Genomic DNA, 57,671 nt, shown 5'->3' with positions numbered 1-57,671 from the left:
ATAAATTTTCAAAGAACCAATTGATAATAAACGGAGTGGAGCAGTGGAAGAAAATGCAATACGCCCTCTCTCATAAAGCGAACAGCGTAGATGATTTAGGACACTTTAATTTCAATTGCATAGTCGAAATAGATATATTAAATTTTTATGATAACATAAGTAAGGAATTGCTAATTGAAAAAATTGAGAGGGTTTGTGAAACGAATAATGAAAAGAAAGCATGTAAACTTCTTGGAGATATTCTAAAGAACATTTCAAGTAAAAGTTTAGGCTTACCACAAAATAGTGACGCTTCTGCTTTACTTGCTACTTTTTATCTTAATCAAGTCGATGTTTATATGCAAAATAGTTCATTCGCATATTTCAGATTTATGGATGACATTAGAATCTTTTGTAAAGACAAATATGAAGCAAGAAAGATTCTACAAGACTTTGAATATGAATTAAAACGATGTCATCTCTCTGTAAATTCTCAAAAGACAAACATAATTTCAATTGTCGCCGAAGGTAAGACGATAAAGGACAATGAAGTTTTAAGAGATGCTTTAGATAACCTTTTTGACCTAGAGTTAAATAAAATATCTAGACTACGGAAATCAGGTAATTATGCTTATTTAAATCAAGCCTTTCACCAAAGTATTGCTTTGCTGAACGAAAATATTGATGAAGACTTAAATACTTCTGACGGTGCAGCGAAAAAGTTAAATTATGCCCTAAATACAATAGAACTTTTAGGCAAAAAGAACTTAAATTTTCACAATGTTGAATTGAAAGAATCATTATTACTAGCTGTGAGAAGTTTAATTGATAAGCCCTGGATCACTACTCAAGTTTGTAAAGTGTTAAATCTTTTACCAACGGAAATAATCTTAAATGATTATTTAGTTCTACTTAAGAAAGTCGTATTGGATAGCAGTTATAATATCTATGCATTTCAAACATATCAAATTTGGCTTTTGTTGGCTAAACATAAAACTAAATCATCCGACCTAATTCAATATGCAGTTTATAACATAGAAAGAAATGATGTCACTAACAGAGCAGTTATTGCCGCAATGATTATATATGTTTGTTCGGTTGATTCAAATTATAAAAGAGTAATAATAAGAAAATATGGAGAGGGGTTCACTCATGGCTATTTCCAAAATAGGATAGCACTTATTTCTTTAAGAACATTTGATACCGAATTAATAAAAAAACAGTACATGGATTCATCCCTCAAAAGCTCTCACGAATTTACAAATAAGTTTAAGAATAAAGATTTGGTATATATACAGGGTTTTGATGAATCTGACGACCATCAAAATTTTATCGAACAATTATATTCAATATGAAAAGAATACTTGTAGCCCTAATACAATCTAAATGGTACTCGTTAAATATTGAAAATCATAGCGAGTTTAAAACCGAACTTGAATGTAATAATAGAAATACATTTATCACTTTTCAAACCAGTGACTTGATTAGAGAATTTAATTCGATTAAGATAAAAAAAATACCCACCATAATCGACATTGAGTCATTTGATAAGCAAATGTCTCAAGAAGGCAAAGAGTTTCGAAAATATTCAAATTGGAAAGCAATAACATTCCTTAAATACCATAAAATAATAGATTCTGAGTTCAAACTTACTAAGGACAGAATAAAAACTTTTTTAGAGCATTTAGCCTATCTATATATAAAACTTTCAGAGAAAGATGAGATAGAAATGAAAAGGTTTGAAGACATTGAAATTAAAATTAATAGTTTAATATATGAAAGGCAGAGGCTTGGTGTTAATGTGGATCTAAATATAGCGAAATCGAGGTGTGGTGAATTAGAAAAAAAAATATATCTTATAAAAAATGATTTGCAACTCAACCATAATATTTTTACTCCGGATAATTTCGATACTCAAAAACACTATTTAAAGGAGAAGAATTATCGCATTATCAATTCAATGCTTTACACCTTTAAAATTAACAAAAAGAACGATCAGGTTTGTAGTTTACTTTACGAGTTAATAAGGAATCAACAAGATCTTGATAGCCTACTATTCATTCTTTCACATTGGGGTGGGGAAACAAGAACATTTCCGTCATATGTTGGCTTTGGGACGATTACATCAAGAATAATTTTACGTCAACCCTCTCTTCAGAATTTAAGAAGGTCTAACAGGGATATTTTAATTCCTGAAGTAGGAAAAAAACTATTGTATATCGACTATTCTCAATTTGAAGCAGGAATCCTAGCTTCTATTAGCAATGATAGTAAATTGATTGATTTATATAATTCAGATATTTACGAAGATCTGGCAGTGAAAATCTTAAATAATAAAGCAGATAGAAAGGAAGCTAAAATTATTTTTTATAGATATATGTATGGTGATGATAGTTTAAATAAAGAAGCTAAAACATATTTTGAAAGCTTCAATGATTTAGAAGGCTATAAACTATCAATAAAAAAGCAATTAATTCAAAAAAAGAAAATTGGCACGAAATACGGAAATTATAGATATTCAAAAAGCGATGAAAGCACTTGGGCTTTAAGTCATGTAGTCCAATCTACAGCATCATATATATATAAAAAGGCGTTACTTGAGGTTCAAAAAAATATAAATTCGGCAGAATTTCTAATACCAATGCACGATGGGACTGTATACCAGATTAATGAATTAGAATATGAAGAGACGAGATCTAATATCGAAAAAATTTATATTGAGCAGTTTAAGATAGTATGTCCCAAAATTGAACCAAAATTGAAGTGTAGTGACAAATTTGAATAATGAACAGCTAAAATACTAGTAGAAAACCCCAGTTCCCTCTCTCTCTGTGATGTTCGTGACATCATCACAGGCAGAGTTCTTTAAGTCCAAAGGTCCCTGCAGAGACTCTGCCTAAGGGAAAAACAGGAATTACTAAATAGTACTTCCGAATTAAAAGCATACCTAAACTAGCCCTTAAACCTCCACCATGACAGTGGTCATATTTAGCCATCAGATTCCTTTGTTTCTTTACAGAAAGTAAAAAACATATGCTACTAACATCATTCCAAGAAGACTTGATTTTCGGAGATAAAGTCAAAACCAAAGTAATTTTAGAAACGTCTTTCTCTAAAGAAATACGTATACTTTTGAAAGCTGGACAGGTGATGAAACAGCATCAAACTAAATTTCCTATTGTGGTTCATTTGCTGAAAGGTGAAATTGATTTTGGTGTAGAAAACACAATGCACAGCATAAAAGAAGGCGATGTTTTAACTTTAGATGCGAATGTCCCACACGATTTAAGTGCTATTAAAGATAGTGTGGTACGTCTTACTTTGTCAAAATCTGACGATGTGGCTAGGGTAGAAAAAGTAATTGAAGAATCCGACCAATGAAAGAAATAGAATCCAGAGCAGATATTGCCTTGTTGGTAAATACAGGTAAATTGGCACATAAAGCCTCCATACGTATGGCTCATGGACAGTTTATGGTTGTTTGGAATAAAAGTAAAAGTGGTTTTTGATTTTCTATTTTCTGAGAGAGGTGAGCTAAGCAAAGGGTAACGATTCGGAAATCCCGAACAGTTCAGCAAGAAGATACTAGGAGAGTATATAAGCTTTTGACTCCATTGTCTTGCCAGACCGGCCTTCCTTTTTGTTTAGGCAAAAAGAATCGCAGCGGCGAACCGTCCAAAACCATCTACCAAAATAAACTCACACACTCAAAATTTCATTAACACTCCCAATTGTTAGACTAATATTATGATAAAATTTTGACCGTGTTTTAGACAGTATTTTGGCAATAAGGATTGCATTTATTTCAATATTCACAACACATAATTAGCAAGCCCTAAACAATGTTACTCCTGGCTTTTGCAGCAATTAATCATTCCTAACGTTTTACCTTTTCCCCTTGCAGATGCTCGGCAGGGACTCTGCACTTCTGAAGGAAACGCTCCACCCTCCTATGGTTTCAGCATCGGATAGCTGATAAAATGCTTCAAAATTTATAGTAATATCATCAGAGTTCCATAACGGCTACCTTTCCACCTTTCGGCGGATTAACTGGCAGGCAGGGAGACGCTGCCTTAGGAAATTCATTTCATTAAATTGGACTAAAGAAGTAACTCGCTGATAATATTCACTAGCTTTACTACAATCCAAAAAAAATACCATGAAAATGAAAACTATCCATTTAGTAATTATCTTACTAATATCTGCTCCTTTTATAATTTTTGCCCAAGAAAAGAAGTCGATTTCTGTGGAGTCTCCTCCAGAGTTAGAAGTAAATGGCATTATATTCTCTAGCAGCGGTGGCGTTAAATTCCCTGACGGGTCTGTCCAAACCACAGCATACCTTCGAAACCCAGAAATGGAAAGTGAGATGTCTGCCATAGTGTTGGCGTTTGACCCTAGTACAAATATTGAGGGTATGGCACAATCTGCAGAGTATAATATTACAAATGGCCTTAACATCCTATCTGCATCTAATGAAATATCAAATTCTATAAATTTACAAATGGGTAGCACTGGTGAAGGAGCTAATGCAGTAACTTTTAATCATTTGACTATTTCCAGGTTAGCAGATGTAAACTCTCCACTAATACGTGGTCTTCTTGCCAATGGCGAAATTATTCCCTTGGTAGAGTTGTTTTTTTTTAAAATGAAAGCAGGAGGTATTTATGAACTAAAGCATAAAATTAGGATGCAAGATTGTGCAATTAGCAGTTATGGCTATTCTAATGGCGGAGATCAGATAGAGGAACGTATATCTATCACTTTCAGTAAAGTACACTATTGTTCTTACCAAGAAACTGTTCCTTCTCATCCTATCGAGTTTGCCTGGGACATTGTTGCTAATCGTGAAATTCCATGTAATTGTGCTGGAAACCTTACTGAACCTAATTAACCATTTCCTCCTGCAGAGTATTCTAAAACCTTTGAATACTCTGCCTAAGGAAAAGGATTGCATATATTTCTATACTTACAATACAGAATCTACACGCCCTAAATAATGTTGCCTCTGGTTTTTGCCGTAATCCTCCTACCTCTTCACTTTCGCAGGTCTAAAGTTTCTGATGGTATAGGTGAAGTTTAGCATGTAAAAACGGTTCAAAACCAAGGATTTATTATCTGCCACGTAGGCTGCGGTAATTTCTCTGGAAATGCTGTTGTTTTGCCCAAGTACATCAAAGGCCGACAAGCTAAGTTCGGCTTGGTCTTTCTTCATAAACTTATAGGCCGCTTTGGCAGACAGCAAGGTGAAGTTTTGCTCAAAACCATCTATGCCTGCTAAATAAGTATTGGTCCCCTTTACGTTAAATAAGAAGCCGTTTTTGCTTAATAAATTAAGAGCTAAACCAATGTTTTGCGTGTAATAGTTGCTGTTCAGGTCTTGCTGCAGCGTATTTCCAATAATGTTGTAACCTCCATTATAAGACAGCGTAAAGTCAACTTGCTCGGAGATATTACTACCCAACACCGCACCTAAGCTCATGCCTGTATTTTTGGCAATGTTTTCTAAATCATTCACCAAACCTGGGGTAATAGAATGGCTCACACCAAAGTTAAGATTGAGGTTTGACTTTAGACGCGTAAGCGGAAAACCATAGGTAATGAAAGAGCGGTAAGACTGGCTATTTCCGTAGTTCTGCGGCAAACTCAGCGAGCCACCTCTAAGCAACGGAATCCCATTATAAACAGTATCTTTAGTGGCAATGGTGGTAATATTAGAAATGTTATCCAAGGTATAGCTACCCACCAAATAAGCGTAAAAAGTGCTTCCTTTCTCTAAATTGGCACTGTTATATCTGAAAGTTAAGCTGTGATTATTCTCTTGGTCTAAGTCAGGATTTCCAGCCGATAGCTGCAATGGATTACTGTTGTCCACCACGTTTTGTAACTGCGTAATGCTGGGTGCATTGGTAGAGGTTCTGTAATAAACCCGAAGGTTCTTTTCTTTGCTTATAGAATACCTAAGCATCGCAAAAGGCAAAATGTTTTTGAAACTTCTGCTCGTGTTCAAAGTCTGTGGAAACAGCTGCTCGCCATCTAGTTCGGCTATTTGATAATTTAAATTGGCAAAAAACATAAACTCCCTTCCCTTGTTGTATCTATAACCCGCACTCATGGTTTGGGTGTTGTACTGGTTCAAAAAGCTATTGCTCAAATTTTCGTTCAAATTATTAAAAGTACCCGTCTCAGGATTAAAGTCAAAAGTAGATTGGTCTGACTCATTATCTGCCCAGTCTGTTTTATAAGAAAAACGCAAACTGCTCCTATCGCTCAGTGGCTGAGAATAGTCGGCTCTGATGTCATAAGAATTATTTAAAACCTCTTTACTAGCTACTTGATTTAGGTCCAAAGCATTGACATTTAACTGGTCTTCTGATAATAATTCAGATTGATAATCTTGGCTCGACCTATTATTCCCTACCCCTATAGAAAATGTTTGTCCTCGCTTTTCAAACCTATGACGATAGAGCAGATTGTACTTTAAGTTATAGCCATCATTGTAACTGTTTGTAGAGGTTATAGTGTGATTCAATATTTCGTTTACCAAATAGGTTTTACCATCCACATAGTCCGTTATATCTGCATTTTGAAAGCTCAGTGAGGGCGTAAAAATCAAAGAATTTCTTTTGTTTATGTCGTACTGCATTCTCACATTAACCCTGTGATTTAAGTTTTGCTTATTTCCAGCATGATATTCACGGTAATCTTGCGTAACATTTTCACCTAAAAACGTGGTTTGCTGTAAAGTGTCAATAGAGTTATTATCGGTCTCATTATAGAAATAACTCATGTTTAACTTCACTTTTTCACCCCAATTATCTGTGAGGTTAAAACCTAAAGCATTTGTATTGGTAATCCCACTCTGACCATTCACCAGAAAGTCGTTTGAATTAGCTCCTACAGACCCACCTCCACGGCCGCCTCTTCCTCCTCGACCTCCGCCACGGCCAGAACTTGTGCTCCCTAAAACCCCTAATAAGTCATCAGAAGAGAAATTGGTTTGATTTATATTATTAGAAAGCCCAATGATGGAGATTCTTAAGTCTTCATTGAAATAGTTGACATTTCCACCCAAATTGTATCTATCGTCAGTCCCATAACCAGCATACACTTTCCCAAATTGTCCGTTGCTTTTTCCACTTTTGGTCACAATGTTTATTGACTTCTCGGTGTTGCCATCATCCACACCTGAAAACTGCGATTGGTCGCTCAGTCTGTCAAAAACCTCTATTTTATCAATAATTTCTGCTGGTAAATTCTTCAAAGCGGCACTGGCATCATTCCCAAAAAACTCTCTACCATCCACCGTGACACGTTTTACATCTTCCCCTTGAGCCTGTAGTTTACCATCTTGGTATTGTATGCCAGGCATCTTTTTCACCAAATCGTCTGCCGTGGCATCTGGGTTTACTTTGTAAGCATCGGCGTTAAACTGTAGTGTATCTCCTTTCATTTCTACCCGCACTTGCTTGGCTTTCACTTCTACTTCACCCAGTAATTTTGAATCTTCTTCCAGAACAATGTTCTCAAAAAACTTGTCAGCATTCATCAAAGGAACTCGTTCCATTTTAGTTACAAAACCAACAGAGCTGATTTTCAAAAGATAAAAGCCTTTTGGAAGCTCATTAATTTCAAATTCTCCGTCAGCATTGCTAAATGCCGCACGTTGAAAAGTAGAATCTCTAGGAGATGTCAAAAGCACAGTGGCAGCCACCACGCCTTCATTATTAGAATCGCTCACTTTCCCAGAAACCTTAAAGGAATTCTGAGCAAAAGCGGTAGATGTAAGAACGAGGAGCAGTACGGTAGTAAAAAGTTTTGTCATATTGATATATTAAGGCTCTTGGACGCCTTAGACTCCCAAAGGTTTAAGTAAATATTAGCCCTTTTATCTCCATAGTTCAGCCCTTTGTCGATACTGATTTAGTTTCGTGGTTTTTAGAGCCTTTGAGTAGCTCTTCTTAGGGTTTAATTATGGTGTGGTATGATGAGTTTTTTTGAAAGGTGGATTCAAACAAATATTACTTACCTATTTCTGCCTACGCCCCATTTTTACTTCTTTTGTAAAAACACATTGATTCAACATTATGAAAACCAAACTTATCGCCTTTTGTCTGTTATGCTTAACAGCAAATGCTTTTGGACAACAGTATCAAGAACACGTTTATTTCCTGTCAAAAGACAGCATGAAAGGTCGTGGAACAGGAAGTAAAGAGGCAAACAAAGCAGCTAAATATATCAAAAAAGCTTTCAAAGAATATGGTTTAGCACCGAAAGGTACGCGTGGCTATTATCAAGATTTTGAGGCGAAAGTTAGACGTGTGGTGGTACCAGACAGTATTCGTAAAGCCAAAAATGTAATTGGATTTTTAGACAATGGAGCTCAGAAAACAATGGTCATTGGAGCACATTATGACCATATAGGAGAAGGCAAACAAGGAAGTTTAAAGGACAGCACTGCCTACGGCAAAATCCATAATGGTGCCGACGATAATGCTTCTGGCGTGGCAGGTTTATTAGAACTGGCAAGGTATTTTAGTCAAAACAAAATTGTAGAACCTGTCAATTTTCTCTTTATATCTTTTGGTGCAGAAGAGCTTGGTTTAGTGGGTTCGAGGTACTTTGTAAACCATCCCACCATCGATTTGAAAAGTATTCACTTCATGCTAAACATGGATATGATAGGCCGTTTTAATGCGGAGAGAGGCGTATCGATTATTGGTTATGGCAGTAGCCCAGAATTTGAAAGTATGATGGAGCAAATTGACCGAGAAAAACATGTCAAGTTTTATACAGGCTACGAAGGACGTGGTGGCTCTGACCAAACCTCTTTTTACGAAAAAGACATCCCCGTTATGTTTTTCCATACGGGCGGCCACCCAGACTACCATAAACCCACCGACGACCCAGAAAAGGTTGATTACGAATCATTGGCAGGCATAGTAGAACTAGAAAAAGCTATCATTGAAGCTAGCTTTAAGTTTGACACCCTGCATTTTAGAAATACGGACGCTAAGGAGGAGAAGGAATAGGTTTGATTTCGTTTTTTACGAGTTTAGCACTTTGAACTACTACTTAAATACTAAACAAGAAACTTTAATGTCTTTTTGTCGTTTATATAAGTACAATTGTCGTTATTCAAGTATTGAAACTTAAGTCAAATGGAAAAAACATTATTAAAAGGTGATAGCAATGAATTAAAGACATTCATTAAATGCTTTGAAAGAGGAAAAGGTATAAAACCCAAAGAGGTTACTTATTCTAGGTTCCTAAGTGATAAACTATTGGTAGCTAAAGCTGTTAAAAGAGGTGTACCAACCATACTTTTTTCCGAAATAAAATCTAATTCACCATTTAACGACATTCAATGGTCGGCATTTTTGGACATCAATATTCGTACACTTCAAAGATACCGCAAAGAAGAAGGGCATGTATTTAAGCAAATTCAAAGTGAAAAAATATTCGAACTAGCTGAAGTAGTTGATTTAGGTAACAAGGTTTTTGATTCGCCTGAAGATTTCACAATCTGGCTTAACACACCTTCATTAGCTTTAGGAAAAAATAAACCAATAGATTTATTGGACACTTCATACGGTAAGGACATTGTAATGGCTGAGTTAAACCGAATTGAATATGGAGTTTTTGTCTGATGATAGTCTACAGATTAAGTCGTAAAAAATATAAAGATGAATTATCTGGCTATGGAGCCTCTTTAAGCGGCCAAAGGTGGAATTCAAAAGGCACAGAAGTTATTTATACTGCACAATCACGAGCATTAGCAAATAGTGAAGTCGCGGTTCATATTGCTTTGGGCATTTTACCGAGAGATTATTTCATGGTAGAAATAGAAATCCCAGATGAATTAAAAATTCTAGAAATTGCTTTTAAAGATTTACCTGAAGGATGGAATGCCTTACCTTCTAAGCCGGATAGTCAACAATTTGGTGATGATTTTGTTAAATCAAATACACACGCAATTCTCAAAGTTCCAAGTGTTGTGGTTAAGGGAGAATATAATTATATCCTAAACCCACGTCACCAAGATTTTTCAAAAATTAGAATCATTAAAACAGAACCCTACCCTTTCGACCCTCGATATTTTAATACCTAAAGAAGATATCAAGTTTCTTAATTTCTCCTCTTTGCTTTGTTTCGAAACTAACATAGCTTTGTAAAAAACAAACCCTAAAAAGCATTAAACCCTATGAGAATATTTTTTACCGGCGGCTCAGGAAAAGCAGGAAAACACGTGATACCTTATTTGCTAGAGCAAGGACACAGCGTTTTAAATGTAGATTTAACACCCTTAGATTACCCTGGCGTAGATAATTTGACAGCAGACATTACAGACTCTGGACAGATGTTTAATGCCATGAGTTCTTATGCCAACTTAGGTGAATTGGAGAATGGTACTGGCGTACCAAAGTTTGATGCGGTTGTGCATTTTGCTGCCGTACCTCGTATTCTTATAAATCCTGATAATGAAACTTTCAGGGTCAATACCATGGGAACTTATAATGTGATAGAAGCTGCTGTTAAACTAGGTATCAAAAAGATTATCATTGCTTCCTCCGAAACTACTTATGGCATCTGCTTTTCAGATGGAAAAACCGACCCAAATGTATTACCCCTACAAGAGGATTATGACGTAGACCCGATGGACAGCTACGGCTTATCTAAAGTGGTCAATGAAAAAACGGCACGAAGTTTCCAGCGTAGGTCAGGTTTTGATATTTATGCTCTTCGTATAGGAAACGTTATTGAACCTCATGAATACGCCGAGCTTTTTCCTAATTATTTCAAAAAACCAGAAGTTAGACGCAGAAATGCTTTCTGCTACATTGATGCCCGTGATTTAGGACAGATAGTGGATTTATGTTTGAAAAAAGACAAACTTGGCTTTCAGCTTTTCAATGCCGGAAACGACCACAACGGAGCCATTCTCCCTACTAAAGAATTAGCCGAAAAGTTCTTTCCTAATGTACCTATTAATGAAGACTTAGAAGAGCATGAAGCCTTATTCTCAAATCGTAAAATTCGTGAGGTATTAGGCTTTAAAGAGCAGCATAATTGGCGGAAATATGTAAAAGGGGAGTAATTCCTCTTCATTACATGAGGTTCCCAAATTGTATTTACCTCCTCCATAAAGAGTTAATCTTAAATACTACCTACTAGTTAAGATTCTCTGGTGCTCGTTGGCTAGGTCTGCGAAGAAAACGCCTCTCTAGCCAACAATAGGCAGCATGTTTTACTCATAAATGAAAATCACTACCTTTTTTGACGAGCCTTCAATCAGTATGTTGTCAAAACAGAATATTAGTTTTAACCTAGCATGCTGATTATATTTGAGAAATTGCTGATTTTGTCAAACAATAAACTCCTTAAATAGGCTTGGTCAAATGAGTTTAGAAGTACTATTCCTGTATACTTTCTGCCAGCCGTGGCTCGGAAGTACTTTACTAGAAGTTAGTTTGAACACCACCCTTTTATTGAACGCCGGACTTTCTACAGACCTTAGCGAAACTTGGTTTCTTGGAATACTCACTGGCTTAGTTGCCATCTTTCTTTTACTCTCCATTTTATCCAAAATAAGGCCTTACATCCTTTGCGGGTTTTGGTTTATTGCCTTGTTACTCCTATACATTTGGCGTTCAGGCTATGTTTTTCTCCTTATTCCTAGCCTAAGCGAAAGTCTGAATGCTGGCATCTACATATTCGTTTTGCAAAGTATTCCGCTCATCATCTTTCTAATTACCACCAAGGTAATATCCGTATTACAGGCTAAAGAATATGTATTTTTCACAAAAGTGTTCTCCGCTTCTATTTGGCTTTCGATATCCTATTTGGCTTTGATTGTTTTAGCGAGCTTTATTGATGCCCGCTTTGTGCTAGCTAACTTTAAGGTAATTCAGGGCGTATTTTGGACAATACTTGTCTTATATGGTCTATTTTTCCTCTATTGGCTATTTTTCAGTTCAAAGAAAAACTTCGAGTTCATACAGTTTCAATCAACATTTGGGCTTCTTTTTTTAGTTTCTGTCGGTGGAAAAGTATACACCAATATGACCAACTCAGCTTCTGCTTATTTAAAGCCAAAGTACTTGCTTTGGGGAATAGCGGCTCAGCTTATCTACATTTATTGGCTACTACTAAAAGAGGTATTTAAAGATTTCAACAAGGAAACGGTTGATAGCAACCTGAACTTTGAAGCTGAAAATACCAATCATGTCACACAGCTAATTCCGGTAAACTCCAATGAGTTATTAAATGACCTAAGCCCACGAGAACTAGATATTTTCTTGGCATATTGTAATGGCTTCTCTTATACCGACATAAGTAGCTCTTATTTCATTAGTCCAAATACAGTAAAATCTCACTTAAAAAACTGCTATCGCAAACTGAATATTAATTCGAAAGTAGAGGCTATTAACTTAGTCAATGGCTTTAATCAAACTGAAAGTCAGGCATAACTTTAAAACCCTGCCTAAGACAAATCTGCGTCTGTCAAAAATACAGCACCAGAGCAAGCTCCAAACTCATTCAAAAGAAAAACAGAAGCACGCCATTGTGGCAGAAAAAAGCATTTAACATTGTTTGTAGGAGAACCCAAAGCTCTTTCAAATCAGAACTCATGTTTCCCCCAATTACATACCGCCCAGTAGCAACATTTCAAAAATGTGAAGTAAAAATTTTAAAACAATGAGAAGTGATTCTTTCATCATGAAGGTTTTCCATGGTGTTAAAAAAAGAGCAAAACTCACTGTTTATTTAAAGCTGGATTAAGCAGGAAAGACTAAGCCACAAATAAGGGTAATTTATACAAAAAATCGCCTCACCCAATTGGGTGATTTTTGAGCAAACAATATCCAAAAAGAGGGCTTTGGATAGGTAAAACGCACTTAAGCTTCAGCGTAGAGAAAAAAGGCTGTCTCGCAAGAACAGCCTCATCCTTTTATATACAAACTACTAATTTACCTCTAATTATTGTTTGATTTAGCTTGACGGAAAACTATTAACTTCATACAATTCCCTAATCTTATCAAAATCAATAGCATCATTAATCTCATAGAAAAATTCAAGTTGCCACTTTTGAGTCTGTTCAGCCTGTTTACTTTTAACAAGGTCCCATTTAGGATAAACCCTAAATGCTCTTTTTCCTTCCTTTTTCTTGGTTGAGATTATACCCCTTTTAATCAAGACAGATTTAGGAAAAACAAATTGCCCAAATTGATTATCAGCTCTAATGTTTACTACATAAAAATCCAGTCGGTCTGTATCTCTAAAAGGTTCTATTGGCCCATTTCCTTTTCGTTTCCAAAATGTCACAAATTGCCCAACTTTCTTCGGTGTGATTTTGGCATTTCTGCACACAATCCATTTTTCATTTAATTCAAATTGACAGGCGTCATACTCCTTACCTTCTGATTCTAATTGAAAATTAAATATACCAAGAGCACATTTCTGATAAACATCTTTGTCGACTTGTTTTAAGTTATTGTCCATTCGTTTTACCTAATTCGCTTAATCCTGGTTTGTAGTTAATTTAACAGCTACTTTTCTTATCGCTCACAGCTTTACCAGACAATAAGAATAGATGAGCGGCAGCTCCACAAGTTAGAATATTCCTAACATTGTCTACAGCTTCCGTATCTTTCAAAACCTTTGCACTAGCTATCATTACAGCCGCCCAAATAAGTGCACTTACTAATACCGGAATTGCTTTTCTTACTTCTTTCATAATTTACTTTGTTTAATTTAAACTGCAGAGAGCATGGCTAAAAGGTAAGCTGAGGCAAACCCACTAAAAATGCAAAGCTCTTCTAAATTCTTTATTTCTTTAACAATCTCTATTTGGTAATTGTATCCAAAGGTTTTCCAATGAAAAGATGGTCTTAAATGCATCACCACTTCATTCGCCTTATCATATACCTCAAACTTCCCTTTAAAAAGCCCCTTATATTTGACAGACCATTCTTGCTGACGCATTTCAGAGTCTTTCAATTTTATCTCTATCCGGCCCCGCCAGCTATACTTCATCTCCCCTACTTCCGTTTTATTTCTGAAAATCAGAATCTTAGTTCGCCAAAAGTTAGTTGGTCTTATCTCTAAAAAATCACCATTACACATGGCAGACGCTTTGTTGGCATACCAGTTCTCATATTTCACCTCAGAGATAATCTTGTCACCATCCATAAGGTTAAAACTTCCCTTTCCTTCAGTTGCTTCTATTCTCATTGTCTGTGATTTATATTTCTTCTGCTTGTCCTAGAGCTTCGGCAGTTGCTTTCATGTTTTTATTGTAGAATCTAAAAAGTAAGTAAACCACTGGAATCGCAATTAATACAGATAGTAATACCATGATTAAAAAATCTTCTTTAGCATTACTGAAATCTTGAAAAATATCTTTCCCTATAAATACTTTTAAAACTACTGGACAAAAGAAAATCATGGTGGGTAAAGAGCTATAAATACCTACTTTTTTATATCGGACAGAAGCCTCCTTTACAGCCAAATAGTTCTTCTGGCTTTCTTCAATACTGTTTTCTAAAAGGTTTACCTTTTTCATTTTGGAAATAAAATCCCAAGAGATAAAACCAGAAAAAATAAATAAGGCTGCACTCATCACCGCACAGATGGCTAATGGTACATTATTAAAACTGCCGTTCAACATGCTAACAAACAAGCCAGCTAATAACACCACACACATCCCCAAACCTCCAATAGTTTCAAACTTGACCATTTTCCCAAGGCTATTCTTACTTTTCTCATGGGCCATTTTGAGAATAATATCGTTCGTTAGTTTCTTTTGTTTATCTAATTCTGCACTTAGCTCTTGCCAAGTACTTTTCATCTCATCTAAGTCCATATGCTAATTATCTTTTAAAAGAAGTTTATACTATCCTTTGGTAATACCCTTCTTAAGTTTCTCTTTAATTCTTGCCATTCTAGTTCCTACGTTACTGGCTGTTAGGCCCGTAATCTGAGCTATTTCTTGATGGTTTTTATCTTCCAAGTACAATAAAACCACGGCCTTTTCTATATCATTAAGCATCGCTATATGACTGTAAAGGTTCTTGCTTCGCTCCTCTAAAAGTGGGTCATAAGAATCTTCTAAGACATGAACTCCTGCGTCAAAAGTCACCATTTGACCTTCTTTCTTGTCTTTTCTCAATCTAGTGATGGCCGTATTAAGTGCCACCCTATATAACCAAGTAGAAACCTGCGACTGATTCCTAAACTTTTCAAAAGCCTTCCATAGCTGCAGCACTATTTCTTGGTACAGGTCTTTTTTGTCTTCGGCATGGTTTCCATAAACAGCAGTTACCTTATAAATGAGGGCCTCATTTTGTTTTATAATTTCTACAAATGCTTTTTCTGTATGCAAACCGTGTTTTTATGAATTCAAATAGTTAGTCGCAGCTCGTTGCAAAATATCACACTCTTTTGAGCTTTTTTTTCAATTTGCTATTCCTAGGTCTTTAAAAGTACTCCGCTTAATGCTACCTTTAAATTATAACAATCAAAGCCGAATGCCTTCCATTTCTACCAAAAGACTTTTTACTGCAGGAACCATCCTTCAGAATAAAACTATTCATTTTGAAAACGGTAAAATTACCGGCATTGAAAACGCTGTAGAGACTCCGACTTTTGAAAACATCTGTGCTCCTTTCTTTGACACCCATATTAATGGTGGCGAAAAGCTGTATTTGACCGAACAAGTAAATATGGAAGCCATTGACGATATATTTACCGCTTCCCTAAAAACAGGCACTTTCTACGTTTTGCCCTGCGTTATCACCTCTTCTCCTGAAAATATATTGAAAGGCTTGGCTGCCATTAAAGAATACATGAGCCTAAATCCAAAATCTGGAGTAATAGGTTTGCATTTAGAAGGTCCTTTCTTAAATCCAGTAAAAAGGGGAGCACATTTGGCCAAATACGTAAGAAAACCAAGCAATGAAGAGCTTGCGGGCATCTTGGAGGCAGGTCAAGACATTATCAAATTAATGACTATTGCCCCTGAACAATTCACTGATGAGCAGATAAAAATGATTCAGGATGCTAGTATTTGTATTTCGGCAGGACATTCTGATGCTACTAATGTAGAAGCTAACCATGCATTTGATTTAGGAATAAATTTGGTAACGCATCTTTTTAATGCGATGTCGGGTTTACATCACAGAAAACCAGGCCTCGTGGGTGCCACATTAGCTCGAAAGGAAGTTTGGGCTCCCATTATCTTAGATGGCAAACACTGTGATTTTGATGCAGCAAAAGTGGCTTTCAATGCCAAACCAGATAGATTATTCATAATTTCGGATGCCCTTTTCTTAGGTCAAAAGAAAATAAAGTTTCAATGGGAGGAATTTGACGCTACACTTGTCAATGGAGAATATGTAAACAGCGATGGCAACTTAGCGGGCTCTGCGGTTTCTGTGGGTGAATGCATTAAAAACGCGGTGGAGCAAGTTAATATACCGCTGGAAATAGCGATTGACATGGCTACGGAAAGACCTGCAAAGGCTATTGGCCTAGAAAGTAAAATCTGTAAAGTAGCTATAGGTTATCCTTCTATTTTCACTTCTTTTAATGATGAGCTTAGCCAGTTTGAAGTACTAAATATGGCTTAGTTACCTTTTAGTGTTTCTATTAATACCCTTTCGTAACTGTCTATATTTTTATCACAATCTTCTAAAGTGTACTCTACTTTAATATCAGGCTGAATAAAAAAAGATTCATCCGTCTTCTTCTTTCTCGCATGCACTATTCTATACTCAGGAATTCTCACTCTGATTTTACTATTTGGCAGCTTGGCTATGTACCAACTACCAGCATGGCTTCCCCAGTTTGCTCCACCTGGCACAGTTCCTATAAAAGTAGCCCTATCCATATTATCTAATAGTGAAATGGTAAAAGTGGTAGCCGAATATGACGCCGCATCCATAAAAACGTAAAGCTTTCCTTTATAAGCCAGCTTTGATGGTTTCTTTTTGGCAGGTTTTCCTGTGGCTCTATACCTATATAGACTATCTTTTTTATTAAAATAAAATGGAGCCAATAGTGGTGTAATTCCCTTTACAGGCGAAAAAACCTTAAAATATGCCGACCTTTTAAAAGCCATGGTGTCTATCAGCTTATAAGGCTCCGATGCCACATACTTCATCACTTTAGATATGTTAGGAATGTAGCCACCACCATTTGACCGAAGGTCCAAAACCAAATGCTCTACCGAATCTTTGTTAGCTTGCTTTATATGTTTTCTAAACTTTCGCTTAAACTTTGTTTGAAACAAATCTAAAGGCGAGCCTTTATAAACAAAAGATGTCACATCTATTTTAGCCACCGACAATGTGGAATCAATCACGGTATAAGACAAGTTTTTTCTAATTTTCTCCGGATACCTAAGTGTCAAAATACCACCCATTTGTTTTGTAGTGATGGTGGCTAATTTATAATGTATCACAGAGTCTTTCTCTATATTCCTAAGCACCAAATTAACAGTGTCTTTCAAATCAAAGAACTTAGGATAGTAAGCGTAAAGCATTTTGGTGGCATAAAGTTGCTTGGCACTCTCATTACCATTATCAGTTCCTATATTCCTTTTTAAAAATTCTTTAACCTTTTCTATAGGCTTACCATCAATCTCTAAGAGCTCTAAACCTCGCACTAAAGTGGTATCGGCAGAGGCATTATACTGTATCAAGTTTTTACCTTCCACCTCTGCCATAATGAATGGGAGCTTAAAAGGATGCTCCTTTCGCCATTTTTTAGGATGAGAAAAACCTGTATGTAAATCTTTGATTTGATAAATCAAAGGAGAAATTTTCAGGAACAAATCTGCTTCTGATATAGAATCAGTTAAAGACGCCTTAATTTCCAAATAAGTTTTTTCGTAAGCCTCCGGTGATTGATACCTAAAAAGCCCTGGGTGAATTTGCTGCATTCTCTTATACAGCACATCTATATCTTCTTTTGCCTCATCAGCACTGAGTATCTGAGCTTTTACTCCTAGAGAAAACAGCATAAAGACAAAAAAAAGACGCCACATATAGCTTAAAGTCAATTCTTAGATTAATTATATTGAATACTTTCAAAATTAGGCTGAAATAGGCGTTTATCTTCAAATCCTTTTAATTATCTTTGCGGCACATTAACAGTTCTTTGAATCAATATGCTGAACCGCCGTCTTATCCGAATTAGGGCTATGCAATCTTTATACGCCTACGAACAGTCTAAAAAGGCTAATTTCTTACTAGCCCAAGACATGATTCATGAGGCCTTTGCTCCCGATCTTAACTCCATGGAAGTACAAGACCGAGTAAAACTTCAGGGCTTAACAAAATTAGGAATTCAGCAATTAGAAGATGACTTTTCTATTGAAGGTGACAAAGAAGACTTTGAGCAACCTAATGAAGTCAAACTAGCGGTTAGTAAAGCTACCAGCTACTTTCTAGAGAAAAACATAATAGATTTTGACAGCCTTATCTTACGTACCGCGAAAGAGGCTGATAAAGTTTTTGAGATTTATTATATGCTGCTAAACCTATATTTAGCTCTGGCAGAAATGTCAGACAGAGATATAGCTCACCCTGGGAAAAGCAGATTAAGCAGTAATAAGTTAATCAAAGAGTTTGCAACTAATCCTGAACTAGAGAACATGACCCTGCGTCAAACCTTTAGATGGGACGAAGAAGTAGATTTTGTAAAAAGTCTTTACAACCAAGTTTTAAAGAAAAACCCTAAGTATCTTGAATACTGCGAAAAACTAAATCATACCTTAGAGGAAGACACCGCTCTGCTAAAGTATTTGGTTAAAAACGTATTCTTGAAAAATGAGGTTTCTGCTAATTTCTTTGAAGGACAGCACCTTTATTGGTCTGAAGACAAAGAAACGCTTAGAGCTATGGTAGCCCATAGTTTCCAAAACTTCTCTGAAGACAACAAACTAACGATAGCCAAACCAGATGAAGTTTGGCAGGAAAGAAAAGATTTCCTGATGGTTTTGTTTAAAAACGGCGTTAAAGAAGAAGAAGAACTAATGAGAACTATTTTGCCTAGCCTTAAAAACTGGGAATACGACAGAATAGCCGAAACAGATAAAATTCTTTTAAAAATTGCATTGATTGAAATGAAGGAATTCCCAGGAATACCTGTCAAAGTAACCATCAATGAAATAATAGAAATAGCCAAAACATACAGCACGCCTAAAAGTGGGCAGTTTGTAAATGGTGTTTTAGATAGGCTTTCAAAAGAGTTAGTTGCCAAAGGTGACATCAAGAAGACTGGCCGTGGAATGTTGGATAATAAATAAGTTAGAATAATTGCCTAAAATGGCTTTTTAAGATAATTTTAAGCACTAAATCAATAATAAGATCATGAGTAAATCGTCAGGTTCATTTTTAGCATTCATAGCGGGTCTTGCAGCAGGTACTGCTATTGGAATTTTATATGCTCCGGAAAAAGGAGAAGTAACAAGAGACAAACTGGCTGATACTTTAGGAAAATATCGTATACAGTTAGAAGAATTTATAGCCGACCTAATAGAAAGAGGTGACGAAGTAGCCATAGAAATGGCTGGTGGCGGAGATGTGGATAGCAAAGCAAAAGCAGACGGTAAAAAAGTAGTGAACGAAGCTCGTCAAAAAGCAGAAAAATTACTGGAAGACGTAGAAAATTTAATGTCACAGATTAAATCAAAAGCATGAAATATATAGCTAGTTTATTTTTAGGCGTGGTTTTGTTTTCATGTAATAACACAGCTACCCAAGAGAGCTCAACAGAGGCGGCTTCACTTTCAAATGCTAAAATCAGCTTTGAAACACCATCGCATGACTTTGGTACTATCACGGAAGGTGACCAAGTATCTCATGCATTTAAGTTTACTAACACAGGAACTGACCCACTCCAAATTACAGCAGTGAATGTATCATGTGGCTGTACCGTGGCTTCAAAACCAATAGGTATGGTAGGTGTAGGGCAGTCTGACGAAATCGTTATTAACTTTAATAGCACCGGTAAACCAGGTGTTAACAAAAAAACGGTGTCTGTGCTTTCAAACGCACAAAACCCTTCCGAAATACTTTCTTTTACTGCTACAGTAAATAAAGCAGAAGGAGACACCGAGCCTGAAAATCTTTAGAAAATTAACCTTAAAACTGAATAACAATCACTATGGTATTATTACAAGCAGACGCAGGAGCAGGAAATTATAGTTTTTTAATACTAATGGCAGGTATGTTTGCTGTTATGTATTTCTTCATGATTAGACCGCAACAAAAAAAGCAGAAAGAACAGCAAAAAATGGTTACCGAGTTAAAACCTGGTGACGAAGTAGTTACTTCTGGCGGACTTCATGGTAAAGTAGTAGCTACAGACGATGAGACTGTAACTATCTCTACTGGCGGTGCAGCCAGACTTACTTTTGAGAAAAATGCCATCGGTAAGAAGAAATAAATAGACCCACATGTTGAAGACCTGTTTGCCTAGTGTAAGCAGGTCTTCTTCTTTTTATATCCAAGTATTTTTTGTATATTACATACACAGTGAATCAATATAATAAAGTGAGAAGAAACGCCAGAGATAGCCAAGCTATGCCTTTAAAGGATGCCCTAGATGCCTTCCTAGATTCTTTTAACTTAAAATCCAAATACAACGAAACTCAGCTAGTAGCTTCTTGGCAAAAGATAATGGGTCAAACAATAGCTTCTAGGACTGATAAAATCTTTATCAGAAGCAGCACCCTATTTCTTAGAATTACCTCTGCCCCACTCCGTCAAGAGTTGGTTTTAGCCAAATCAAAACTCATAACACTTATTAACAAGGAAATGGGTCAAGATTTGGTAAATGACGTGGTCTTCATCTAAGTTTCAAGTTCTGTAAAATCCTCTATTCAGTAATAGTAGGAAAGTACTTCTTCCTTAGCCAAAAGGAAACTCTAACTAATAGTATTAAAGCAGGCACCTCTACCAAGGGGCCAATTACTCCTGCAAAAGCCTCACCTGAATTCAGTCCGAAAACTGCAATAGCTACCGCAATGGCTAATTCAAAGTTATTTCCCGCCGCTGTGAAGGCCACTGAAGCTGTTTTATCATAAGATGCTCCCATGGCCTTGGTTAAGAAAAAGCCAATAATAAACATCAGACTAAAATAGATAAGCAATGGAAGAGCTATAATTAAAACATCCATAGGTATCTCCACTATCAGCTCCCCTTTTAAAGAAAACATAACGACGATGGTAAATAGTAAAGCCACCAAAGTCATAGGTGATATAGCCGGAATAAACTTCTCTGTATACCATTTTTCTCCTTTTAGCTTCACTAAAATCAATCTACTTAAAATACCCAGAAGAAACGGAACACCTAAATAAATGGCTACACTCTCTGCAATAGTCCCAATAGAAATATCGACTATAGCCCCTTCAAAACCGAAATATGGAGGAAGAACCGTAATAAACAGCCATGCATAAAAGCTATAAGCAAAAACTTGAAAAACACTATTCAATGCCACCAAACCAGCTCCATACTCATTACTGCCTTCAGCTAGGTCATTCCATACCAAAACCATGGCAATGCAACGAGCCAAACCTATCAAAATAAGACCCACCATATAAGAAGGATAATCTCTCAAGAATGTAATGGCCAACAGAAACATTAAAACTGGGCCTATAACCCAGTTTAGCAATAGTGAAATTGATAAGATTTTAGTGTTTTTGAAGACCTTAGGCAGTAATGCATAATTAACCTTTGCCAAAGGCGGATACATCATCAATATAAGCCCAATGGCTATTGGAATATTAGTACTTCCACTACTAAATGAGTTTATGGTATCAGGAAAAGTTGGAACAAAATAACCAATGGCTACGCCCAAACCCATTGCCACAAAAATCCATAAGGTTAGATTTCTGTCTAAAAAGCTTAATTTCTTTGCTTGTGCCATATTATGCTTGAATTTGAGAGAATACGTAGAATAATTCTGTTGCTATTTGTAAACTTCTTTCCATGTATTTTTCAGCTTGCTGAGGCGTGTTGTCAAATGCTTTAGGGTCTTCAAAAGTTATAGGAATTCGCTTTTCTGCTCCCTCTATAAAAGGGCAAGCACCATCCGCACTAGAACAAGTCATGATAGCAGCAAAAGCCGACTTTGGATTAAAAGCAGCATCAAGCTTTTTTGAAAAACATATTATTGGATGTTGGTTAGCGTCATATTTAACACTGTAAACCGGATTATCTCCTTTTGAAATAGTCTCAATCTGAAAGCCTGTATTCTTTAAGGTCTCTGCCGCCATTGGAAAAAGAGCCGTAGCCTCTGTTCCTCCAGAATAAGAAAACACCTGCTTTATTTTAAAATGATGAGCCAATGTTTGTGCCCAAACCTGAGATAAATGGCTTCTGCGTGAATTATGTGTGCATATAAAATTTAATCGTATTTCTTCATTGGCATTGACCTTACTTTGAACAAAGTCTATCAATGGTTTTAGTGTCTCCTTTCGTGAAGCAGAAATGGTTTCAACATTCAGTGTTGAAATGGTTTGGTCTATTTTAGTAAATAATGACATTATCTTTGATTTATTATGTGAAACAATTCTTTTAACAGCAAGTTTTACTGCTTATATCTTGGTCTAAAAAGTCAAACATGATGGTTTTCATCTTGCCCCATTTTTCAGAATCGATACAGTAGCATACGCTCGTTCCTTCTACACTTCCTTTAATGAGCCCTACCTGCTTTAATTCTTTTAAATGCTGAGAAATAGTAGCTTGAGCAAGGCCTATTTCATTCACCAAATCACCACAAACGCAAGCGTCAATTTTAAACAAATGCTGTAAAATTGCCACTCTGGCCGGATGACCAATAACCTTGGCAAGCACCGCTATTTCGTTTTGCTCGTCCGTAAATATTTCTGTTTTTGATAAGCCCATCTCGTTTTCTTTATTACTTAATTGCAATAATACGATTAATGTATTTGTTGACAAAACTATTTCTCTTTTAGAAAGCGAGAAAAGAGTTTTCTATAATTCTAAAATAAGCTCTAAACCTTAGCTATCTTTAATAAAGAAGGATATGTCGGACTTAGCATCCTTCCTAAAACAAGTGGCTCGAGGAGTTTAAACACTTAGAAAGATAATTTTTCAAGTATTTTATAAAATTATTTAGGGATTTCGTGGACTTGTTCTACTCTTAACTAAACCTGTTGAAATTTAATAAATGTTGAGCTCTAAAAATATAGAAGACCAAGAGTTGGTAGGCTTCCTTTTTGAAAGCAAGAAATGGGCTTTTGAGGAAATCTATAAACGGTATTGGAAAAGATTATTGGGCGTAGCCTTTCATCATATAGGTGTAATGGAAGAGGCTGAAGGTTTGGTACAGGAGATTTTCTTAAGCCTGTGGAAAAGAAGAAGCGATGTGGTGATTAAAAGGCTTGACCTTTATTTAACGCTAGCTATCAAAAACAAAGTTTACGATTATATCAAATCACAGATAAGCTACCGAAAATACCAGGAATACTTAATTTTTCAAGAGCTAAAAGTTCACTCCGACACCGAAAATATTGTCAATTATCTGGAATTGACAAAAGCCGTAGAAAAAGTATTAGCTAGGCTTCCAGAAAAAAGTGCCGAAATTTTTAAACGAAGCAGATTTGAAGACCAGTCGGTAAAGCAGATTGCAGGAGACTTAAATTTAAGCTCCAAAGCTGTAGAATACCATATCACTAAATCATTGAAATTTCTTCAAGAAAACTTGAAGGCTTATCACTATAACTAATCTTGAATTATGACTCTTAAAGAGTTTAACGATTTATCGAAAAAATATCTAGCTGGCAATACCAGTGAGGAGGAGGATAGGTTCCTGAGCGAATGGCAGGAACAGCAGCAAACCGACGAGGAACTACCTTTAAGTAAAATAGAGGAGTTTACGATGGAAAAAAGAATCTGGAAAAACATTAATAAAGATTTAAGCCAAGAAAGGCTATTTACGCTAAAAAGGCTTTTTATAGCCTCTGGAATAGCAGCCACTTTACTATTAGGTTTTATTTATTTCTCACCTGATTTAAACAGCACGAAGGCCACACAGCTTTCAGAAAACAAAAGACAAGGCATTGAGCTAACAAACACTTCCTCCAAAAAAGAAAAAGTAAAACTGGAAGACGGCACTATAGTAGAACTTTCAGAAAACAGCAGTCTAGTATATGGTAAAGATTTTAATAAATCTAAAAGAGAAGTTTATCTCAAAGGAGAAGCGTTTTTTGATGTAGAAAGAGATGTAACTAGACCATTTATAGTACACACAGGAGAATTAACCACAGAGGTGCTAGGCACTAGCTTTATGGTTAAGCATAATAAAGAAAAACATAAAGTGGTGGTGGAAGTAGCTACTGGTAAGGTGTCGGTTTACAATGAGAAGAAGTCTACCAAGAACAAGAAAAATGGCGTCATTATCACACCTAATCAAAAAGTCATTTTCGACGAAGTTTCAGAAAACATAGAACAGAGTATTGTAAATAACCCTAAGCCCTTGGTAAAAGAGAAAATAGTGGCTAGTACCCTCGTTTTCACAAGCATCCCTTTAAATAAGGTACTCTCACAGCTCTCGGTTATCTACGGAATTGATTTTGTTATTAATAACTCAAAATTACAAGAATGTAAAATCACAGCAGATTTAAACGATTTAACCATGTTTACCCAACTCGAGCTTATTTGTAAATCGATAGACTCCTCGTATGAGCAGAGAGGGTCTGTCATATTTATAAATGGCGAAGGGTGTTAAAAAAATAAGCCGAAAATGCTACGAACATTTCCGACTTAAGTGTACTGTTCATGTTTTGACCGCAGGAACATATACGAATTCAGTTTCTTAATCATTAAAAAACTTTTTAAAACTATGAAAAAAAAGATACCTATTCCAAAACATCTCTGGAAGTTTATGAAAATCACTGGTCTACAGATTATTCTCTTACTAATAGGATTAAGTTTTGCCTCGGCTAAAGAGTCGAGTGCACAAGAGGTCTTAGATAGAACTATTACCTTAAAAACTGACAAGCAAGAACTAAGAGATGTCCTTAAACAAATAGAAAAACAAGCGGAAGTCAAATTTGTATATAGCACTAAAATTGAACCTGGGAGGCTATTATCAATGGATCTAAAACGTGCAAAGCTCTCGCATGTGCTTGACAATATTTTAAAGCCGGTTTCTGTAGGATATGAAGTCATAGAAAATAGAATATTACTGAAAAAGCTCCCGAAGGAACAAACTATTTTATTAGAGGAACCAAAAGAAAAACCGTCAAATCAAGTAACCTTGCTTCAGATTTCTGGTACTATCAAAGATGAAAACAATTTAACACTTCCGGGTGTTTCGGTTATTCTGAAAGGTAGTCTTACAGGAACCACCAGTGATGCTGATGGTAAATACCAAATAGCCGTACCTGATGAAAAAGCAACTTTAATATTCAGTTTTGTGGGTTATGTAAGTAAAGAAGTGGTAGTAGGAAATAAGAGCATTATTGATATTACCCTCAACACAGATGTACAAACACTAGAAGATGTAGTGGTGGTAGGTTACGGAACGGTGAAAAAATCAGATTTAACAGGTTCTGTTTCTACTGTTAAGGCAGAGCAAATAGCAGCTTACCCTGCAGGAGGCATCACACAAGCCCTTCAAGGTAGAGCGGCCGGTGTTCAAATTTCATCAAACAATGGTGACCCAGGTGCTTCTTTCAAAATAAGAGTTAGAGGTAGCTCCTCTATTAACGCCAGTAGCGACCCTATCTTTGTAGTTGATGGTTTTGTGGGTGGTCAGTGGCCACCACCAGAAGATATTGCCTCTATTGAAATATTGAAAGATGCTTCTGCAACAGCCATTTATGGTTCTAGAGGAGCAAATGGCGTGGTCATGATTACCACGAAAAAGGGAAAAGCTGGTAAAACACAAGTTAACTTCAACACTTCCTACTCTTCACAAAATGAGATAAACAGATTAGACCTTCTTAATGCCGAGCAGTTTACTGATTACATCCAAGAGATTAACCCTGATTATGTATCGCCCGGTGGCAGTACAGACTGGCAAGACCAAATGTTTAGAACTGGCGGAATTCAGAACCATCAACTGTCTTTTTCTGGCGGTAATCAAAATCTAAAATACTACCTCTCAGGTTCCATTTTCGACCAAAAAGGAATCATTATCGGGTCTGATTTTGACAGGTACTCGCTTACCAATAACCTATCGTTTAAAATAAACGAAAAAATACAGCTAGGGATGAACATGTTTGCCCAGCGAAGCACCAGAAATGGTATTACAACGCAAGAAGGCTCGGCCGGAGCTGCAGGGCTTGGTGTTGTATCATCGGCTTTCAAGTTTATGCCAAACCAAGATATCTTCAATCCTGACGGAACATATACCACAGCTCTTTTAGGCGACCCTATTGATAATCCTTATGCTTTGGTAAGAGAACCTCAAAATGAAACTGTTGCTGATAGATTACAGGTAAACTTCTCTGCCGATTTCGACTTATTGAAAAACCTGAAATTCAGAACTACGTTGGGAGCATCTACCAATAATCTACGTTATGCTACATTTACCCCAACAACATTAAATGCAGGAAGAAATGTTGGAGGCAATGCCACCGTGAATGGAAACAAAAGCACCAATGTAATTAATGAAAACTACCTAACATTTAATAAAACCTTCGCTGAAAATCATAATGTAAACATTCTAGGAGGTTACTCTTATCAAAAAACAAACGGTGAAGGCTGGGGAGGAAGAAGTCAAGGATTCATTTCTGATGCTCTTTCTTTTTGGAATTTAGGTGCGGGTTCTGTGTATCAAGCTCCTAACTCTGGAACATCTAGCACGCAGTTATCCTCTTATTTTGGTAGAGTAAATTACGGTTTTGCAGACAAGTATCTTTTTACTTTCACGGGTAGATATGACGGTTCTTCCAACTTTAGTAAAAACAACAAATGGGCATTTTTCCCATCAGGAGCTTTTGCTTGGAACATCATGAACGAAGAATTCATGCAAAACTTCAATGCATTTACCTCATGGAAAATCAGAACTAGTTATGGTCTAACAGGTAATCAAGCCATTAGCCCTTATCAAACTTTAGCCCGTTTTTCTCCTGAACTAAGTATTCTTAACGGAAGCCAAGTTAATGCTGTAAGGCCAACAACTGTTGCCAATGATAATTTAACATGGGAAACTACGGCTCAATTTGACATTGGTACTGACATCAGTTTTGCTAACAATAGATTTACTGTAACAGCCGACTATTATAGTAAAATAACCAGAGACCTGCTCTTTGCCGTTCCTTTGCCTGAATACTCTGGTTTTCAAACTCAACTCAAAAACATAGGAAAGGTTGGTAATAAGGGAGTTGAGCTTGGTTTAGATTCAAAGATTTTAACCGGCGAATTTAAGTGGGATGTCAATTTGAATATTTCAGCCAATAGAAACAAAGTGCTTGAACTACCAGAAGACACCGATATTCAGTATGCATCAGGTCCTGGGCATATGGTAGGTATAGGTAATACCCAAATACTAAGAGTTGGTGCACCAGTAGGTAGTTTTTTCGGCTGGATATATGATGGAGTGTACCAAGCTGGAGATGAGTTTCTTCCAGGAGGAGGATTTGAGCAATTAGCTGGTGGAGAGAAATTCAGAGACATTAACGGTATTAAAGATGCAAATGGTGTATTAACGGGTGAGCCTGATGGTGTCCTTAATTCTGATGACAGAGACATTATAGGTGACCCAAACCCAGACTTTATCTGGGGAATTACCAGTAATTTCAATTGGAAAAACTTTGACTTAAGTATCTTTTTTCAAGGCTCTCAAGGAAACGACCTTTTAAGCTTTTCATTACTAGAAATAGAAAGCATGGGTGGCTCATATAACTCAACTACCAGAGCTTTAGAGAGATGGACTCCAACAAATACTGATACGGATATTCCTATTCGCTCGGCAAGCAGAGCACAAAGAGTATCTACTAGATGGGTTTATGATGGTAGCTATGCAAGATTGAAAAACCTTGCGATTGGATATAACTTACCTGCAGGTGTAGCTAATAAATTACACTTAAATAAGCTCCGTATTTATGCGAGTGCTCAAAACATTTTAACATTTACGAAATATCCTGGATATGACCCTGAAGTAAACTATAACTCAGGAGGAAGTGGTAGTAGTTCAAATAGAAATCTTGGTCTGGATTACGGAAGTTATCCAAATGCCAAGTCATATACCATAGGATTAAACATAGGCTTATAAATAGTAAAGACATGAAAAAATTAATAACAATCATATTAATTGGCCTTTTAGTAAACGTAAGTTTCTCTTGTGCCGATTTAGAAGAAAATCCAGTTGGTTTACTTTCACCAGAGGGCTTTTATAGAAGTAAAGCCGATGTAGAAAGTGCTATTTTCGGTGGCTATAGTGGATTGGCTTCTGAAAACATATTTGGAAGACAATTTCAAGGTTCAATCATGCTAAAAAGTGACATGGTAGACATTGGCAACAGAAGTACATCGCCTGAAAGGATTCAAATCAACGACTTTCAAATGGATGATAGCAATGGCATGGTAGCTAGGTTCTGGCCTATTTGGTTCCAAGTAATCAGTGCTGTGAACTCTGCAGAAGCAGGTGCCTTAAGTTTAGATTTGCCAGAAGCCGAAATAAACCCATTAATAGCCGAAGCTCGTTTTGTTAGGGCGTTCTGTTATTTCCATCTGGTAAGATGCTTTGGAGACCTTCCTTACATTGACCAATTTGTTAGTGACCCTAGTTCGGTAAAAACTATCAGTAAGACGCCTGAAGCAGAAATTTACAACAAGCTCATTGCTGACATGGAATTTGCAAAGCAATGGCTTCCTGACCAACAGCCAAATGATATTAGAACTAGACCTACTGCAGGAACAGCCGCTAGCTATTTGGCGTCTATATACCTTACGCTTCATGATTATCAAAAAGCGTATACTGAAGCCAAATTTGTTATTGACAACAAAGATAGGTTTGGATATAAACTTGAATCAGACTTTCAAGACCTGTATAGAGCAGAGCTTGGTGACCAAATAAAAGAAACAATCTTTGCTGTTGACTTTCTGGGCAATATTTCTTCATACCCTGAAAACGATGATAGTATGGGGCCAATGGTAGGAACTAGGCACCCTTTAGCACAGGGTTATGGTGTATTGGTACCATCTATGAAGGTATATGAAACTTGGGATAATCGTGATTACAGAAAAAGAGTAAGCTTTGAGGATACCCTAAAAGTAGATGGTCAAGTGGTACCTTATTCTGAATTTCCAGAACCAAGACCACACATTGCAAAATGGAGAAGATTTCCTGGCAACTCCGGCACAAATGGAAGAACCTCTGACTTCAACTACCCAGATTTCAGATATGCAGAAGTATTACTCATTGCCGCCGAGGCATCAGCAGAAATATCTGGACCAAACGCAGAAGCCTATCGCTACTTAAATCAAGTGAGAGCTAGAGCTAGAAATGAAGCGGGTGTCCTAAACTCATTTCCGGAAGATGTTCCTACTAATTTAAATAAAGCAGATTTTATTGATTTAGTGATGGACGACAGAAGACTGGAATTAGCCTTTGAATGGAAACGTTGGTATGATATAAAAAGAAGAAACCTTGGCGAGCAAGTTTTCAAAGGTGCTAACTCCCTTGAACCGAGGCCTGAATTTGACGCCAGTAGAGATTATTTTTATCCAATTCCAAGAAAAGAGATTGACCTTAACCCAAATCTAAAGCCTCAAAACCCTGGATATTAATTAAGTAGTCTATAAAAAGAGTGGTTTATTAGTTTTGTATAAATGCCGTCAAATTTGACGGCATTTATTTTACAACCTATACCTCAACCCTAATTACATTTAATTTCCAATACTATTTAAATAAAATATGAATACTAACAGAAGACCATTCGGTCTAATTCTTGGACCTATGCCGTATCCTAACTTTTCAAAAATATCACTGCTCGTTTTAATTCATCTTTGCCTACTTAGTAATACTTCTTATGGACAGAGCCAAAGCATAGAAAAAGAGGAGCTCAGAGATAAAATAGAAGCCTATTGGCTTGGCCAGTTGTTAGGGAACTATATCGGATTTCCGTTTGAAAACACCTATAAAAATGAACCAATACCTATATTAATAGACCGCTACTACAACGTCAATGACCCAGAAGTGGCAGACTTACTCATGAACAGAAACGACAGACGTGGATATGGAAATATCATGGCCGATGCCATGGGAGGTGCATGGAGCGATGATGACACCGATATAGAATTTGTCACCTTGCACGCTGTAGAAAAATACGGTTTAGACCTAAACTATGCGGAAATTACTGAAATGTGGAAAAAACACATCAATAGGTTTATTTGGGGTGCCAATAGAAAAGCAAGAGACTTAATGGATGAAGGGATGCTACCTCCCAATACTGGAAATAAGGAGAACAACCCGCATTGGTACAGAATTACCTCACAATTAGTGAATGAAATATGGAGCGTATTTTATCCAGGTATGCCAAATAAAGCCGCTCAAAGAGCCGAATGGGGTGGTAAAATTATGTGTGACGACTGGGCGGTACATGCCACTAGAGCATACGCTGTAATGTACAGTGCTGCCTTTTTCGAAAAAGATGTTAACAAACTGGTGGCCCAAGCTGCGTATACTTTACCAGAAACAAGTCCGTATAGAAGAGGAATGCTAGACGTTATTAAATGGCATGGGCAAAACGAAGATTGGCGTACTACACGCCAATTAATTCACGAAAATTATTACGAATATGTAGATGACTTTAAGGTTCCTGAGCCCTACCTATCTTCTGTAGTTAATGGTCTATCTGGAATAATGGCTATACTTTATGGGCAAGGGGATTTCCGTAAAACCGTGGGCATTTCAGTTAGTGCTGGTTACGATTGCGATAATCAAGCGGCCACATGTGGTGGTTTGATAGGTGTTATTAACGGAACAAAAGGAATACCTGAAGAACTTCTTTTAGAATTACCTTCTCGCGGAAAATGGGATGTTCCGTTTAACAATACATACATTAATTATTCAAGAGACGATTTACCAAATTATAACACTATCACAGAAATTGTGGATAGGATACTCGCTATTACAGAGCTAGCTATTATTGAAAATCGTGGCAAAAAGTATCAAAAAGGTGGTAAAACTTTTTATCAAATAGTGAAGTAGAAACTCACCAAAGACTTTGGACAAGTATCTAGTTTTAAAATTCAATCGAAACCAAATCCTCAAAACCCTGGATATTAATCAAGTAGTCTATAAAAAAAGTGGTTTATTAATTTTGTATAAATGCTGTCAAGTTTGACGGCATTTATTTTTTGCTTCAAGACAAGCATACGCCAATTTAAAACCTTGCTAATAGCACTATTCCCAAGTTTCTTTTAAAGAAAACCGCCTCCTTTAAAAATAAACTAGACTTAAACTTTTTACGCTTGCTATTCTTCTAATTTTGTTGGCTTAAATAGTAGTAAATTTATCTGATGAACTTTTTCAACAGCTACAAAAGCAACCTTTTCCTTAACCTTCTTTTGGTTTATATTGTTTGGGGAAGCACCTATATGGGTGTCAAAATCGGTTTAGAAGACCTCAGCCCTCTCCTACTCACCGGATTACGCTTCTTTATTGGTGGTACTATCCTATTTATTTTCCTTTTGTTTACAAAGAGCTTACCTAGCTTAAAAGATGCCAAAGGAAGTCTGTTTATCGGATTGCTTTTGACTGGGTTTGGAACTAGTGCACTGGCTTATGCCATTCAGTTTTTGCCTTCTGGTTTAGTGGCACTTTTAGCTGCACTTTTACCTATCTGGATGTTCCTTTTAGATTTCTTTTTCTTTAGCAAAGCTAAACCTTCCTTTTTATCTGGCTCTGGAATGTTAATAGGATTAAGTGGAGTTCTATTTTTATTTAATCCTTTTGGCTTAAAAGGTGGCATTAGCTCTGCTCAAGTTATACCTATTCTTATCGTATTTTTCAGCTCGCTCATTTGGGCATTTGGCTCTCTAATGAGCACAAAAACAACACAGGCTAAGGGCATAGCAGGCTTAAGTTTTCAAATGTTGGCTGGGGGAAGTTTTGCCTTATTGGCGTCACTGTTTTTAGAAAGTAATCAGCTATCTGCCGTTCAAACCATGTCTAGCTCTACTGTGATGGCCATGGCTTATTTGATTTTCATAGGCTCTTTCATAGGCTATACCGCATACATTTGGCTTATAAATAATGCTCCTCCGGTTTTAACATCTACTTATGCATTTGTAAACCCCGTGGTTGCCATCATCATTGGTTTTTACATTGCTGATGAGATTTTAGACTCTTCCTCTGTTATTGCCAGTGGACTAATTCTTCTAGGCGTAATTTGTATGACTTTAGGACGAAGAAAGAAGGGCGAGTTTTAATTCTAATTTGCTCTAAGCAAAACAGCATTTTCGTCAAAGCGTTTTAGTCAAACTTCATATTTTGGATTCTTACTGCGTTCAAAATGGCAAGAAGTGCCACACCTACATCAGCAAAAACAGCTTCCCACATAGTAGCCAAACCGCCAGCACCTAAAACCAAAACAATTCCTTTTACCACAAAGGCCATGGTGATGTTTTGCCAAACTATCTTTTTGGTCTGCTTTCCTATGTTTATTGCCATAGGTATTTTGCTTGGTTTGTCGTCTTGTATCACCACATCCGCAGTTTCAATGGTGGCATCACTACCAAGTCCGCCCATCGCAATGCCTGCATGACTTAAAGCTATCACTGGGGCGTCATTTACGCCATCACCCACAAAAGCAACCGTCTCTTTTCGGGCAATAATCTCTTTGACCTTGTTTACTTTATCTTCTGGCAGTAAACCTCCAAATGCACTGGCAATGCCCAGTTTTTCAGCCACATGCTGTACCACGTTACTTTTATCACCACTCAGCATGGTGGTTTTCACACCTAAGGCGGTCAATTTATTTATAGTTTTTTTGGCGTCTTCTTTGATGCTATCCGCAATGGTTAAATAACCCACAAATTGATTATCATAAGCTATCGCAATCAAAGTATAAACAATAGTTTTTGGGTCAAGGTCGTATTTGATGTCAAACTTATCCATCAATTTAAAATTCCCCACTAATAACTCTTTGCCTTTGGCAGTAGCTTTTAAGCCATGTCCTGCTATTTCTTCAACATTTTCTAGCTCTACGTCACGGTCTATTGTTCCTACAAAATCATGAATAGCTGTGGCTACAGGGTGCGTACTTTGGCTTTCCAAGGCATTTACCATTTGTAAGATTTCAGTTTGGTCAAACTCAGGATATATCAATACTTCTTGCACCTTGAAAACGCCTTCGGTCATGGTACCTGTTTTGTCCATCACCACGTTTTGGATATTCGCCAGAATGTCAAGAAAGTTACTTCCTTTAAACAAAATTCCGTTTTTACTGGCAGCACCTATACCACCAAAATAACCTAAAGGAATACTGATAACCAATGCACAAGGACAAGAGATGACCAAGAAAATTAATGCTCTGTAAAGCCATTGATTGAAGTCATAATCAGCTACAATAAAGTATGGAATAACACAAATTAGAAAAGCTAACAGAGCCACTATAGGTGTGTATACTTTAGCAAACTTTCTAATAAACAGCTCTGTTGGTGCTTTTTGGGATGTAGCGTTTTGTACCATTTCTAGTATTTTGCTCAGCTTGCTATCCGTATACGCTGTAGTCACTTTTACCTGTGAAACGGTATTTAGGTTTATCATTCCTGCCAAAACCGTTTCTCCCTTAGTTTTGCTGTCTGGCTTACTTTCTCCTGTGAGAGCAGCGGTGTTAAAAGATGCATTTTCAGAAAGTAATACGCCATCAAGCCCTAACTTTTCTCCCGCTTTCAGCTGGATGATGTCATCAATCTTTGCGTTAACGGCCTTGATGGTTTTGGGTTCCTTGTTTTGAAGAATGGTAACCTCGTCGGGTCTTTGGTCTAAGAGTGTTTTTATACTGACTTTAGCCCGTTTAACGGCCATTGACTGAAAGACTTCGCCAACGGCATAAAACAACATTACTGCTACACCTTCGGGATATTCGCCTATGGCAAATGCTCCAACAGTCGCAATAGACATTAACAAAAACTCTGAAAATAGGTCTCCCTTTTTAATGCTTTTTAGGGCATCTTTTAAGACGGGAAAACCAACTGGCAAATATGCCGCTACATACCAAAGTACCCTCAGCCATCCCCTAAACCAAGTTTGCGGATAAAAGTTATCTATAACAATAGCTATGAGTAAAACCGATAATGAGAAAATGGCAGGCAAAAACATTTTAACCAAGCTCTCGCCTTTGGCAGTGTGCTCATGTTCATCATCATGATTATGAGCTGTTTTAAAAACTGGTTCGTCTGTAGCACAGCAACCTTGCTCTGTTTCTGTATGTTTATGTTCCATCTTTTTTTGGGTGTTCATTTAATGCCGGTCAAAGCTCAAAATAAGGTAACAAATTTAAATCTTATAGTTCCACTTTTCTGGAGACTTACGTGACATTAGTTTTTTCTATGCATAGTTCAATCAAAGTATTTTGGAGCTTTTCCAGCCTCTTTAAGCTCAAGCCCATTCCATAATATTTTACTAACAGCTGACGAACTTACCCAAAGTCAAGAGATTCTATTTTTCCAAGGGGGACATTTGCAAAAGAATTTAAAAGTAAATCAAATGAAAAAATCAAAATCAGTAAAAACCTTGTTAGTTATTTCGGGGATTGTAGGAATTGGAATAGGTGGAGCTTTACTGCTTGCACCTATAGCTTTTGAAGCCTCTGCAGGCATCAATTTAAATGAAAAAAATGTAAGCTTGCTAAGCGAACTCAGAGCATTTGGTGGTTTATTGTCATCAGGAGGCCTTATAATACTCATGGGTGTATTCATGGATAAATTAACCCAAACCTCCCTTGCCTTATCAAGCCTTATTTATCTTTCTGTAGGTTTATCGCGTACGCTGGGAATTATTATTGACGGACCCCCTCATAATTCATTGCTTTATGCCACCATTATAGAAATAATTATTGGCCTACTCAGTTTAGCTGCCCTGATTAAATTCAAGAAATAAAAAACCTCTAAAAAAGGGTTATATAGATTTACCTTTCTGTGTAATCCTTTTTCTTATTCTACTAAAAGACTCAGGTGTAACACCAATGTAGCTGGCTAATTGATGCAAAGGGACTCTATTTAATAAGCTTGGTTGATTTTCCATCAATTCCAAATACCTATCTTCTGGTGATTTATTAATTAAGGAGGATAAGTGGTTTTGAATCCTAGAATAATCTATAGGCATCAGCTTGTGAAGTAAATATTCCAATTTTGGAAACTCCTCTTGTGTCTTTTCGGCTTGTTCTCTTGTTCCTGCGGTTAAAATAGAATTCTCCACACAAGATAAATAATACAATGAAGGTCTTTTTTCTATATAACTATCGTATGAAATGGCAGCCTGGCCTTCTAAAAAAAACGCCGTAGTTTTCTCCACACCATCTACTAATTGATATTGCCTTACATTCCCCTCCAAAACAAAATAACACTTATTACAAACTTCATTTTCCCTAAGAATGACTTCTCCTTTTTTGAAAAATTCAACTTTGGTGTTTTCCACAATAGCCTTAATTTCCTCTCGGCTATAAGTATTCAATGATGAAATAAATTTGCTTAATGATTCCTTCATTATAGTACTATCCTATATTTCTTTATCTGTAAGATGTAGCATTTATTGAACACAACCAAAAGCATTTGTTATTCAGTTCCAAAAAATGACTTAAAGTATTTTACTCAAAAAAGCCTATCAAGCTTTTGATTATTCTCTAAGCTAAAAGCTATAGAACAAAAAAAGGGGAAGAAGTAAAACTTCTCCCCCCCAAACACACTTCAGGTAAACTTAAACTAGGTTATTAGTAATTAGGATTCTGTACTAGGTTTGGATTTCTATCTAATTCACTTTGCTGTAAAGGCAGTAAGTAATTTTTTGACAAAAATTGCATTGGCTGTGAGCCAACCGTAGGCATGCCGTTAAGTTTTGATTCAGCCAATTCCCAACGCTTTAAATCAAAATAACGCAGACCTTCCATAGCCAACTCCACTCTACGCTCGTCACGGATATATTGACGTAAGGCTTCTTTAGTGCTGTATTCGCTTTGTGCTACAGGAGGCATATTCACTGTAGGTCTAGCACGAACTTGGTCAATAGCCGCATAAACGGTGGCATCAGGACCAGAAGCTTCGTTTTTGGCCTCAGCATACATTAAAAGTACATCAGCATAACGAAGGTGAACATAATCTTGATGCGATGTAGGAGCCGTAGCACCTGAAATTGGCACCTTATTAAGGTCTACATATTTCTCCATAATGAAACCAGTTAAACTTGGATTGTCAATCACCTGCTCTACTTGCGTAGTCGGGTTGGTCCATGTTTCACTTGGCAACTTCATAGTCATGTATAAACGAGGGTCACGGTTAGCATAATTGGTAGTATCAAGCGATGTGCTATTTGCCATTTTCCCATCTGCCATTTGATAGCTATCCGCAAAACTTTTAAAAGGCTGCAAAAGAGCCCAGTTTGCCATTTCTATTTCATAACCTGCTGGCTGAGGAGAAGAACGCTGTGGATTACCAATGGCATAATTGGTAGAGAACATAATCTCACAGTTTATTGACGGATTTGCTTGTCCATTCTCTAAGAATATTTCATTGTAGCTATTAGCCAATTGGAAATTTCCACCATCAATCACTTGTTTTAAAACCCTGGCAGCGTCATTCCATTTTTCTTGCGTTAAGAATACACGACCCAGTAAAGCCTGTGCACTTCCCTTTACAGCATGACCAGCATATTTAGTGTCTGGTAATTTTGAAATTGCAAAGTTTAGGTCTTCTTCTATTAATGCATAAATCTCTTCTTCACTGCTTTTTGCTATTCTACCTTCATCTATAGTAGCAAAATACTTCTTATATAAAGGTACTTCGCCAAACAGCTGAACCAGATCAAAGTAACTCAAAGCTCTGATAAATCTTACCTCTGCTTTATAGATATCTAACTGAGCTGCCGTTACGTTTGCCTGAGCTTGGTCTACATTGTCGAGAAACACATTGCAACTGGTAATGGCACGATATGGCGACGAATACATGTTTGAAATAGCACCTCCCGTGGTAGGTGAAATATTCCCCAAGGTCATTTCAAAAATGTTTCGTTGGTTAAAATTTATAACGCTGTAAGCATTGTCTGTAAGACCCTCAAAATAGATTCTTTCATAACCTAAGAAGTTATCTTGTAAACGTGAATACACGCCAGCCAAGCCCGTTTCTACATCTGCTTTAGTTTTCCAGAAACCCTGACTGGCAACACTGTCCAGTGGATTTTTGTCTAGAAAGTCTTTCTCACAAGAAGTTGTCAAGAAAAAGACCAGCAAGATGGTAATAGAAAATTGTGAAATTTTATATTTATTCTTCATTGTAGTACTTTTTTAGAATTTAAGATTTAAGCCAAAGTTTAAGATTCGAGCTTGCGGATACGACATGTAAACATTCGTATAAGAGGTTAGTGAACGCTCTGGGTCTTGCCCTTCAAACTTCGTAAATGTTAACAGGTTGTCACCCGACACAAAAACTGTACAATCTTTAGCTTTAATTTTACTGGTAATATTATTAGGAATGGCGTAAGACAGCATGACACTTTTTAAGCGTAAATAAGAGCCATCTTGTAAGAAATAGGTAGAGTTGCTATAACTGTTTACACCAGCATATCCGTCTGTATGTAATGCAGGAAGTACATTGCTTGGATTTTCAGGTGTCCATGCGTCTCTCCACTTTGTCATTGGCGGCATTCCTCCAGCAAATGGCTGTGGTCCCCAGTAAGACATTACTGATTTTTGACCTTCTATTCCTTGGAAGAAAATGTTTAAGCCAAACTGCTTGTAATCAAAATTAACACCGAAATCATAAGCAAATTTAGGATACAAACCATTGACCGGCTGACGGTCATCACCATCAATAACACCATCACCATTAAGGTCTTTCATCTTTAAATCACCTGGTTTTTTATTAGGATTTAAAGTACTGGTTGGCAATGAAGCATTAGAAATATCTGACTCCTGAATGATACCATCAAAAATGTATAAGTTCATTTGGTTGTAAGGGAAACCTACGGCTCTTATAGTGTTTCCAATACTTGGAGAGCTAATATGAACTACCTCGTTTTTGTATTGCGACAGCTGGAAATAGGCATTGTAGTTTAAATCGTTTATACGATTACGGTGTTTCAATGACAACTCATAGCCACGGTTACGCATTTTTCCATCATTAAGAGTAGGGTCTGACAATCCCATACTAGCAGGAATAGGCTGTTTGGCAAGAATGTTATATGTGAACTTATCAAACCAATCAAAAGTAACTCCGAATAATCCGTTCTTAACTTCTAAGTCAAAACCTATATCTGCAATTCTGGTGGTTTCCCATCTTAAACTTTGGTCTCTAAAAGTATTAACCACCGCTCCCTGTGTTAATGAAGAGCCATAAGGATATGCTACTGTAATGTCAAGATTGTCATGATATGCATAAGGACCAATGTCAGAGTTTCCTAAAACACCATATGAACCTCTCAATTTCAAATTGCTAATCCAGTCTACTTTATCCTTTATAAAACTCTCTTCTGAAGCTACCCAACCAGCAGATACTGAAGGAAATACCCCCCATCTATAATCAGGCGATACTCTAGATGTTCCATCATAGCGGATATTACCTTCCAGCAAATATTTGTGTTTAAAAGAATAATTAACACGACCGAATACAGACTGTAACGACCACTCATAAGGAGCATTATAGCCTAACATTCTAGCCGTTTGTTTGAATAATTCTTGATTTGTTGCGGTATACGCTTGTAGTTCCGTAAGGTCAGGATTTACCGTATTAGAACGTGTAGCTCTTAGCTGCTGATGTCTGAAACTATTCTGCTCATAACCTCCCAAAAGCATTACATCATGGTCATCTGCAAGTGTAGTCTCATAGGTAGCTACCGAGTAAAATGTCTTGGTATAATCTTTAGAATAATCATCCGTCACACCTAAAACATCCGCATTTTTAGGGATAGCAAGGTAATCTCCTGTTACAGGGTCTTTTTCATGTAATGAATAAGCCGTATAATTTTGCTGATGCATTTTGTAGAATATGTCTACATAGTTTACAGCGGCTTTTGTGGTTAATTTGAAGCCTTTAAAAGGCATGAAGTCTACATAAATCTGAGGGTTTAAATTAATCTCTTTGTAGTACTGATTTCCCATCAAAAACGTTTCTTGAAGACTTGGTCTACCACGTATAGGAGCTTCCCCAGCATAAGACCTTGTTACTGGCCGACCGCTTCCGTCTGGAAGGAAAGGCTCATTAAGAGGGCTAGTAGTATAAATGTACATTGGCGTAAATAGTGAGTTGGCCGCTGGCTGACCTGTATATTTACTCGTTAGATTTACGGAGGTTCCAATGGTTAACCACTTACTTAACTCCAGGTCATTTTTCACCAAACCGTTATAACGGTCAAACTTATAGCCCGGAATCATAGAATTCTGGTTAAGAGCATTGAAAGAAACACTGTATGTATTCTTTTCGCCACCACCAGATATAGACAAGTTATTATTTGTAACCGTAGCATTCTTAAACCAATAATCAATAGCATCAAAATTAGGATACTCGCTGCTTCCTGCTGGTGCATTACGGTAAGCATCAATGTTTGCCTGTGTATATGGTAATGCTTTTCCATCATTGGCAGATGCCGTATTTAGCATTTCCATGTACTCGGCAGAGTTTGATATCAAATCTGGCAATCTTGTAGGCGATTGAACAGAGATATTACTACTAATTGTAATTACTGGAGCACCTTTTTTACCTTTTTTGGTAGTCACCAAAATCACACCATTGGCAGCACGTGCACCGTAAATAGCTGCCGAAGATGCATCTTTTAAAACAGAAACACTTTCAATATCTGCTGGAGAAAGGTTTGAAAGGGAGCCTGAAACACCGTCAATCAAAATTAAAGGGTCGTTACCTGCTCCAAAAGAGCCCATTCCCCTTATTCGTATGTTTGGCGTATTCAAACCAGGCTCTGCACCAGGCTGTGTTACCACCACGCCAGTAAGACGACCTTGAAGTAAGTTGGCAGAGTTTGTTTGCGGTCTTGTGGTTAAGACTTTACCAGAAACATCATCGACAGAACCAGTGAGGTTGACTTTTTTCTGTGTACCATAACCCACCACCACTACTTCCACCAAATCGATGAAGTCATCTGTCATTACCACATCAATATTTGATTGGTTAGCAAGTGTAATTTCCTGCGTTTTCATTCCAATGAAAGAATATACTAACACTGCATTATCGGGAACACTAATGCTGTAAAGCCCTTCTTGATTTGAAAATGTACCGACCGTACTTGCTTTCATTGCCACAGACACGCCCGTTAAAGGCTCGCCTGTTTCGTCTGTAATTTTTCCAGTTACAAGCTTTGTTTGACTAAAACCTTGCAAAACGCAAAAGGAAAAGAAAAAAATAGTAAAATACCTGAGGTATTTAATAAATAGAGTTGACTTCATAATATTCGGGTTTACATTAGAAATGTGATTTTCTGGTTAAAAAGTATAGTATTTACTAGGTAAAAGTAAACGTCTCCATTGAGTAGACCATCCTGAGCCATCCTGAACCGTCATGTATTTTGCAAGTACGTTTTTCAACTATTTAGCGTAAATTATTGTACTATTCGAACACTAAGTATCATATAAACCAACGATAAGTATATTAATAACAAATAATCTAAGTTCAGAACGAGAAGGACGTTAGAAAATAAAAGACGAAATAAAGTCCTTACTACTTTCTATTGCTTTCTTTTATTTTCATTTATTGCGACATTTAGACGAAAATAGAAACAAAACGATAGCTCAAATTTGTCTTAGTCCACTTTTACACGAAATGCAGCCCACAACTATCCCAGTTCTCTAAAGTGGCCGAACCGCACTTGAAAAGTATTGGAAAGAATAGTATCTTTATTGACCCCTTACCATCCCTATCAAAAGCTTAGAAATAATAAATGAAAGAACACCCTTTAATAGAGCTAATTTCGATAGATGGTTATTCGGCTACGCCCAAATATCTTCAGCTTGCCAATTCAATTTTGGCAGCCATTAGCAAGTCGGCTATGGAGAAAGATGAAACACTTCCTTCTATCAATGAATTAAGCTATGGTTGCGATATATCAAGAGATACTGCAGAAAAAGGGTATAAGTATTTAAAGAAAATGGGAATCTTAGATTCCGTACCGGGTAAGAGTTACTTTATAAAAAGCACTACCTACCACCCACAGCCAAACATTCTTTTACTGGCAAATAAGTTAAACGCTCATAAAAAAATCATATATGACTCACTGGTAGCTTCCTTAGACGAAACAGTTTTCATAGACTTTTATGTTTATAATAACGACTATAACTATTTCAAAAAGCTCCTTCAAAACAACAATCAGAACTACACCCACTATGTAGTCATTCCGCATTTTACGGAAGGGAGCGAAAGGATACATGAATTTATCAATTCAGAAATACCAAGTGAAAAGCTAATTGTGGTAGATAAGCCTATTCAAGGAATCAAAGGCGAATATGGTGCCGTGTGTCAAAACTTCAAAGCAGACATTTTCAATGCCATGGAGCAGGCTTTAAACGCCCTTGCGAAGTATCAAAAGATAAAAATAATATTCCCTGAAGATGCACATCACCCTAAAGAAATACTAGCTGGACTATCTCGCTTTTGCGAGCAATATTCGTTTGAACTAGAAGCTATCAGTGGTTTATCAGAAGAGGAAATTGAAAAAGGCGTGGCCTATATCAGCATTACAGAGAGCGATTTAATATCCTTGGTAGAAAAAGCGATTGCCTCGCCTTTTAAGGTCGGAACAGACGTGGGCGTTATTTCTTATAACGAAACACCGCTTAAAAAAGTGATACTAAACGGCATCACCACCATCTCCACAGACTTTCAGATGATGGGTCAGAAAACAGCCCAGTTGATTCAGAATAATACTAAAGAACATATTGAAGTTCCGTTTTATTTGACTTTGAGGGCTTCGCTGTAATAGGGACAAATGGTCAGTCTCAATGAAAGTTTTCAATATTGATACCTTCTAAAGCTGCAAAACAAAAAGTCTTGTGCGGTGTCAAATGGTGTTATATGTTCTTCCGTTATGCATCTTATTTTTTGAAAGCCATTCTGAAGTTCGGCTGTCAATTTATCTTCGCTGTATTGTTGAATTTCCAGACCGCTACATTTTGAAGGTCCATTTTCTGAGAAAGTACCAATGGTCATGAATCCTGAAACGGAATAGCGTGCTGTAGCCAAATACTTAGAAACTTGGTGGCTATTTGTTAAGAAATGAAAAGCAGCCCTATCATGCCATACATCAAAAAATCTATCAGGTTTGAACTCTGTAATATCGCTTACAACCCAATTTACCTTCCGAGCTTTATCTCCCAGCCTTTTCTTTGACTTCTCAAGTGCTTCGGCAGATATGTCAAGCACAGTAATGTTTTCAAAACCTTCCTCAAGCAAGTAATCGACTAGTTTGCTGTCGCCACCACCCACATCTATAATTTCTGCCGTTTTTGCTAAACCAAAAGAACTAATAAAGTCTAAAGATGTTTGCGGCACCTCCTGTGTCCAACTAACCTGGTCAGGTTCTTTCGTTTTATAAACAGCGTCCCAATGATTTTGAATTGTATTCATCATGCTACAAATATCTACCCGAAAGGTATTTCTTTATGTGATAAATGTTGCAAACCAGAATTCCTTCGGTGTGAAAATTGCTATTTCAAGGTACTATTTTTGTTTCTTATCAATAATTCTTCTTTTCTACCTCATAGCTCTTTCCTACTTCTGTATTGAACGAAGTTCTGTAATAAACTTGATTATTGACTATAACTTTTGAGACTTCCGTTTCAGCATCCTTCACTTCTATTTCCTCCTTGGTTTGAAGTACACAAGGGTTTCCTTGTTTTGACTTAATAGAAGCTCCTTTTAAGTTTCCGTTTGACCAATTCATATTTAATTCAAAACCACCTCTGGCTACTAAACCATTGACATTTCCCTCGCTCCATTCTGCTGGCAAAGCAGGTAATAACTGGATAATACCTTTGTAACTCTGCAATAACATTTCAGAAACACCTGCAGTAAAACCAAAGTTGGCATCCATCTGAAATGGCGGATGACTTCCAAATAAGTTGGGATTGGTGCTTTTAAGAAATACACGATTTACATTTTCAAGAGCCTTTTCGGGCTCTAATAGGCGAGCATATAAACTTATCAGCCATGCGGCACTCCAACCCGTATGACCGCCACCATTTGCCAATCTGAATTTCAAAGACTTCTTTGCGGCTTCTGCAAACTCAGGTGTTTCTAAAACGTTAATCTGCGAACCAGGGTGCAAAGCAAATAAGTGTGACATGTGACGGTGACCAGCATCAGCTTCTTCAAATGGACTTGCCCATTCCATTAACCTTCCGTCGTCTCCAATTTTATAACCTAGCAATTGCTTTTGTGCATTTGCTACTTTAGTTACAAACTCATCTGCTATTCCTAACTCACTTGAAGCCTTTATGAAGTCATCAAACAGACTCCAAATAACTTGCTGGTCATGTGTAGGTCCCATGCTAATTTGACTTTTATTGCCATCAGGAGTTATGAATGAATTTTCTGGAGAAGCGGCAGGGCCAGAAACCAAAAGTCCTGTTTTTGGGTCTGTGACTAACCAACTAAGCGAAAACTCAACTGAAGATTTCAACGTAGGATACATTCTTCTCAGAAAATCTTTGTCGCCAGTAAAAGCATAATGCTCGCCAATGTGCTGACAAATCCATGCTCCCGCACCTGTATGCATTCCCCAGCTAGCAGCTTCACCCGGTGAGGTGTAACCCCAAACGTTGGTAATAGGGTGTACCACCCATCCATCTGCATGGTAATGCGTTTTGGCAGTTTTAGAACCTGGCTCTACCAATGACTCAATCAAGTCAAATAAGGGCAAATGCATTTCTGGCAAATTGGTTGATTCCACAGGCCAATAATTCATTTGGAGATTGATATTAGTGTGATAATCGCCATTCCAGGCCGTTTTAATTTTATTAGACCAAATCCCCTGAAGATTGGCTGGCATAGTGCCAGGGCGAGAGGATGAAATTATCAAATAGCGACCATATTGAAACATAAGCTCCGCCAAACGCTTGTCGCTTTTCTGCGATTCTTTAAAGGCAATTAGTCGTTCATCGGTAGGTATTAAATCCTTTTCACCCTGAGTAATGTCAAAACTCACTCGCTTGAAATAATTTTGATAATCGGCTATATGCTCGTTTAATAGCTTGCTGTACGTTTTTTGACTAGCTTTTTCAATGTTACTCTTCGTAATGTTTTCATAGTCTCTCCCCTTGTACGTAGGATATTCTAATTTGTAATCAGTAGATACAGAGAGGTAAAGCGTTACTTCATCAGCATTAGAAATGGTCAATTTTCCATCCTTACTGCTAACTGTTCCATTTTTCGCCACAGCTTTTAATCTCGCCATGTATTGTAAACCGTCACCACCTTTTCCATTTGAAAGTGCACCTGTCAAAACCAATTGGTTTCCTTCTGAATAGGTAGTGAAACGTTCAGGCCTATCCATGCCACAAGAGAATGAAATCTTCCCCTTTTTATCTGCCGTAAATTTGGCCACCATGACCTGGTCAGGGGCACTTGTAAATATTTCCCTTTTAAACTTTATACCGTCTTGCTTATAACTTACTCGTACTACGGCTTCATTTAAATCTAGCTCTCTATGGTAGTTTGTATAGGTTTTATTTTTGTTAAAATCTAACCACAAATCACCCAGAGTCTGAAAACTTCCAAAAGGCACTTTATAGCCTTGACCTTTCCCAGAACCACTTCCTATGCATATTTGTGTCTTGTTGGTAAGCTCTGTGGCTTCTTTATATTTCCCTTGAAACAGTAAGCTTCTAATTTCCGAAAGTGAATTGAAAGCATCCGGATTGTCATTGTCATCAGGGCTGCCAGACCACATGGTTTCTTCACTAAGCTGAATTCTTTCTTTGTTGACATCGCCAAATACCATTACACCCAAAGCCCCATTTCCAAGCGGAAGTGCTTTTAGCCATTCAGCATCATCTTTATACGTGCTAATGTCATCTTTGATAGAAGAATTGGCAGGTGTATTATACCAGAGTTTTAAGGAAGATGCATCTTGTGACTGTGCTGTAGCGTTGCTGGTGAAAACAGACAAGCCAATAAGGACATTTAGAAGCTTTTTTCTCATTTGAAGATTTTTTTGGGTCGAATAATTGAATATTTTAGGGTAAAAATTGAATCATGAAAACGTAGCTTAATCAATTGATAATTTAAGCTTAATTAGAGTTGCTCATTTTAACATTAAGTTCTTCACTATAATAACTTTAAGGTGTATAATCCAGCTTATGCCTAGGAGCTCTTATGTCCCTGTTTTCTACAGTTTTTGTATAATTCGTCTTGGTTTCAAATCGCTAATCTAAGCTTTTTGAAATTATAGTTCGTGCAAAATCAACTATCGTTTAATTTCTTTTATTTACGATTAATTTGCTTTCTTTACTTTTCAAATTAAGGTTCTCAAAATCATATTAGCAAGACCTTAAATATTTTTTAGCGATAAAATAAGAAACTTTGACCCTTATAAAATGGAACGTATTACGGCTACCTATTTAGTAGAAACGTGTTATGATTTAAAAGAAGCTGCACACGTTTTAGCTGGCGAACAATCAAGTGGAACTTTCGTTTCTGTTCCCGGCGAATCTGACGAATTAAAAGCCCGTTTTGCTGCTCGTGTAGAGCAAATTGAGGAATTAGAATCAGTCTCTCAGCCGAGTTTGCCAGGTGATTTTGGTTCAAATATGACCTTCAAAAGAGCAAAGATTACGGTCTCATGGTCGGAAGAAAACTTTGGTACTAATGTGCCTGCTTTAGTCTCTACTTTACAAGGAAACCTATACGAGCTCAAACAATTTACCGGTTTGAAACTAGATGATTTCACACTACCTAAGTCATTTACCGATAAATTCAAAGGCCCCCGATTTGGAATAAAGGGAACTAAAGAACTAGCGAGTGTAGAAGCCGATAGGCCCATGATTGGTACCATCATAAAACCAAGTGTGGGCTTAACGCCAGAATACACAGCAGACCTAGTAAAAGTATTAGCCGAAGCAGGAATTGATTTTGTGAAAGACGATGAATTAATGACTTCTACCGCCAACTCTCCTTTTGAAAAAAGGGTAGAAATGATTCAAAAAGTAATTAATACTCATCAAGATAAAACAGGCAAAAAAGTAATGTACGCCTATAATATCAGTGGCGACATAGACCAAATGCAAAGCCAATATGAGTGGATTGTAAAACACGGTGGCTCCTGTGCCATGATTAGTATTAACAGCGTGGGTTGGGCTGCTACAAAGAAAATTAGTGAGATGGGTGAGTTATCAATTCATGGTCACAGAAATGGTTACGGCATGTTAAACCGTCACCCTCTTTTGGGTATCAATTTTCCTGCATATTCAAAAATATGGCGGCTTGCAGGTGTAGACCAATTGCATGTCAACGGCATTGAAAATAAATTTTGGGAGTCGGATGATTCTGTGGTTCGCTCTATAAACTCATGTTTGAAGCCTTTTATCAAAGAGCAAGGCATTTTACCGGTAGTATCCTCTGGCCAATGGGGCGGACAAGCTTTTGAAACGTACAAGAGAACACAAACTACCGATTTACTTTACATGGCTGGTGGCGGTATAATGGCTCATCCATCTGGCCCTGCTGGAGGCGTGAGAGCTTTAAAACAGGCATGGAAAGGTGCTGTGGATGGCAAAACACTACAAGAAACAGCCAAGGATTATAAAGAATTTGGAGAGTCGGTACTAAAATTTGGTAGTAAGTAATGAACATCCAAATAGCATTTTATGGCGATGACTTTACGGGCTCTACTGATGCCCTAGAATCTCTATCAAAAGCAGGACTAAAAACGGTGCTGTTTCTGGATATCCCTACACCAGAACTTTTAGGACAATTTAAAGATATAGACGCCATCGGAATTGCAGGATTGACACGGGCAATGGCACCTAAAGAAATGGAAGCTGAACTGCTTCCTGCGTTTGAAGCTTTTAAAAATTTGGCTCCCAAATATGTGCATTATAAAGTGTGTTCTACTTTTGATTCATCTGTAGAAATTGGTAATCTTGGCACCGCAATTGACTGCGGAAAAAGAACTTTTGGTCAAACTATTGTACCTATTTTGGTAGCTGCACCTCACTTAGGTAGATACTCGGCTTTTGGCAATTTATATGCTCGCATGGGAGCTGGTTCTAAGGGAGATATTTATAGATTAGACCGCCATCCATCTATGAGTAAACATCCTACTACGCCTGCTGATGAATCCGATTTAAAATTGCATTTATCTAAGCAATACGGCGGTAAGAGTGGCTTGATAGATTTGGTCGATATTGATGGGGAGATTGATAAAGTTTCGCAAAAGATTGACCATCTAATTTCAGAAGGTACAAAGGTGATATTTTTTGATGCCATGTATGAAAGCCAATTGGCAAAGATTGGAGAAACATTTGAGCGGCTAGCGTCCAAAACTGAAACCTTATTTTCTTTAGGTTCATCTGGCATTGCCAAGGCTTTGGGAAACTTTTGGGCGGAACAAGGGATATTTAAAGAGAAAATAAACTGGGAGATTATTAAATCAGAAAACGCCATAATAGTGCTTTCTGGTAGTTGTTCACCCATTACAGGTGAGCAGATTACATGGGCTGTAGAAAACGGTTTTGATGAAGTAGAGGTTGACCCAGATGTATTAGACCCAAAAAACACAGCTTCCAGAATAGCCGATTATGCCAGCAAAATGGCGGCTTCGCTATTAAAGGGTAAAAGCGTCATTTTGCATACATGCAAAGGACCAAATGACCCACGTTTGGCCAAAACAAAAATATATGCTTCGGATGAAAACATAGCCAGCAAGTTTGGGAAGGTCTTAGGCACTGCAGCCAGAAAAGCATTAGAAAAAGTACCGATTAGCAGGTTAGTAATAGCTGGTGGTGACACTTCTGGCTATGTAGCGAAAAACTTAGGCATAGAAGCGGTAGAGATGATTGCACCGATTTTTCCGGGAGCACCACTCTGTGTGGCCTATGCTAGCAACTCGCCAGTGAATAAAATGCAAATCAATTTGAAAGGTGGACAAGTAGGTGATGAAACCTACTTTGAACTATTAAGACAAGGAAATTAAACGAAAATACTTAAAATTATGAGCAAGACATTAGGACTAATTCACACGTCGGCCACACTGGTGCCGGTATTTCAAGAGCTGATAGACCAATACCTAGAGGGTAAGGATATTAAGGTTTTTAATATTGTGGATGACAGTTTGATAAAAAATACGATAGCTAGAAACGAGTTTACCCAAGACACAGCCAGACGCGTGGTAGACTATGTGGGTTCTGCAGAGGCAGCAGGAGCAGATTATATCATGGTAACTTGTTCTTCCATAGGGTCGGCGGTAGAAACTGCGGCAGGATTAACGGGGGTACCTGTACTTAGGGTAGACCAGCCAATGGCAGATAAAGCCGTGGCAATGGGAACGAAAATAGGTGTGGTGGCTACGCTGCCAACTACTTTAGGGCCAACAAGTGACTTAGTACTCCGAAGAGCTCAAAAGGCAGGAAAAGAAATAGAATTAACCTCAAAACTCTGTGAAGGGGCTTTTGAAGCTTTAATGGGTGGTAAACCAGAAGTGCACGACAAAATGGTGGCGGAAGCACTCATAGAATTATCGACTAAAGTAGATGTGATTTTATTGGCTCAGGCATCAATGGCACGCGTGGTAGGCCAGCTATCTGAAGATGATAAAAAGGTGCCTATTTTGGCAAGTCCAGGGATAGCGATGGAGTATTTATCAACCGTATTGTAAGATGCTTTTATTACAACGTAGTGGACTTTGGATAGCAGCATTATCGGTCATTGGGCTAGTTATTAGCCTGTTTTTAGATGCATCGGATTTGACAAAACTCTTTGCAGTTGTGGGCATTGTTTCTTTTGCTGTAGGGGTTGGTGCGGTTTCGGCATTAAAAAATTACAGTTACACCGTCTGGATTATCGTGGCTATTGTTTGTGGCATGGTTTACCCGTCTACATTTCTGCATATTGGTGACTTTGACATGCGAAACAAGTGGCTCATTTTGATAGTAATTCAGTTGGTGATGTTTGGGATGGGTACCCAAATGAGTTTGAAAGATTTCTCAGGCATTGGCAAAATGGGGAAAGGTGTATTGATTGGCGTAATCTGTCAATTTACCATTATGCCTTTAGCTGGTTATGGATTAACCAAAGTGTTTTCTTTTGAGCCAGAGGTAGCCGCAGGAATCATCTTAATAGGCTCATGTAGCAGCGGTTTAGCTTCCAATGTTATGGTTTTCTTGGCAAAAGCTAATTTACCACTCTCGGTTACTTTAACAGCGGTAGCGACTTTACTTGCTCCTGTTATGACGCCTTTATTAATGACACTTTTAGCAGGAACTTATGTAGAAATAGATTTCCTAAGCATGTGTTTTCAAATTATTCAAATTGTGATTGTGCCTATTGGTGCGGCTCTTTTGGCGGAAGCTTTGCGGACATATTCGCCTATGTTTAAGAAGCAAGTCTATGTGGCTGCTGTTTTTTCTATGGTATGGCTAGTTGCCATGATTTTCGGAGGATGGGCATATATTTCTACCACATTTTCTGGTCTTTCGGTTCAATTATTAGAAATGGTCAATTTCGTAGCAGGAGCTATCAGTTTTGGTGTTGTTTACTACCATGTTTCTAAGCGGCAGCCCAAACTGCCAACCTTCATGCCTTTAATTTCGATGTTTGGAATTGTGTATTTCACATTGGTAACTACAGCAGCTAGTCAAGAAAATATTATGCAAATAGGCTTAATACTGTTCTTAGTTGCTATTATTCAAAACGCTTTGGGCTATACCTTAGGTTACTCGCTTAGCAGAATATTAAAGCTCAATAAAAACGACGCAAGAACAATCGCCCTTGAAGTAGGTCTTCAAAATGGAGGCATGGCAGCAGGCTTGGCTGGTGTCATGGGTAAATTAGCAACGGTAGGTTTAGCAGCCGCAGTTTTCAGCCCATGGATGAATATCTCAGGTTCTTTATTGGCTAATTATTGGCGGAAGAAAGATTGAGAGTGGTATTTTGTGTTTTATAAAATCACTCATACATACTCTTATTTCATTTCTTTATTAGCGAGGTTCATTAGTTTATCAAATTCTACAGCTGCCGTAGAAGGAGAAACGCCTTCTTTGAATTCATTAACAAGCTGATGCCTAGGTTCGTTTGGCTGTAAACGCCACATAAGCGTTCCGTCTTCAAAAATGTGATTATAACCTTGGGTATGTAGCTTGAAAAAATCATTATATCCTCTTACAGCAACATACACAGCTATTAAATCAGCACTATGGTGCCAGTCTCTGTTCCAGCCTTCCAGAAAAATGTTATATGACCTAGCTACAAGGTCAGTTTTAGACTTGTGATTAAACGAGGGGCTTCCAGTTTTAATAAGGTCAGCAAAATCACCACCACCTGTAAACGTAATAAGCGTGGGCCACATTTTGCTCACTTTCACAATGGCGTCAGGATCCGGCTTAAAATTACCCCACTTGCCAATCTCCTGAAAATAAGGATATCTACCACCCATACATACCAAGTGTTTTACCTTTTGTCTTACCAGTTCTACGCCATTTAGTGGACTTATATTGTCAGGTGGGCTGTTAAGAAGATTTGATAAATTCGATAAGTAACCAACAGTTACAATCACAACACTTGTGTCCGATTGGCTACTCAAAATTTGTCGATAAAGCGATACCGCGTCAGGTGCATTTTCTCCTAAGCCAATGTCTTGCGGAAACTCCTCTGATATAATTTTTGCGTACTTAGAATTTCTATAAACCCCATATGTTTTAACAGCACCAATAGGAATATTAGGTTGTTCGAAATAGGTATTTATGGCATCTACGGTAGGCACAGCCCAAGGATTTAAGCTACAAACCATGGTTGCAAGAATTTCAGCTTCGCCATTAGCAGCAAGTCCATGCAATAATGCGAGTGCACCTACATCGTCCACATCTGATTCCATATCGGTATCAAATATTATTTTTGCTTTTTGAGCAGAACTGGAATGAATAGCTAATAATATGGCGATAAGTATCGAGAAGTATAGTTTTTTGTTTGTCATGGTTTCTTATTTCGCGGCTTTTATGAAACGATAGTTTTTTAGGTCAACTTACTCAATAGTATATATCTATTGAGCAATATTTATGTAGTTTTCACCTTTCAAAGATAAGATTTAACTCTCAATTAAATGCTACGTAATTGTCAGTTTAGGTCGAGTGAATAGTATTTTCTGTGCTTTGGAAATACACTGTCAGTTCGAGCGAAGTCCTTGCCTGTCGACAGACATTGAGAACAGTCATCTTAGTGCAAATGACTTTAAAATCATAGGGTTTAAAATAAATCATTATTGGAGGGTCTCGACTATCGCTCGACCTGACATTTGCACTCCTTTTATGTCAGTTCTTGCCAAGCCCTTGCCTGTCGACAGACTGGGAGAACAGTCAAGCAACGACAATTATTTTATCAAACCTTCCATTTCAACCTACTCCCTATAAATCATCTGAACATTATCAAAAACCACATTTTGACCTTCTAAGATTTCCATGCTTTGGACTTTGCTACGGATAGTGGAATTACGAATGGTAAAGTCTTTGACATCTCGCATCAAAATGGATTCATTACATGTTACATCCATGTTTTCCATGATGACATTTGTTAGCGGAATTTCAGGAATACACTTTGCCCTAATGAAACTGTTATTAGTAGTAATTTTAACATCACGCATAAAAATGTTACGAATGAAAGGCGTCAACTCGTTGATAGGCAGTTTAGGAAGCCGGTCTGCCAATGCTCCTACATAAGTTCTGCTACCCAAAAGGTCCCATTCTAAAGCGTGTTTGCTGATATTCATTTCCACCCTTTCGTAGAAAATATTTTCTACACCACCACCACGCGGACGTCTGGTTTTGAAACGAAAACCTCTGTCTGTTCCGTCAAAAATACAGTCGTGCAGGTATATATTCCTAATCCATCCTGCGGTTTCGCTGCCAGTAGTTATGGCTCCATGCCCAGCTTCTGAAAGGCAGTATCGCACCACTATATTTTCTGTAGGGCGGTTTACTTTGATGCCGTCTTTGTCTCTACCAGATTTCATGGTAAAACAGTCGTCTCCGTTATTTAGCGTACAGTATTCTATCAGTACATTTCGTGAAGATTCTATGTCTATTCCGTCTCCCGTAGGTATGCCCACCGAGTTTACGGTAATGCCACGTATGATTACGCCATCGCAGTAGATGGGTGTTACATTCCATGTGACGCTGCGTTCTATCGTAATTCCTTCTATCAGAACGTTTTTACATTCTACCAAACAGATGGATTTAGGTTTGTAAAAAAAACGACCTTCGTGTCCGTCGTAAATTCTGTCTTTTACTGGAGCATCTTGGTCAATCGCTATTTCCACCACTCCAGGTGCATTTTTCGCTGTTCTCACAGAAGCGTCTAAAGGTGGGCCAACGATTTTACCTTTTCCTGTCAAAGCAATATTCTCTGCATTATGTGCGTAAATAAAACCACCGCTAGACATTACTTCTATACCTTCTACCCGTGTAAAAACGGCTGGCAGGTAATCTTCTATTTCGCCACCGATATGGAGTTCTGCCCCTTCTTGAAGGTGAAGATTCACATTGCTCTTGAGTGTTATTCTTCCTGTTTGCCAAATGCCTTTAGGAACCAATACGGTGCCACCACCACGCTCATTAACCTTGTCAATAGCTTTTTGAATGTGCTGCGTTACTTTTTTGCCAGACTTTGCTCCAGTGTTTGTAATATTCAGTGTGTAATCCGCAAACTTTGGTTTTTGTAGCTGAGGCATATCAAAGGGTGCATTTATGGGAGCAATATGCTCTGGCAATGCCGCAGCACCTACCTGACTTTTGTTTAAAAACGCTGCCGTATTACGGGGTGTGGTAAACTGTCCCCAAGACACAAAAGCAATCAAAGAGAATGCGATAAATAAACTATTTCTTTTCATTTCAATAAGGTTTAAATCTTCTTTATTGGGTTATTTCCAGCCTAATGTGCATTTGCCAATGGCGTAAAAATTCTCGCCATTTACATTCATCCGAGCGGTATAAATAACAGTAAAAGTGCCGTCATCTTCTTCAATGGCACAGAGCGGTGTTCGCATGGCATGGTCGCCAGCATCCGCCCAAATATTATCAGCAGTCTGTATTTTAATTCTCACTTCAGGGCTCCATTGTACGCCATTTTCAGACAAACTGTATCCTATTTCTTGGTCGCCGAAGGAATCAAAAACTGTGAGCAAGTCTCCATTTTTCAATTCGGTTACTTGAGGATTTTCGGCAAACTCTTCAGCAATAGGAACAGGATTATATTCTTCTGACAAGCGTACCCATGGGCCACTCAATTTTGGAGCTTCTGCCAAGCCAATTGGCCAAGGGCCCATCGGAATATAATTGTGCCCATCGTAAAAGGCATACCATTTTTCCCCAACCTTATAAGGATTGAATGTGGCTACGGCTTGTTGCCCTTCCCAAGCTTGCGAGCTTTCGTCAGGTTGTAAAACTATTCCTAAGTCGGCATAAGGGCCTGCAATCCCTTGCTTTCCTTTTATGACAGATTTTGCACGCCAAACTTTACCTTCGTAGTCGCTTCGCTCTATTTCCCCTTTGTCTTTATCGCCTGCTCTGTAAGCCACGTAAAAAATGTTCCAAGCATCATCGTCCTCATTATATTCCACACCCGTTACCCATACTTCAGACCTTGGGTTAGATGGCGACCTTCCAGGAATGCTTTCAATTAAGGTAGTTTGCCGTTTCCACTGAATTGCATCCGGACTCGTCCAATATGCAATTCGCATATCTCTGTGTGGACGTTCAAACATTTCATTGACAAACATGTGATATACCCCATCAATTTTTACCACCTGCCCAGTCTCAAAACCAGAACGGTTTTTACTAGCCAAAACATCAGCGTGGTTCGCAGTAATTACTGGTCCTTGATGCTCAGAAAGTAGAACTAGTTTCTTTTGGGAGAATGCTAAGCTTGTGGTGAGGAATAGGGTAATTAGGAGGAGGGTTTTTCGTTTTTCGAGAATCAAATTCATTGTAAATTATGTTAGACTTTACCTACTATCAAAAATACCGAAATCCCAGCTAAAGACATTGAAATTTGGGGATGAATTATTGGTGTTTTTGCTTTATAATTAATCTCTTTCCAGTTTCGTCCAATTGTAAAACTTAATATTTCTTTGAGCTCCTAAAGCTAGGTTCTCATTTTATTAATCACTAGATATTTTAAAGGTGGGAATCTGTATAGCTTTAGACTTATTTAAAAAGTTAAAATCCTCATTTTACAATCCTTATAAATACTTTATATATCTTATATTACATCATTATACCACTGACTGACAACCGATTAATAAACCTAGAAACAATGAATAAAATACAAATCATCCTCCTCATACTAATACCCATCATTTGCAAACTATCAAATGGCAACGCACAAACGGTTAACTACGATTCATTACGGATAGTACTTGAAAAAATGTATGACGAGGATCAAGATATTAGAAGAATACTTGTGGACTCCATCGGCCTTGATTCACCCGAAGCAGGTGCATATATCAATCAAATGGTGACCATTGACAATAAAAACAAGATTAAAATAGAATCTATACTCAAAAAGTATGGCTGGCTAGAGCAAAGTAAAATTGGAGAGAAAGCCGCAGAAGCAATATTTTACTGCGTACAACATACCAACTTAGAATTTATGGAAGAATATTTTAGTCAGTTTAAAATTCTTGTTGATAAAGGTGAAGCAAACCCAAGTCTATGTGCTAAAATGGAAGATAGATTACTCATGTGGAAAGGGAAAAAGCAGATTTATGGCACTCAAGCTGTCAACACATTAAGACCAGATAATAAATACGCAATTTGGCCAATTAAAAACCCTTCGAGGGTAAATGAATTAAGAAAAGAAAAAGGGTTCAAGTTAACTGTAGAAGAAAATGCCAAGAAATTGGATTCTGATTATGATCCAAATGAGAAGTTACCGACAGAAATAGATTGACCATTTACAAAAATGTTCGCCACATTTTTCAATAAGAACTCCCTGACTCTCTCTAGAAGGAATCCATAACTCATCCAAGATACATCAATCTTGATACAAGCATTTTTTGATAGCTTTGTAAATCATACTAACCAGTATCTTTTATGTCTAAAGCATCAAATACGCGACATACAATTCTTGAAAAAGCATTTGACCTTATCTATAAAAAAGGCTACCAAACCACGAGTATCGACGAGATTATAGCTACCACAAAAGTTACGAAAGGTGCTTTTTACTATCATTTCAAAACAAAAGACGAAATGGGCATTGCAATTATCAATGAGATTGTGAAGCCAATCATGAAGAAGGACTTTATTATTCCATTAAAAAATGCAGAAAAGCCCATGGAAGAAATTTACCTGATGACGAAGTCTCTTTTGTTTGAAAACTCTTTTTTGAAATTGGAATACGGCTGCCCTGCAGGGAATTTAACACAAGAAATGACACCATGGAATTCAGAATTTACCAATGCTCTAAACGAACTCATAGTAGAATGGCAAAGCACTATAGAAAATTGTATAAAAAAGGAAATTGAGAATGGAAATATTCGAAGCACTGTAAAGCCCAAACAAGTGGCATATTTTGTCATATCTGGCTACTGGGGTATCAGGAATTTTGGTAAAATCTACAACAACACAGATTGTTATCACGCTTACTTAGAAGAACTTAAATCCTATTTAGCAAATTTAGCGTAAGTCCCACACAGAAAACATACTAATTAGTATGTTTTAATTTACCTTTGCATCATTATTTAAAGAAATACTGATGTATCAAGTACTTACTTATTGCCATTCACTGATACGGTGGCTCCTTCTCCTAAGTCTACTTTTTGCCATTTTCAGGGCTTATAGAGGCTATTTCCAAAATCTCAAATTCACTAAAATCGATAACCTTGCAAGGCATTGGACTGCCACTTTAGCTCATATTCAGCTCATTTTTGGCATTATACTTTACACCCAGAGTCCAGTCATAAAATATTTTTGGGCAAATTTTGATAAAGCCATAAAGAATATTGACGCCACTTTTTTCGGCCTTTTTCATATAATCCTTATGCTATCCGCCATTGTTTTATTGACCATTGGCTCCGCCATAGCAAAACGAAAAACTACCGATAAAGACAAATTCAAAACCATGCTAGTCTGGTTCTCTATCGCTCTATTCATCATTCTTATAGCCATTCCTTGGCCATTTTCTCCACTTGCAAACAGACCATATCTCAGATAATTATGAAAAATCTATTTATAACTAAAATTGGCCGACTTCGTATAATTGGCTACCTAGAAGGCCTTTCCCTTTTGGTACTAGTTTTCATTGCAGTTCCTATGAAATACTACTTCGAAAACCCAAGCCTAACTAAAACCATGGGTCCCATTCACGGAGCATTATTCTTGCTTTTCATTTTCAATACCATAAGTGTAGGTGTGGAACAAAACTGGAAATTCCGAAACACTACATGGAAGGTTATTTTAGCCAGTTTTATTCCTTTTGGTACTTTCTATATTGATAAAACAATTCTTAGCAAACTTTGAAAATGTCAGCTTACTAAATCCACCAAAAACTTACTTTAATCTCCGTGAAGAAGAAGCCTCCATATTCCTCACGACTTTTAAGATAGATTTATATTATCTTGGCTTATAAAGCTCCTCTATTAGCGGATAAACCAAGATATAATGTTCCAGTTTTTCAAACCAATTTCAGTGAATACTTCCCATTTCAAAAGACTTGGATATAGTGCCTTATTCATTTCCCTTACAATCTTATTCACAGATTGTTCTAACATTGCAAAAAGTACTTTTTCTACCGATTATTTTGAAATAGAAATAAACAAGCAAGGTTTCATTACCCGAATGGGCAATATCACAAATGACTCCTATCGAGAGTTTAGTCCACTGGAAAAACCATCTCCGCTCCTTCAACTTTATGATGGCAAAAAGAAAGTTTATTATGAGCCTATTGAAGCAGAAATTGACAATAGCGAAGAAACAATTTCACTAAGCTATCCGAATGGTTCTGTGGCTACCATCACATTAACACCACAGGAGAAATATTTCAAATTGACTTTAGAGTCTCTTACTCCAAGAAATGGAATTGACGGAATTCAATGGGGACCTTATCATACAAATATTACAAACCTATTTGGTGAAATTATAGGGGTGGCAAGAGACACAAGTGAGGTAAATAATTATGCTATTGGCATGCTGGCTCTAGATGACAATACCCTAGGTGGTACCTCTGAAACCATAGCAGATGCTGCTCCTTTTCAGTACATCATTCATTCGCCTGATTCCGAGCAATTTCCACTGCCAGATTCTTTGCATGAAGGGCAGATTTTTACTTTAGGAGGAGATGGAA

Annotated in this window: 53 protein-coding genes (2 of these 53 running past the window's edge); 33 read left to right on the top strand and 20 right to left on the bottom strand. The window is 37.4% G+C overall.

The window, feature by feature from the left end; all coding sequences use genetic code 11:
* Both AC0L6O_RS10475 and AC0L6O_RS10470 read left to right on the top strand, forming a co-directional pair.
* On the top strand, positions 1 to 1,334 hold the 3' portion of the coding sequence (locus AC0L6O_RS10475) for an RNA-directed DNA polymerase (protein ID WP_473308384.1). 1,048 nt of this gene lie to the left of the window's left edge; the window shows 1,334 of its 2,382 coding nt (coding positions 1,049-2,382); its start codon lies off the left edge, out of view; it ends in the stop codon at positions 1,332 to 1,334.
* Positions 1,331 to 2,764, top strand: coding sequence for a DNA polymerase (locus AC0L6O_RS10470; RefSeq protein ID WP_473308383.1), 1,434 nt, complete (start codon positions 1,331 to 1,333; stop codon positions 2,762 to 2,764). Before AC0L6O_RS10475 ends, AC0L6O_RS10470 begins: the two co-directional genes overlap by 4 nt.
* Before the next feature lie 64 nt (positions 2,765 to 2,828).
* Here AC0L6O_RS10470 and AC0L6O_RS10465 read toward each other — a convergent pair whose 3' ends face one another.
* Entirely contained in the window at positions 2,829 to 2,975 is a 147-nt protein-coding gene (locus tag AC0L6O_RS10465; protein WP_473308381.1) for a hypothetical protein, read from the bottom strand.
* A 37-nt stretch (positions 2,976 to 3,012) separates the two neighbouring features.
* On the opposite strand from AC0L6O_RS10465, the gene AC0L6O_RS10460 reads away from it, so the two are divergent.
* The 3 genes from AC0L6O_RS10460 to AC0L6O_RS10450 all read left to right on the top strand — a co-directional run bounded on the left by AC0L6O_RS10460 (position 3,013) and on the right by AC0L6O_RS10450 (position 4,873).
* On the top strand, positions 3,013 to 3,360 hold the full coding sequence (locus AC0L6O_RS10460) for a cupin domain-containing protein (protein ID WP_473308380.1): 348 nt from the start codon (positions 3,013 to 3,015) through the stop codon (positions 3,358 to 3,360).
* A complete protein-coding gene (locus tag AC0L6O_RS10455; RefSeq protein ID WP_473308379.1) occupies positions 3,357 to 3,488 on the top strand; it encodes a hypothetical protein in 132 nt (43 codons plus the stop codon). The genes AC0L6O_RS10460 and AC0L6O_RS10455 overlap by 4 nt, the downstream gene beginning before the upstream one ends.
* Positions 3,489 to 4,144: 656 nt before the next feature.
* Positions 4,145 to 4,873 (top strand): type VI secretion system tube protein Hcp, encoded by a 729-nt coding sequence (locus AC0L6O_RS10450; RefSeq protein ID WP_473308377.1) that lies wholly within the window; start codon positions 4,145 to 4,147, stop codon positions 4,871 to 4,873.
* Positions 4,874 to 5,008: 135 nt separating this feature from the next.
* On the opposite strand, the gene AC0L6O_RS10445 is transcribed toward AC0L6O_RS10450, so the two are convergent.
* Complete coding sequence (locus AC0L6O_RS10445) at positions 5,009 to 7,804, bottom strand: outer membrane beta-barrel protein (protein WP_473308376.1); 2,796 nt, start codon at positions 7,802 to 7,804, stop codon at positions 5,009 to 5,011.
* A gap of 262 nt (positions 7,805 to 8,066) precedes the next feature.
* Here AC0L6O_RS10445 and AC0L6O_RS10440 point away from each other — a divergent pair, with 262 nt between their 5' ends.
* From AC0L6O_RS10440 to AC0L6O_RS10420, 5 genes are all read left to right on the top strand, one after another.
* Entirely contained in the window at positions 8,067 to 9,011 is a 945-nt protein-coding gene (locus AC0L6O_RS10440; RefSeq protein WP_473308374.1) for a M20/M25/M40 family metallo-hydrolase, read from the top strand.
* A gap of 129 nt (positions 9,012 to 9,140) precedes the next feature.
* Positions 9,141 to 9,629 carry a type II RES/Xre toxin-antitoxin system antitoxin gene (parS, locus tag AC0L6O_RS10435; RefSeq protein WP_473308373.1) on the top strand — a complete coding sequence of 163 codons (489 nt, stop codon included), beginning with the start codon at positions 9,141 to 9,143 and terminating at the stop codon, positions 9,627 to 9,629.
* Positions 9,629 to 10,090 carry an RES family NAD+ phosphorylase gene (locus AC0L6O_RS10430; protein WP_473308372.1) on the top strand — a complete coding sequence of 154 codons (462 nt, stop codon included), beginning with the start codon at positions 9,629 to 9,631 and terminating at the stop codon, positions 10,088 to 10,090. Before parS ends, AC0L6O_RS10430 begins: the two co-directional genes overlap by 1 nt.
* Before the next feature lie 93 nt (positions 10,091 to 10,183).
* Positions 10,184 to 11,077, top strand: a complete 894-nt coding sequence (locus AC0L6O_RS10425) for an NAD-dependent epimerase/dehydratase family protein (RefSeq protein ID WP_473308371.1) — start codon at positions 10,184 to 10,186, stop codon at positions 11,075 to 11,077.
* Positions 11,078 to 11,378: 301 nt separating this feature from the next.
* Positions 11,379 to 12,449 carry a response regulator transcription factor gene (locus AC0L6O_RS10420; protein ID WP_473308369.1) on the top strand — a complete coding sequence of 357 codons (1,071 nt, stop codon included), beginning with the start codon at positions 11,379 to 11,381 and terminating at the stop codon, positions 12,447 to 12,449.
* 523 nt (positions 12,450 to 12,972) lie between these two features.
* Here the strand turns inward: AC0L6O_RS10420 and AC0L6O_RS10415 are convergent.
* Genes AC0L6O_RS10415 through AC0L6O_RS10395 form a run of 5 tightly spaced genes read right to left on the bottom strand, consistent with a single transcriptional unit; the run spans position 12,973 to position 15,364 of the window.
* Positions 12,973 to 13,482: a MepB family protein gene (locus AC0L6O_RS10415; RefSeq protein WP_473308368.1), complete on the bottom strand. Its 510-nt coding sequence runs from the start codon at positions 13,480 to 13,482 to the stop codon at positions 12,973 to 12,975.
* Between the two features lie 40 nt (positions 13,483 to 13,522).
* Positions 13,523 to 13,717 carry a hypothetical protein gene (locus AC0L6O_RS10410; protein ID WP_473308367.1) on the bottom strand — a complete coding sequence of 65 codons (195 nt, stop codon included), beginning with the start codon at positions 13,715 to 13,717 and terminating at the stop codon, positions 13,523 to 13,525.
* Positions 13,718 to 13,734: 17 nt separating this feature from the next.
* On the bottom strand, positions 13,735 to 14,214 hold the full coding sequence (locus AC0L6O_RS10405; RefSeq protein ID WP_473308366.1) for an LURP-one-related/scramblase family protein: 480 nt from the start codon (positions 14,212 to 14,214) through the stop codon (positions 13,735 to 13,737).
* Between the two features lie 10 nt (positions 14,215 to 14,224).
* Positions 14,225 to 14,845 (bottom strand): hypothetical protein, encoded by a 621-nt coding sequence (locus tag AC0L6O_RS10400; RefSeq protein ID WP_473308365.1) that lies wholly within the window; start codon positions 14,843 to 14,845, stop codon positions 14,225 to 14,227.
* A 30-nt stretch (positions 14,846 to 14,875) separates the two neighbouring features.
* Positions 14,876 to 15,364, bottom strand: a complete 489-nt coding sequence (locus AC0L6O_RS10395; protein WP_473308363.1) for an RNA polymerase sigma factor — start codon at positions 15,362 to 15,364, stop codon at positions 14,876 to 14,878.
* Between the two features lie 112 nt (positions 15,365 to 15,476).
* Here AC0L6O_RS10395 and nagA point away from each other — a divergent pair, with 112 nt between their 5' ends.
* Entirely contained in the window at positions 15,477 to 16,610 is a 1,134-nt protein-coding gene (gene nagA, locus AC0L6O_RS10390; RefSeq protein WP_473308362.1) for an N-acetylglucosamine-6-phosphate deacetylase, read from the top strand.
* On the opposite strand, the gene AC0L6O_RS10385 is transcribed toward nagA, so the two are convergent.
* Positions 16,607 to 18,043 carry a S41 family peptidase gene (locus AC0L6O_RS10385; RefSeq protein ID WP_473308360.1) on the bottom strand — a complete coding sequence of 479 codons (1,437 nt, stop codon included), beginning with the start codon at positions 18,041 to 18,043 and terminating at the stop codon, positions 16,607 to 16,609. The two genes, nagA and AC0L6O_RS10385, sit on opposite strands and share 4 nt — an antisense overlap.
* Positions 18,044 to 18,151: 108 nt before the next feature.
* Here AC0L6O_RS10385 and nusB point away from each other — a divergent pair, with 108 nt between their 5' ends.
* The 5 genes from nusB to AC0L6O_RS10360 all read left to right on the top strand — a co-directional run bounded on the left by nusB (position 18,152) and on the right by AC0L6O_RS10360 (position 20,843).
* Positions 18,152 to 19,291, top strand: coding sequence for a transcription antitermination factor NusB (nusB, locus tag AC0L6O_RS10380; protein WP_473308359.1), 1,140 nt, complete (start codon positions 18,152 to 18,154; stop codon positions 19,289 to 19,291).
* 64 nt (positions 19,292 to 19,355) lie between these two features.
* Complete coding sequence (locus AC0L6O_RS10375) at positions 19,356 to 19,685, top strand: YtxH domain-containing protein (protein ID WP_341225494.1); 330 nt, start codon at positions 19,356 to 19,358, stop codon at positions 19,683 to 19,685.
* The gene (locus AC0L6O_RS10370; RefSeq protein ID WP_473308358.1) at positions 19,682 to 20,119 is read left to right on the top strand and encodes a DUF1573 domain-containing protein; all 438 of its coding nucleotides are present in this window, start codon (positions 19,682 to 19,684) and stop codon (positions 20,117 to 20,119) included. Before AC0L6O_RS10375 ends, AC0L6O_RS10370 begins: the two co-directional genes overlap by 4 nt.
* 32 nt (positions 20,120 to 20,151) lie before the next feature.
* Positions 20,152 to 20,433 carry a preprotein translocase subunit YajC gene (yajC, locus tag AC0L6O_RS10365; protein WP_473308356.1) on the top strand — a complete coding sequence of 94 codons (282 nt, stop codon included), beginning with the start codon at positions 20,152 to 20,154 and terminating at the stop codon, positions 20,431 to 20,433.
* 107 nt (positions 20,434 to 20,540) lie between these two features.
* Positions 20,541 to 20,843: a DciA family protein gene (locus tag AC0L6O_RS10360; RefSeq protein WP_341225497.1), complete on the top strand. Its 303-nt coding sequence runs from the start codon at positions 20,541 to 20,543 to the stop codon at positions 20,841 to 20,843.
* Positions 20,844 to 20,865: 22 nt separating this feature from the next.
* On the opposite strand, the gene arsB is transcribed toward AC0L6O_RS10360, so the two are convergent.
* The 3 genes from arsB to AC0L6O_RS10345 are packed head-to-tail and all read right to left on the bottom strand — an operon-like array spanning position 20,866 to position 22,895.
* Positions 20,866 to 21,915: an ACR3 family arsenite efflux transporter gene (arsB, locus tag AC0L6O_RS10355; RefSeq protein WP_473308355.1), complete on the bottom strand. Its 1,050-nt coding sequence runs from the start codon at positions 21,913 to 21,915 to the stop codon at positions 20,866 to 20,868.
* 1 nt (position 21,916) lies between these two features.
* A complete protein-coding gene (locus AC0L6O_RS10350; protein ID WP_473308354.1) occupies positions 21,917 to 22,534 on the bottom strand; it encodes an arsenate-mycothiol transferase ArsC in 618 nt (205 codons plus the stop codon).
* Positions 22,535 to 22,565: 31 nt separating this feature from the next.
* Entirely contained in the window at positions 22,566 to 22,895 is a 330-nt protein-coding gene (locus tag AC0L6O_RS10345; protein WP_473308516.1) for an ArsR/SmtB family transcription factor, read from the bottom strand.
* Positions 22,896 to 23,181: 286 nt separating this feature from the next.
* Here AC0L6O_RS10345 and AC0L6O_RS10340 point away from each other — a divergent pair, with 286 nt between their 5' ends.
* The 6 genes from AC0L6O_RS10340 to AC0L6O_RS10315 all read left to right on the top strand — a co-directional run bounded on the left by AC0L6O_RS10340 (position 23,182) and on the right by AC0L6O_RS10315 (position 32,399).
* On the top strand, positions 23,182 to 23,739 hold the full coding sequence (locus AC0L6O_RS10340; RefSeq protein ID WP_473308353.1) for a sigma-70 family RNA polymerase sigma factor: 558 nt from the start codon (positions 23,182 to 23,184) through the stop codon (positions 23,737 to 23,739).
* 9 nt (positions 23,740 to 23,748) lie between these two features.
* On the top strand, positions 23,749 to 24,741 hold the full coding sequence (locus tag AC0L6O_RS10335; RefSeq protein WP_473308352.1) for a FecR family protein: 993 nt from the start codon (positions 23,749 to 23,751) through the stop codon (positions 24,739 to 24,741).
* A 114-nt stretch (positions 24,742 to 24,855) separates the two neighbouring features.
* Positions 24,856 to 28,236, top strand: coding sequence for a SusC/RagA family TonB-linked outer membrane protein (locus AC0L6O_RS10330; RefSeq protein WP_473308350.1), 3,381 nt, complete (start codon positions 24,856 to 24,858; stop codon positions 28,234 to 28,236).
* Positions 28,237 to 28,247: 11 nt separating this feature from the next.
* Positions 28,248 to 29,753 carry a RagB/SusD family nutrient uptake outer membrane protein gene (locus AC0L6O_RS10325; RefSeq protein ID WP_473308348.1) on the top strand — a complete coding sequence of 502 codons (1,506 nt, stop codon included), beginning with the start codon at positions 28,248 to 28,250 and terminating at the stop codon, positions 29,751 to 29,753.
* 127 nt (positions 29,754 to 29,880) lie between these two features.
* Entirely contained in the window at positions 29,881 to 31,176 is a 1,296-nt protein-coding gene (locus AC0L6O_RS10320) for an ADP-ribosylglycohydrolase family protein (protein WP_473308346.1), read from the top strand.
* Positions 31,177 to 31,487: 311 nt separating this feature from the next.
* A complete protein-coding gene (locus AC0L6O_RS10315) occupies positions 31,488 to 32,399 on the top strand; it encodes an EamA family transporter (protein WP_473308344.1) in 912 nt (303 codons plus the stop codon).
* 43 nt (positions 32,400 to 32,442) lie between these two features.
* Here the strand turns inward: AC0L6O_RS10315 and AC0L6O_RS10310 are convergent, their stop codons facing one another.
* A complete protein-coding gene (locus AC0L6O_RS10310; RefSeq protein ID WP_473308343.1) occupies positions 32,443 to 34,416 on the bottom strand; it encodes a heavy metal translocating P-type ATPase in 1,974 nt (657 codons plus the stop codon).
* A 264-nt stretch (positions 34,417 to 34,680) separates the two neighbouring features.
* On the opposite strand from AC0L6O_RS10310, the gene AC0L6O_RS10305 reads away from it, so the two are divergent.
* Positions 34,681 to 35,073, top strand: coding sequence for a DUF4345 domain-containing protein (locus AC0L6O_RS10305; protein ID WP_473308342.1), 393 nt, complete (start codon positions 34,681 to 34,683; stop codon positions 35,071 to 35,073).
* 18 nt (positions 35,074 to 35,091) lie between these two features.
* Here AC0L6O_RS10305 and AC0L6O_RS10300 read toward each other — a convergent pair whose 3' ends face one another.
* The 3 genes from AC0L6O_RS10300 to AC0L6O_RS10290 form a co-directional block, all read right to left on the bottom strand.
* The gene (locus AC0L6O_RS10300) at positions 35,092 to 35,679 is read right to left on the bottom strand and encodes a Crp/Fnr family transcriptional regulator (RefSeq protein ID WP_473308340.1); all 588 of its coding nucleotides are present in this window, start codon (positions 35,677 to 35,679) and stop codon (positions 35,092 to 35,094) included.
* Between the two features lie 223 nt (positions 35,680 to 35,902).
* The gene (locus AC0L6O_RS10295; RefSeq protein WP_473308339.1) at positions 35,903 to 37,456 is read right to left on the bottom strand and encodes a RagB/SusD family nutrient uptake outer membrane protein; all 1,554 of its coding nucleotides are present in this window, start codon (positions 37,454 to 37,456) and stop codon (positions 35,903 to 35,905) included.
* Between the two features lie 12 nt (positions 37,457 to 37,468).
* Positions 37,469 to 40,579: a SusC/RagA family TonB-linked outer membrane protein gene (locus AC0L6O_RS10290; RefSeq protein ID WP_473308338.1), complete on the bottom strand. Its 3,111-nt coding sequence runs from the start codon at positions 40,577 to 40,579 to the stop codon at positions 37,469 to 37,471.
* Between the two features lie 491 nt (positions 40,580 to 41,070).
* On the opposite strand from AC0L6O_RS10290, the gene AC0L6O_RS10285 reads away from it, so the two are divergent.
* Complete coding sequence (locus AC0L6O_RS10285) at positions 41,071 to 42,105, top strand: GntR family transcriptional regulator (protein WP_473308336.1); 1,035 nt, start codon at positions 41,071 to 41,073, stop codon at positions 42,103 to 42,105.
* Positions 42,106 to 42,137: 32 nt separating this feature from the next.
* Here AC0L6O_RS10285 and AC0L6O_RS10280 read toward each other — a convergent pair whose 3' ends face one another.
* Both AC0L6O_RS10280 and AC0L6O_RS10275 read right to left on the bottom strand, forming a co-directional pair.
* Positions 42,138 to 42,755, bottom strand: a complete 618-nt coding sequence (locus AC0L6O_RS10280) for a class I SAM-dependent methyltransferase (protein ID WP_473308335.1) — start codon at positions 42,753 to 42,755, stop codon at positions 42,138 to 42,140.
* A gap of 106 nt (positions 42,756 to 42,861) precedes the next feature.
* Complete coding sequence (locus tag AC0L6O_RS10275) at positions 42,862 to 45,327, bottom strand: glycoside hydrolase family 95 protein (protein ID WP_473308333.1); 2,466 nt, start codon at positions 45,325 to 45,327, stop codon at positions 42,862 to 42,864.
* 394 nt (positions 45,328 to 45,721) lie between these two features.
* On the opposite strand from AC0L6O_RS10275, the gene AC0L6O_RS10270 reads away from it, so the two are divergent.
* From AC0L6O_RS10270 to AC0L6O_RS10255, 4 genes are read left to right on the top strand one after another with little or no spacing between them, the layout of a single operon-like run.
* The gene (locus AC0L6O_RS10270) at positions 45,722 to 46,969 is read left to right on the top strand and encodes a ribulose-bisphosphate carboxylase large subunit family protein (RefSeq protein WP_473308331.1); all 1,248 of its coding nucleotides are present in this window, start codon (positions 45,722 to 45,724) and stop codon (positions 46,967 to 46,969) included.
* Complete coding sequence (locus tag AC0L6O_RS10265) at positions 46,969 to 48,318, top strand: four-carbon acid sugar kinase family protein (RefSeq protein ID WP_473308330.1); 1,350 nt, start codon at positions 46,969 to 46,971, stop codon at positions 48,316 to 48,318. Before AC0L6O_RS10270 ends, AC0L6O_RS10265 begins: the two co-directional genes overlap by 1 nt.
* A gap of 18 nt (positions 48,319 to 48,336) precedes the next feature.
* Positions 48,337 to 48,999 (top strand): aspartate/glutamate racemase family protein, encoded by a 663-nt coding sequence (locus tag AC0L6O_RS10260; RefSeq protein ID WP_473308328.1) that lies wholly within the window; start codon positions 48,337 to 48,339, stop codon positions 48,997 to 48,999.
* 1 nt (position 49,000) lies between these two features.
* The gene (locus AC0L6O_RS10255; RefSeq protein ID WP_473308326.1) at positions 49,001 to 50,263 is read left to right on the top strand and encodes a bile acid:sodium symporter family protein; all 1,263 of its coding nucleotides are present in this window, start codon (positions 49,001 to 49,003) and stop codon (positions 50,261 to 50,263) included.
* 41 nt (positions 50,264 to 50,304) lie between these two features.
* Here AC0L6O_RS10255 and AC0L6O_RS10250 read toward each other — a convergent pair whose 3' ends face one another.
* The 3 genes from AC0L6O_RS10250 to AC0L6O_RS10240 form a co-directional block, all read right to left on the bottom strand.
* Complete coding sequence (locus AC0L6O_RS10250) at positions 50,305 to 51,312, bottom strand: nucleoside hydrolase (RefSeq protein ID WP_473308325.1); 1,008 nt, start codon at positions 51,310 to 51,312, stop codon at positions 50,305 to 50,307.
* A 420-nt stretch (positions 51,313 to 51,732) separates the two neighbouring features.
* A complete protein-coding gene (locus AC0L6O_RS10245; protein WP_473308324.1) occupies positions 51,733 to 53,220 on the bottom strand; it encodes a glycoside hydrolase family 28 protein in 1,488 nt (495 codons plus the stop codon).
* A 30-nt stretch (positions 53,221 to 53,250) separates the two neighbouring features.
* A complete protein-coding gene (locus AC0L6O_RS10240; protein ID WP_473308323.1) occupies positions 53,251 to 54,315 on the bottom strand; it encodes a hypothetical protein in 1,065 nt (354 codons plus the stop codon).
* 329 nt (positions 54,316 to 54,644) lie between these two features.
* Here AC0L6O_RS10240 and AC0L6O_RS10235 point away from each other — a divergent pair, with 329 nt between their 5' ends.
* The 5 genes from AC0L6O_RS10235 to AC0L6O_RS10215 all read left to right on the top strand — a co-directional run.
* On the top strand, positions 54,645 to 55,280 hold the full coding sequence (locus AC0L6O_RS10235) for a DUF6624 domain-containing protein (RefSeq protein ID WP_473308321.1): 636 nt from the start codon (positions 54,645 to 54,647) through the stop codon (positions 55,278 to 55,280).
* 143 nt (positions 55,281 to 55,423) lie between these two features.
* Complete coding sequence (locus tag AC0L6O_RS10230) at positions 55,424 to 56,014, top strand: TetR/AcrR family transcriptional regulator (protein ID WP_473308320.1); 591 nt, start codon at positions 55,424 to 55,426, stop codon at positions 56,012 to 56,014.
* Between the two features lie 70 nt (positions 56,015 to 56,084).
* On the top strand, positions 56,085 to 56,543 hold the full coding sequence (locus tag AC0L6O_RS10225; protein ID WP_473308318.1) for a hypothetical protein: 459 nt from the start codon (positions 56,085 to 56,087) through the stop codon (positions 56,541 to 56,543).
* A 2-nt stretch (positions 56,544 to 56,545) separates the two neighbouring features.
* A complete protein-coding gene (locus AC0L6O_RS10220) occupies positions 56,546 to 56,848 on the top strand; it encodes a DUF3817 domain-containing protein (protein WP_473308317.1) in 303 nt (100 codons plus the stop codon).
* A 168-nt stretch (positions 56,849 to 57,016) separates the two neighbouring features.
* Positions 57,017 to 57,671 carry the start of a hypothetical protein gene (locus AC0L6O_RS10215; RefSeq protein ID WP_473308316.1) on the top strand. The gene runs 1,637 nt beyond the window's last position, so only the first 655 of its 2,292 coding nucleotides appear in the window; the start codon lies at positions 57,017 to 57,019; the stop codon falls past the right edge of the window.

Source organism: Arcticibacterium sp. GJ41-1 (assembly GCF_055808875.1).
The sequence above is the reverse complement of the archived record's forward strand: the minus strand, read 5'-3'. Positions and strand labels throughout refer to the sequence as shown.

Excerpts from the sequence above, each read along its gene's own strand:
- AC0L6O_RS10470 (WP_473308383.1), top strand. The coding sequence starts at position 1,331 with ATGAAAAGAATACTTGTAGCCCTAATACAATCTAAATGGTACTCGTTA.
- AC0L6O_RS10465 (WP_473308381.1), bottom strand. The coding sequence starts at position 2,975 with ATGGCTAAATATGACCACTGTCATGGTGGAGGTTTAAGGGCTAGTTTA.
- AC0L6O_RS10460 (WP_473308380.1), top strand. The coding sequence starts at position 3,013 with ATGCTACTAACATCATTCCAAGAAGACTTGATTTTCGGAGATAAAGTC.
- AC0L6O_RS10455 (WP_473308379.1), top strand. The coding sequence starts at position 3,357 with ATGAAAGAAATAGAATCCAGAGCAGATATTGCCTTGTTGGTAAATACA.
- AC0L6O_RS10450 (WP_473308377.1), top strand. The coding sequence starts at position 4,145 with ATGAAAACTATCCATTTAGTAATTATCTTACTAATATCTGCTCCTTTT.
- AC0L6O_RS10445 (WP_473308376.1), bottom strand. The coding sequence starts at position 7,804 with ATGACAAAACTTTTTACTACCGTACTGCTCCTCGTTCTTACATCTACC.
- AC0L6O_RS10440 (WP_473308374.1), top strand. The coding sequence starts at position 8,067 with ATGAAAACCAAACTTATCGCCTTTTGTCTGTTATGCTTAACAGCAAAT.
- parS (WP_473308373.1), top strand. The coding sequence starts at position 9,141 with ATGGAAAAAACATTATTAAAAGGTGATAGCAATGAATTAAAGACATTC.
- AC0L6O_RS10430 (WP_473308372.1), top strand. The coding sequence starts at position 9,629 with ATGATAGTCTACAGATTAAGTCGTAAAAAATATAAAGATGAATTATCT.
- AC0L6O_RS10425 (WP_473308371.1), top strand. The coding sequence starts at position 10,184 with ATGAGAATATTTTTTACCGGCGGCTCAGGAAAAGCAGGAAAACACGTG.
- AC0L6O_RS10420 (WP_473308369.1), top strand. The coding sequence starts at position 11,379 with ATGAGTTTAGAAGTACTATTCCTGTATACTTTCTGCCAGCCGTGGCTC.
- AC0L6O_RS10415 (WP_473308368.1), bottom strand. The coding sequence starts at position 13,482 with ATGGACAATAACTTAAAACAAGTCGACAAAGATGTTTATCAGAAATGT.
- AC0L6O_RS10410 (WP_473308367.1), bottom strand. The coding sequence starts at position 13,717 with ATGAAAGAAGTAAGAAAAGCAATTCCGGTATTAGTAAGTGCACTTATT.
- AC0L6O_RS10405 (WP_473308366.1), bottom strand. The coding sequence starts at position 14,214 with ATGAGAATAGAAGCAACTGAAGGAAAGGGAAGTTTTAACCTTATGGAT.
- AC0L6O_RS10400 (WP_473308365.1), bottom strand. The coding sequence starts at position 14,845 with ATGGACTTAGATGAGATGAAAAGTACTTGGCAAGAGCTAAGTGCAGAA.
- nagA (WP_473308362.1), top strand. The coding sequence starts at position 15,477 with ATGCTACCTTTAAATTATAACAATCAAAGCCGAATGCCTTCCATTTCT.
- nusB (WP_473308359.1), top strand. The coding sequence starts at position 18,152 with ATGCTGAACCGCCGTCTTATCCGAATTAGGGCTATGCAATCTTTATAC.
- AC0L6O_RS10375 (WP_341225494.1), top strand. The coding sequence starts at position 19,356 with ATGAGTAAATCGTCAGGTTCATTTTTAGCATTCATAGCGGGTCTTGCA.
- AC0L6O_RS10370 (WP_473308358.1), top strand. The coding sequence starts at position 19,682 with ATGAAATATATAGCTAGTTTATTTTTAGGCGTGGTTTTGTTTTCATGT.
- yajC (WP_473308356.1), top strand. The coding sequence starts at position 20,152 with ATGGTATTATTACAAGCAGACGCAGGAGCAGGAAATTATAGTTTTTTA.
- arsB (WP_473308355.1), bottom strand. The coding sequence starts at position 21,915 with ATGGCACAAGCAAAGAAATTAAGCTTTTTAGACAGAAATCTAACCTTA.
- AC0L6O_RS10350 (WP_473308354.1), bottom strand. The coding sequence starts at position 22,534 with ATGTCATTATTTACTAAAATAGACCAAACCATTTCAACACTGAATGTT.
- AC0L6O_RS10345 (WP_473308516.1), bottom strand. The coding sequence starts at position 22,895 with ATGGGCTTATCAAAAACAGAAATATTTACGGACGAGCAAAACGAAATA.
- AC0L6O_RS10340 (WP_473308353.1), top strand. The coding sequence starts at position 23,182 with ATGTTGAGCTCTAAAAATATAGAAGACCAAGAGTTGGTAGGCTTCCTT.
- AC0L6O_RS10335 (WP_473308352.1), top strand. The coding sequence starts at position 23,749 with ATGACTCTTAAAGAGTTTAACGATTTATCGAAAAAATATCTAGCTGGC.
- AC0L6O_RS10330 (WP_473308350.1), top strand. The coding sequence starts at position 24,856 with ATGAAAAAAAAGATACCTATTCCAAAACATCTCTGGAAGTTTATGAAA.
- AC0L6O_RS10325 (WP_473308348.1), top strand. The coding sequence starts at position 28,248 with ATGAAAAAATTAATAACAATCATATTAATTGGCCTTTTAGTAAACGTA.
- AC0L6O_RS10320 (WP_473308346.1), top strand. The coding sequence starts at position 29,881 with ATGAATACTAACAGAAGACCATTCGGTCTAATTCTTGGACCTATGCCG.
- AC0L6O_RS10315 (WP_473308344.1), top strand. The coding sequence starts at position 31,488 with ATGAACTTTTTCAACAGCTACAAAAGCAACCTTTTCCTTAACCTTCTT.
- AC0L6O_RS10310 (WP_473308343.1), bottom strand. The coding sequence starts at position 34,416 with ATGGAACATAAACATACAGAAACAGAGCAAGGTTGCTGTGCTACAGAC.
- AC0L6O_RS10305 (WP_473308342.1), top strand. The coding sequence starts at position 34,681 with ATGAAAAAATCAAAATCAGTAAAAACCTTGTTAGTTATTTCGGGGATT.
- AC0L6O_RS10300 (WP_473308340.1), bottom strand. The coding sequence starts at position 35,679 with ATGAAGGAATCATTAAGCAAATTTATTTCATCATTGAATACTTATAGC.
- AC0L6O_RS10295 (WP_473308339.1), bottom strand. The coding sequence starts at position 37,456 with ATGAAGAATAAATATAAAATTTCACAATTTTCTATTACCATCTTGCTG.
- AC0L6O_RS10290 (WP_473308338.1), bottom strand. The coding sequence starts at position 40,579 with ATGAAGTCAACTCTATTTATTAAATACCTCAGGTATTTTACTATTTTT.
- AC0L6O_RS10285 (WP_473308336.1), top strand. The coding sequence starts at position 41,071 with ATGAAAGAACACCCTTTAATAGAGCTAATTTCGATAGATGGTTATTCG.
- AC0L6O_RS10280 (WP_473308335.1), bottom strand. The coding sequence starts at position 42,755 with ATGATGAATACAATTCAAAATCATTGGGACGCTGTTTATAAAACGAAA.
- AC0L6O_RS10275 (WP_473308333.1), bottom strand. The coding sequence starts at position 45,327 with ATGAGAAAAAAGCTTCTAAATGTCCTTATTGGCTTGTCTGTTTTCACC.
- AC0L6O_RS10270 (WP_473308331.1), top strand. The coding sequence starts at position 45,722 with ATGGAACGTATTACGGCTACCTATTTAGTAGAAACGTGTTATGATTTA.
- AC0L6O_RS10265 (WP_473308330.1), top strand. The coding sequence starts at position 46,969 with ATGAACATCCAAATAGCATTTTATGGCGATGACTTTACGGGCTCTACT.
- AC0L6O_RS10260 (WP_473308328.1), top strand. The coding sequence starts at position 48,337 with ATGAGCAAGACATTAGGACTAATTCACACGTCGGCCACACTGGTGCCG.
- AC0L6O_RS10255 (WP_473308326.1), top strand. The coding sequence starts at position 49,001 with ATGCTTTTATTACAACGTAGTGGACTTTGGATAGCAGCATTATCGGTC.
- AC0L6O_RS10250 (WP_473308325.1), bottom strand. The coding sequence starts at position 51,312 with ATGACAAACAAAAAACTATACTTCTCGATACTTATCGCCATATTATTA.
- AC0L6O_RS10245 (WP_473308324.1), bottom strand. The coding sequence starts at position 53,220 with ATGAAAAGAAATAGTTTATTTATCGCATTCTCTTTGATTGCTTTTGTG.
- AC0L6O_RS10240 (WP_473308323.1), bottom strand. The coding sequence starts at position 54,315 with ATGAATTTGATTCTCGAAAAACGAAAAACCCTCCTCCTAATTACCCTA.
- AC0L6O_RS10235 (WP_473308321.1), top strand. The coding sequence starts at position 54,645 with ATGAATAAAATACAAATCATCCTCCTCATACTAATACCCATCATTTGC.
- AC0L6O_RS10230 (WP_473308320.1), top strand. The coding sequence starts at position 55,424 with ATGTCTAAAGCATCAAATACGCGACATACAATTCTTGAAAAAGCATTT.
- AC0L6O_RS10225 (WP_473308318.1), top strand. The coding sequence starts at position 56,085 with ATGTATCAAGTACTTACTTATTGCCATTCACTGATACGGTGGCTCCTT.
- AC0L6O_RS10220 (WP_473308317.1), top strand. The coding sequence starts at position 56,546 with ATGAAAAATCTATTTATAACTAAAATTGGCCGACTTCGTATAATTGGC.